We start from the raw sequence: 57,244 nt of genomic DNA, 5'->3' as shown, positions 1-57,244 counted from the left end.
CAGGTTCGCCTGCATGGCCTCCAGCTTGCGGACGGTCTTTTCCTTGCGGCGCCGGTGCTTGAGGATGCCGGCGGCTTCCTCAATGAATCCCCTGCGGTCCTCGGGAGTGGCGTGCAGGACACGGTCCAGCTGGCCCTGGCCCACGATCACATGCATTTCGCGGCCGAGCCCTGAATCGGAGAGCAGTTCCTGGATGTCCAGGAGGCGGCATGGCGAGCCGTTGATGGCGTACTCGGAGCCGCCGGTCCGGAACAGCGTGCGCGAAATGGTGACTTCGCTGTATTCGATCGGCAGGGCGCCGTCGGCGTTGTCGATCGTCAGCGCAACGTGCGCCCGGCCCAGAGGGGGCCGCCCCGAGGTGCCGGCGAAGATGACGTCTTCCATTTTGCCGCCGCGCAGGGTCTTGGCACCTTGTTCGCCCATGACCCAGGCCAGGGCGTCAACCACATTGGACTTGCCCGAACCGTTGGGGCCGACAACGGCGGTGACGCCCGGCTCGAAGTCGAACGTCGTGGCCGACGCGAACGACTTGAATCCCCGGACAGTCAAACTTTTCAGATGCAAGGTGTTTCGGATCTCTTTCAATGTCGCCGGTGGCTACTTTACGGCTAAATCTACTGCCCGACGGCGGAAATCCGCGGATTTGCGGGGCAAACCCGCGAATCCCTGCTACCAGCGGCCGTTGCGCGGCTTCGGCTGGCAGATCGGGCACGTGTACGAGGAGCGGTTCATGAATTGCTCGCGTTTGATCACGCCCGGAAGTCCGACTGCGGAACAACGCCTGCACGGCTCGCCCGCCCGGCCATAGGCATCCAAGGACCGGGAGAAATATCCCGAAGCTCCGTTGACATTGACGTAGAGCGAATCAAAGCTCGTCCCACCGGCGGCGAGGGCATCGCTCATGACGTCCTTCGCGGCGTCGACGAGCCTCAGCGCATCGGCCCGCTTGAGGGTGTCTGTCGGCTTGGCGTAGTGGAGCTTGGCCCGCCAGAGGGATTCATCGGCGTAGATGTTGCCTATCCCCGAGATGACGCCCTGATCCAACAGGGCCCGCTTGAGCCCGGTCTTGCGGGATTTGACCTTGCGGTAGAAGTCGTCGAAGGAAAAGTGCGGGTCCAGCGGATCGCGGGCGATGTGCGAGGCTTCTTCGGCAATTTCGGGAAGGGGCGTCTCGCCCTGGCCGCCGGGACCGCCATCGGGCGTCGGTACAAGCGAGGTGACAAAGAGTCCGCCGAAGATCCGCTGGTCCACGAATCGCAGCTGCTCAGGCATGCCGTCTGCACTGCTGAGGCGGAGGCGGACTTTGAGGTGCTTCTCATCGGGAACCCCGGGATCCTGCATGAGGAGCTGCCCGCTCATGCCGAGGTGCGCCATGAGCGCGACGCCGGGAAGCGCTTCGGGGGAATTTATTGTGCCGCCGGGTTCCTCGGTCCGCAGGGGCATCCACAGGAACTTGCCGCGGCGGACGACGTCCAAAACCGTGGAGTTCTCAAGGTTGCCGATAAAGTCTTCGGTGCCCAACGCGTGGCGGCGGATGGAGCGGGGGTCCAGGACGTCCACGCCAGTGATGGTCCGGCCTCGCACCCAACGTGCTAGGCCGCGGCGGACCACTTCGACTTCGGGCAGTTCCGGCATGGGGAATCAGGCGCTGTGCGCGGGATCAGACGAGGCGTCGGCTTTGCTGTTCAGCGTGACCTTGCTGTTAAGGGTGCGCCACGCGTCTGCGGCGGCTTCCTGCTCGGCTTCCTTTTTGGAGTGGCCGGCGCCTTTGCCGTAGGCGGTGCCGCCGATCTGGAGGACGGCTTCGAAGGTGCGGGCGTGGTCCGGACCGGAGCCTTCGACCGCATAGTAGATGGACCCGAGCTGACGGCTGGCGGCAAGCTCTTGCATGCTGGTCTTCCAGTCGGTGCCGGCCCCAAGGGCTGCGGCGTCCTTGAGCAAGGGACCAACGAGTCGCATGACGAGTTGCCGGGCGGTCTCAATGTCGTTGGAAAGATACGTGGCGCCGATGAGCGCTTCCATGGTGTCGGCAAGAATTGACGACTTGTTCTTACCGTCGGTGAGCCTTTCGCCCTGCCCGAGGTAGATGAATTCGCCGATGCCCAGGTCCCGGCCGATACCTGCGAGGGCGCGGGTGCTGACGACGGCGGAGCGTCGCTTCGCGAGTTCGCCTTCCGGGAGTGCCGGGTTGTCGCGGTACAGCGAATCGGTCACGGAGAAGCCCAGGATGGAGTCGCCGAGGAACTCGAGGCGCTCATTGGTGGGAATCCCGCCGTTTTCATACGCGTATGAACGATGTGTCAGAGCAAGACGAAGCGTCTCGGCATCAATGGAGACACCGAGACGCTTCAGAAGCTCTTCAGTTGAAGACATCCTTGTCAGCCTTGTGGCGGATTTAGACGTCTGCGACCTTGCGGCCCTTGTATTCAAGGAACAGCGCGGTCCCGGCAGAGTCGGTGACGACCTTTGCCTGGTGCGGCAGGCTGTAAACAACCTGGCCGTTTTCGATGGTCTTGACCAAGTTGGGGGCAGTTGCCTTCCACTGGGCACGGCGGGCGCGTGTATTTGCGCGAGACATTTTCCGCTTGGGAACAGCCACGGCTATCTCATTTCTCTTTTAGTCAGCACTTACTAATCAGTTTGCCGGTCGGTCTTAGCCAGTTCAGCTAGGGCAGCCCAGCGAGGATCCAGGTCCTCGTGGTGGTGCCCCGGCTCGTCTTCCAGACGCACTCCGCATATTGAGCAGAGGCCCTGGCAGTCTTCCCGGCACACCGGCTGGAACGGCAGCATGGTTACAACCGCGTCCCGCAACACCGGTTCAAGATCGATTAGATCGTGCTCGACTCGACGTTGCTCTTCATCGTCTTCTTCGTCCGAAAGCTCCACGCCCTCATAGAAGAAAAGTTCTTGCACATTGACCTCAAGGTCATACGCAAGGGGATCCAGGCATCGTCCGCACTCGCCCTTGACTTCAGCGAATACGGTTCCAGATACCAGAATTCCTTCGTGTACGGCCTCAAGCCTCAGGTCGAGCTCGATATCCGAGCCTTCCTGAACGCCAATGAGTGCCACGCCAAGGTCACTTGGCGCGGGTACATGTTCCGTGAGCGTCCGCATGCTTCCTGGACTACGTCCGAGGTCCTTGACGTCCAGCGTCAAAGGCGAACTTGCATCTCGCTTAATGAGAACTCCTGTAGAACATATGACCGACGTACCATCTTAGCCTGAACGCATGAACGGACTCAAACCGGGTCAATTGCAACGCGTTCTGCCCGAGGTACCGATCCAGCTTACCCGTTGTGCGGCGACTCCGCAGCCGACCCGCCAGCGAGGAGCCTCCTGAGCACCGATTTGGGCACGAAATCGGAGACATTGCCGCCAAGGAGGGAGATTTCCTTGATCAGCGTGGACGACAAGTGCAGGTAGTGGGCCTCCGCGGGAAGGAAGACGGTCTCGACGCCGGACAACTGGCGGTTCATGGTGGCCATGGGAAGTTCGTAGTCAAAATCCGAGGACGAACGCAGGCCCTTCACGATCGCGGAAATTCCCCGGTGCCTGCAGTATTCGGCGAGCAGTCCCTCACCCATGGGCTCCACAATGATCCCCCGCAAGGAAGCCAGGGTTTCCCGGGCCATGTCCATGCGCTCTTCCAGGCTGAAGCGGTACTTCTTCGCGTAGTTGGTGGACACCGCAACGACGACTTCATCGAACAAGCCGGCGGCCCTTGCGATGACTTCCAAATGTCCGTTGTGGATGGGGTCGAAGGAGCCAGGGCACACAGCGCGTCTCATGGTTCGAACCTACCCCATCCGGGGCCGCAGGCACTATGGCGATACCATGGCTGGAACGGCGGGCCGGAGGAGCCGGAAGCCAGCACCCAGGAAGGCAGCCCCACAGTGACGAGCCCGGCCTCTCTTAGCCAGAACACGTCCGCCGCGCCTTGGCAGCGAGCCGCCAGCGGAGCCAACCTGCTATCGGCCGACGGCAGCCTCGGAGTGACCATCTTCGAAGAAATGACCACCCTGGCAATGTCCACCGGCGCCATCAACCTGGGCCAGGGATTCCCGGACGAGGACGGGCCGGCGGAAATCAAGGCAGCAGCACAGGCGGCCATCACGGCGGGAGCCAACCAGTACGCTCCAGGCAAAGGCATCCCCGAACTTCGCGAGGCCATCGCCGCACACCAGGAACGCTTCTACGGACTGACCCCCGACCCGCAGACCGAGGTCATCGTGACCACCGGGGCCACTGAAGCAATCGCCGCGTCGCTGCTCGCATTCATCGAACCGGGCGACGAGGTCCTCACCTTCGAGCCCTTCTACGACTCCTACGGCGCCATCATCGGGCTTGCCGGGGCCAAGCACGTAACCGCTCCCCTGCTGGCACCGGACTTCCTTCCGGACGTGGATGCCATGGAATCGGCATTCAGCGAACGCACCAAGGTTGTCCTCCTCAACAACCCGCACAATCCCACGGGCGCGGTCTTCCCTCGCGAGGTGCTGGAACGCGTCGTCGAGCTCGCCCGGAAATACGATGCCGTGATCCTCAGCGATGAAGTCTACGAGCACCTCACCTTCGGCGTGCAGCACCTTCCGATCGCCGGCATCCCGGGAGCGGCCGAGCGGAGCGTCACGATTTCCTCGGCCGGCAAGACGTTCTCGTTCACCGGTTGGAAGATCGGATGGCTCAGCGGACCTGCCCACCTGGTGGCGGCGATCCGCACCGTCAAACAATTCCTCAGCTACAGTTCGGGCACCCCCTTCCAAAGTGCGATCGCCGTAGGCCTTGCCTTGCCCGATGAGTTCTACAGCGGTATCGCGTCCACCCTCCAGCACAAGCGGGACATCCTGGCCGAGGGACTACGGGCCGCCGGCTTCGGCGTCTACACGCCGCGGGGAACATACTTCATCAACGTGGACACCGCGCCGCTGGGCATCAGCGACTCCGTGGACCTGGCACGAAAGTTGCCGGAGCTCGTGGGAGTGGCGGCCATCCCCGTTCCGGTGTTTTGCCACCCGGAAGGCGCGGAGAGGACGCGCAGCCTGCTCCGGTTCGCGTTCTGCAAGAAGACCGAAGTACTGGAAGAAGCGGCCGCAAGGCTGGCCACCCTGCGGGACAAGCTTTGACCATGTCCGCCGGGCAAATCCACGAGGGACAGCGTTTCCTCCGGACCACCGGCCAACATGCCGCGATCGAAGCCGACACGTTGATCGACGGCGCTTACATCCTGCGCATCGGAGACGCCGAGCAATCCCACGTCAATCTCGCGGAACCGGCGGAAATCTTCTACGAGTACCTGCGCAGGATCGGCCATGTGGTGGATCTCGCCGCGCCAGCCGGGCAAGCCATCACTGTCCTTCACCTCGGAGCGGGGGCCTTGACCCTGGCCCGCTACATCGAGGCGACGAGGCCCGGTTCGGATCAGCACGCCGTCGAGCTCGAACGTGAATTGCTCGACTTCGTGCTGCAGAAGTTGCCCATGCCGGACGGCACCCGTTTGGCGACCCATATCGGCGACGCGCGCGAAGCCCTCGCCGAGCTGCCCGCGGAACTCGAGTTCGACGTCGTGATCCTGGACATCTTCTCCGGTCCGGATGCTCCGGCGCATATCGCCTGCCGGGAGTTCTATGAAGAGGCCGCGGCGCGGCTCCGGCCCGATGGAGTCCTCATCGTCAACGTCGGCGACGAGGCGGCCCTGACCCTGGTACGCAGCCAGGTTGCCGCGATGCGCCGGGCGATGCCCGACGTTGCCGCGTTCGCCGAGAGCGGCATGTTCGCCGGCCGCTACCCCGGCAACATCATCCTGGTGGGAACGCGCCGGCCCTGGCCGGCCGAGTGGACAGCGGAACTCCTGGCCCGGGGGCCGCACCCGGCAGCCGTGCTGAGCGGCGTGGAACTGGACAGGTTATCGGGCTAGCGCCGCACCTCCCGGTGCCGCGCTACACGGGTTCGGCGAACCAGAGCTTGGTTTCGCCGTACTTCTTGTCGGCAAACCGTTCCAAGGTGTCCGGCCAGTCCGGTTCCGGGGACCGCGAGGAACGCTCGACGACGACCACCGCGCCTTCATCGAGGTGGAACGCGAGCTTGGCGAGGACGGCCTTGAGGGAAGGCTCATCCAAGGGATAGGGCGGATCCAGGAACACGAGGTCCCAGAGAACGTCATCCGCCGCGCGTTCCAGGAAGGACTCCACTTTGGAACGAGTGACGGAGACTTTCCTGCGTCCGAGCACCTGGTTGGCCATGTCCGCGTTCCGCTGGCAGACCTCGGAGGCGCGTGCGTCGAATTCCACGAGTTCGGCAGAGCGCGCGCCCCGGCTGGCACTTTCGATGCCGAGCGAACCCGAACCCGCATAAAGATCCAGAACCCGGGCATCGTCGATGGCGTCAAGCGCCTCGAGCCGCGAGAACAAGGCTTCCTTGACCCGGTCCGTGGTGGGCCTGGTGGCGTTTCCGGGGACGCTGACCAGCGGGTTGCCGCCGACCATGCCGGCAATGATCCTGCTCATCGGCCAACCCCTGGGGCTGCGCACACCGCCGTGCCTTCCGGCGTGGAATCCTTAGCCGCGTTCAAGGAACGCCTCCTTTTCGGGGTTCAGATATTCGTCAATTGCGGCCGCCAGGGCCTGCTGGCCCTCAAGTCCGGGATCGTTGGCAACGAGCCCTTGGGCATCCGTGCGGGCGCGGGCGATCACGTCCTCATGCTCCAGGACCCGCAACAGTTTAAGCGTGGAGCGCCCGCCGGATTGCGAGGCGCCGAGGATGTCGCCTTCGCGGCGCAGTTTGAGGTCTTCCTGGGAAAGTTCGAAGCCGTCGGTAGTGGACGCGACGGCGTCAAGGCGCCTGCGGCTGGGATGGCCGGGTTCGAGCGTCGTGACCAGCAGGCACGTGCCCGGAAGACCGCCGCGGCCCACCCTCCCGCGGAGCTGGTGGAGTTGCGAAATGCCGAAGCGGTCGGCATCAAGGATCACCATCAGCGTGGCGTTGTGGACGTCCACGCCCACCTCGATGACGGTGGTGGACACCAGCAACTGGGTCTGGTTGGCGGTGAACGAGGCCATGGTTTCGGACTTGAGCGCCGGATCCTGCCGTCCGTGAAGGGGCTCCACCCGGACGCCGCGCAGGGCCGGTTCCTGGCCGAGGGTTTCGACGACGGCGGTCACCGAGGCGAGCTCGCGCGCCGGGCCCTCGTCCGAAAGTTCGGCGTCGCTTGGTTCCGCTTCGCCCGGGCTGAAGTCGCCGTCGTCGTCGTCTCCGATCTTGGGACACACGACGTAAACCTGGTGACCGGCGTCGATTTCTTCCCGCGACCGTTTCCAGATCCTGGCCGCCCAGCCCGGATTCTCCGCGAGTCCGACGACGTGGGTGGAGATGGGTGCCCGGCCCGCTGGAAGTTCGTCGAGCACGGACGTCTCAAGGTCACCGAACACGGTCATGGCAACTGTGCGCGGGATCGGTGTGGCGGTCATCACCAGCAGGTGCGGCGGCCGGTTGGCTTTGGCCCGCAGGGCGTCGCGCTGCTCCACCCCGAAGCGGTGCTGCTCATCCACCACGATCAGGCCGAGGTCCTGGAACGAGGTTTTGTCGCTCAACAGTGCGTGGGTGCCGATCACGATCCCGGCGTTACCCGACGCCGCGTCCAACATGGCCTGCTTGCGGGCCGCCGTCGGCATGGAGCCCGTCAGCAAGGCGAGCTGGACCGACCCGGGCCCGCTCCCCGTCCCGCCGTCCAACGATCCGGCGCCACCCAGCATCCCGGCGCCGCCGAACAAACCGTCGCGGGCCAGCGTGCCCAGGGTCCTCCGGATGGAATCGAAGTGCTGTGCCGCGAGCACCTCCGTGGGGGCCAGCAATGCCGCCTGTCCGCCGGCGTCCACCACTTGCAGCATGGCCCGCAATGCCACGATCGTCTTTCCGGAACCGACCTCGCCCTGCAGCAGGCGGTTCATGGGCGAGTCCTGCGCGAGCTCGTGGGAAAGCGTCTTTCCCACGGCGGCCTGGCCGGCAGTCAGCGTGAACGGCAGCTGCCGGTCGAAGGCAGCAAGGAGCCCTTCGGGCAACGGCCGCCGGGCGGTGGCCTCCTCGGCAGCCAACTGGGCCCGGCGCCGCGCCAGCGCAGTCTGCAGAACGAGTGCCTCCTGGTAGCGGAAACGGTCACGGGCACGCTGCCAGTCCGCTGCCGTTTCCGGGGAATGGATCAGCCGGTACGCGTCCCCTACCCCCAGGAATTTCTCCCGGGACGCGATTTCGGCAGGCAGCGGATCCTCGATGCTGTCCACGTCGATGGTGTCCAGCAGCGTGGTGATGACTTTGTGGATGGACCAACTGGTGAGCTTCGCGGTGGCTGGATACACGGGAATGGGCATTGCGGCCAGCTTTTCCGGATCGACGGAACCGGCCAGCTCCGGGTCCTCGTCGAGCAGGATGAAGTCCGGATTGGTCATGCCCAGTGATCCGCCGTAGCGGCTGACCTTGCCTGAGAACATCACGCGGCGCCCCGGCTGCAGTTCGCTGCGGGCGCGGAAGCCGTTGAAGAAACTGATCTTCAACGTTCCGGGAATCTGCTCGCCGCTGGCCTCGTCCGTGACCACGACGTCCGTCAACGATCCCCGGCGTGCCCGCATTTGCCGGGTTGAATTGGACAGGACCCTGGCAATGAGGGTGGCCTCTTCATCCAACGGCAGTTTGCTGATGGGCGTCAGCTCCCCACGGTTCAAGTAACGGCGGGGAAAGTAGTTCAGCAGCTCCCCGACAGTGTCCAGGCCGAGGTGCTTCCCGATGACGGACGCGGAGCGTTTGCCGATCCGCCGCTCGAGGGGAAGGTGGAGCTCAGTATTCATGCCCGTGCTGGCCTGCCGGAAGGCCTGGGTCGCGCGGCATCGAGAGCTGGCTGACGGAGATGTCGCTAGGGTCGCCGAGTGAACGGATGACGGCCACAGCGGCGTCAGCTTCCGGAACGTGAACGTGCACGCGCCACCGGTAGCTGGCTTCTGCAGCGTCTTCATCGTCATCGTCGTCCCCGGCACCGTTCGGTCCCGACGGGTTGCTCGCGCTGCCCACCTGGCTCATGATGACGGAGTCGCCGAGTTCGTCCAATCGCTGACGGAGCGTGGCAGCGGCCAAGGGTGAAAGGCTGATGGTGCACATGACTTCGACGCCGTCGTCGGCAGGCATCGCGGCGTGGATATGCGGATCCTGCAGGTCATAGCCGTGCAGCCCGTCCAGGAGCTCATCCTGGAGTTCCTCGCCGAGCACGGCCGAGCGCAGGCAGTCCAGGATCAGCAACATGCCCACCCCGCCCGCGTCCACTACCCGGGCGGCGTGCAGCGGGGCGAGTTGGTCCTCGGTTTGCACCACTGCATCCAGCGCGGCATTGACGGCGGCGTCGAGGGCCAGGCCGAGCGCTTGGTTGCTGTCGTCCCCGTTGTGCGCGGTATCGCATTCGCCGGCTGCCCTCGCGGCAGCTTCGAGGACGGAAAGCATGGTGCCCGGTACAGGCTCGCTCAAGGCCGACCAAGCCCGGATCTGGGCCCGGTTCAAGGCGGCGGCAAGCAGCGGCGCACTAAGGCGCGTGTGCCCTGCCAGCGGCTCAGCCAGGGCGCACAAAAAGACGGCAAAGAGTGTCCCGGAGTTCCCCCGGGCTTGTTCCATGGCGGCCCGCCCCGCCGCGGCCAGAACGACGCCGACGTCGTTGACCGGCTCGTCCGCGGTGGAACGGTCAGCGAATGCTGCCGCAGCCGCGCGGACCGTGAGGTAGAGGTTGGTTCCGGTGTCGCCATCTGCCACCGGGAAGATGTTGATGGCGTTGAGACGGTCGCTGTGGTTCCCGAGCGTCGTCTCCGCTTTGCCCAGCCACCGCTTCATGGCGTGCGTATTGGCGGCAATCTTAGTCTGCAAAGTGATCCCATCCCACGGTGTCAGCGGGCATTCCCGCTATCCGGACGCCGCTGTGCTGCCCTTCGGCAACGGCCTGGATCGAGCCTATCGCAGTGAAGCCGGAAGGTAGCTGAACATTTGCTGGAAATGTCGCCAGCAGGCCATGGTCCTCCCCGCCACCCAGGATCCATTCCATGGGATCCAGGCCAAGGGGAGCCGAGGCAGCTTCCAAGGGAGTGGCGAGGGCCTTGAGCGCGATGGAGTCGAGGTCGAGTACGACGCCGCTGGCTTCGGCGAGGCGGCCGCCGTCGCGCAAGAGCCCGTCCGAGACATCCATCATGGCGGTTGCTCCTGCCTTGGCACCCAGTGGTCCTGCGGCGAGGGGCGGCTGCGGCCGGCACTGGCTGTCCATGAGTGCGCGCTGGGCAGCGTTCAGCTGGCCCACGGGTATGGTGCCTTCGAGGAGGGCAAGTCCCGCTGCAGCGCGTCCAACAGTTCCGGCAAGGGCCAGGATGTCCCCGGGAAGGGCCCCGGAGCGGAGGACGGCAGGGAGCCCGTGCATCGTCCCGACGACGGCGACGGTCACCGCGATCTCGCGGCCACGGCCGAGGTCTCCCCCGGCGACGGAACAATCGGGCGCCCCCAGTCCGACGATGCCGGCCGTCAGGCCATCGGCGAAGTCCTCGACCCACGGCACCGGAGTTCCGGGCGGCATCGTCAGGCTGACCACGAGGGATACGGCCGTGCCGCCCATCGCGTTGATGTCGCTGAGATTCTGCGCCGCCGATTTCCAGCCGACGTCATACCCGGTGGTCCGGTATCCGTTGTTCCATTCCAACCGGAAGTCCTGGTCCTGGGTCTGGGTGTCGATGGAAATCAGGGTCCGGCCATCCGGGGCAGCGACGACGGCGGCGTCGTCGCCCGGCCCGAGCAGCACGCTGCTGCTGTGGTTCAGGCGCGGGAAGATGCGTGCGAGGAGCTCACCTTCGGAGAGCTCACCGACAGTCTGTTGTTCTATGGACACAGCTCTACGCTATCGCGAACCGCCGACATCAAAGGGCTGTCCGCTGGCCCCCGCTTCCCCGATCCTCGGACTGCCGCAGCCGCGATAGGCTTGATCAATGCAACAAACGAAAGCCGCTGTGTACGTTCGCGCCCTGTGTTCATTGACAGCCGCGGCGGTTTCGGTCCTTAGCCTTGCAGCATGCTCGCCCGTGGTCGACGTCCAGCCCGCGGCCGATGCAGCGAATGCCGCCTGCGCGCCCATGATGGTGGCGCTCCCGGACACGATAGGCGATGCCGCGCTGCGGAAGACCAATAGCCAGGCCACGGCGGCATGGGGCGACCCGTCCGTGCTGATTCTGCGTTGCGGGGTCAATGTGCCCGGCCCCACCACGGACCGCTGCGTCACCGTGAACGACGTCGACTGGGTCATCAAGGAAGGCAATCCGGTATGGACCCTGACCACTTATGGTCGCGAGCCCGCCACCGAGATCCTCATGGACCCGAACAAGATCAGCTCCGCCACGGTCCTTGCGGACCTTGCACCGGCGGCGTCGAAGATCAAGGCCGTCCGCAAGTGCGTCGGCCAGCCTGAGCTGCTGCAGAACCTGCCCAGCGGCGCCCCCGGCAAGTAGCGGGCCAGCCGCAGCCGGCTGTCAGCGCAGGCCGGTTTTGCGGTTGAGCGCCAGGTAGATGAGCTCGTCGATCAACTCGGCGTAGCCCAGCCCGGAGGCCGCCCACATTTGCGGGTACATGCTCTTCGGGGTGAATCCCGGCATCGTATTGATTTCGTTGATGATGAGTTCGCCATCCGGCGTGTAGAAAAAGTCCACGCGGCTGAGGCCTTCCGCGCCGACAGCATCGAAGGCAGCCGCTGCGAGCTCACGGACGCGTGCAATGGCCTCGTCGGGAATATCGGCCGGGCAGCTCAGGGCTGCGGCACCGTCCTCCACATATTTGGCGTTGAAGTCGTAGAACTCGTGGTCCCCTGGAGCCACGGCGATTTCCCCGGGCATGGAGGTTCGCGGGGCCGCCGTGCCTCGTCCTTCCAGGACGGCGCACTCGATTTCGCGGCCCACAATGCCGGCCTCGATCACCAGCTTGAGGTCGTGCCTCCGTGCTTCGTCGATGGCGGCATCCAATCCGTCCATCGAGTCAACCTTGGAAATCCCCATCGAGGAACCGGCCCGGGAGGGCTTCACGAACACCGGAAAGCCGAGGCGGTCAACACGCTTGCGCACGGCTTCGGCGTCGTTGATCCAATCACGGTCGGTGACTGCGACATACGGTCCCACCGTTAGGCCCGCGGCCTCGAAAACGACCTTCATGAAATGCTTGTCCATGCCGACGGCGGATGCCAGGACTCCCGCTCCGACGTATCGGGTGTCGGAAAGCTCCAAGAGCCCCTGGATGGTGCCGTCCTCGCCCCAGGGCCCGTGAAGGAGCGGGAACACGACGTCCACGGAACCAAGTTCCTCAGGCACCGCGTTCGGCGCCGTGACGATCAATTGGTGAGCTCCACCCACCTCGGCAAGGGTGACGGTCCTCCCCGAAGGAGGCACCTCAGGCAAGGCCGTTGCGCTCAGCGACCACTGGCTGATGTCAGCGGACGGGATCACCCACTGGCCCGACTTGGCGATCCCGATGGGGACGACGTCGTACTTGTCTTTGTCGATGGCGCCCATGACGCCGGCCGCCGTCACGCAACTGACTGCATGTTCGCTGGACCGGCCGCCAAAGAGTACGGCGACGCGGGGCCGCCGGTGAGCGGCCGGCGTCGCGGACTCGGCAGTTCCGGTGGAAGCAGCAGTCTCGGCAGTTCCGGCAGACAGGGATTCTTCGGTCACAGTCAGTAATCGCCTTCGGACTTCAGGGAGCGGGCCAGGAGTCTGGGCCCAAGTTCATCAACGGACAGTTTGCCTTCGAGGACGGCTACCACGGCCGCGGTGATCGGCATGTCGACACCGAGTTTTCCGGCTAGTTCGTAGACAGCGTACCCGGATTTGATGCCTTCCGCCGTCTGCGTCATGCGCTCGGTGACCTGGTCCAGCGTCAAACCTTCGCCGAGCAAGCGTCCTGCCGTATGGTTCCGGGACAGAGGCGAAGAGCAGGTGGCAACGAGGTCTCCCAGCCCGGCAAGGCCTGCCATGGTGCGCGCCTCGCCACCCAGGGCAAGCGCCAACCGGGAGGTTTCCGCAAGGCCGCGGGTGATCACCGATGCCTTGGTATTGTCGCCCATTTGCTTGCCTTCGCAGATGCCGACGGCGAGGGCGATCACGTTTTTCACGATGCCCCCGATTTCGACGCCCACCACGTCGTTGCTCGTGTACGGGCGGAAGTACGGTGCGGTGCAGTAGAGCGCGAATGATGCAGCCGTTGCTTCGTCGCTGCATGCCACCACGGAGGCCGTGGGTTCCCGGCGCGCGATCTCCATGGCCAGGTTGGGGCCGGAAACGACGGCGACCCGTTCCTGCGGAATGTCGAGTTCCTCGGAAATCACCTGGCTCATGCGGGAATCGGTACCGAGTTCAAGGCCCTTCATGAGGGAAACGACCACGGCGCCGGGAGCCACGAGTGGTTTCCATTTGCGCAGTTGAAGCCGAAGCGACTGCGCCGGCACCGCCAGGATCACGATCCCGGCGCCCGCAAGGACCTCGGCCACGTCCGTGGAGGCCGTGATGGAATCGGGCAGCGCAATGTCCTTCAAGTACTGGGCGTTACGGTGCTCCGTGTTGATCTGGGCAACCACTTCGTCCCGCCGGCCCCAAATCCGGATGATCCGCTCCGCACCGGCGGCTATCGCAGCATCCGCCAGGACCTTCGCGAACGTGGTACCCCAGGATCCCGCGCCAAGCACTGCGACCACGCCGGTGTCGGCGACGAGTTCGTCTCCGGAGGTCACTTCTGTCCATCCGAACCATCGGTGCCCGATGTTCCTTCAGTCGCTTGGAAGCGGCCGTGCTTCGACTGGTTGTGGGCAGCAGGGTCCCAGCGCTCCTCGGGCGGTTCTTCCCCGCGCAAGGTAGCCAGAAGTTCCGTGATGGCACCCATGATGACGTCCGTTGCCTCGACCAGGGTGGCCCGGTCCAGTGGCCGGCCTTCGAAAGCGCTGAGGTCCACGGGATCGCCTACCAGGATGCGGGAGGTCTTCCTCGGGAAGACATGCAGGCGTTTGGCGTACCGCGGGAACACCTCATGGGCACCCCAATGGGCAATGGGAACCACGGGGGCGCCGGTCTGAATCGCGAGGCGGGCAGCTCCCGTGTGGCCCTTCATCGGCCACAAATCGGGATCGCGCGTCAGCGTGCCCTCCGGGTAGATGATGATGGCCCCGCCGGCATCAACCACTTCCTGTGCGGCTTGCAACGAGCGGTTCGCCCCCGTCGTCGAGCGCTCCACGGGAATCTGGTTCGTGGCGCGCAAAAGGTTACCGAGGACGGGAGCCTTGAAGAGGCCAGCTTTCGCGAGGAAATGCGGTGGACGCTTCATGTTGTAGAGCATGTGCCCCACCACAATCGGGTCGATTTCGGTGCAGTGGTTCGGAGCCGCAATGAAGCCACCCGCGGGGAGCTTTTCGGTCCCCTCCCACTTCTTTGCCATGAGGATGTTCATAAGCGGCCGGGCAACTCCCGCAAGAACAGCGAACATGGCACGGCTCTGGGCCGATTCCTTCAAGGTATCCCCCGTTACTTGGATTCGGTGAGGTCGAAATCGGCGCCCAGCCCGGCAAGCTTTTCAGTGAAACGCTCGTAGCCGCGGTTGATGATGTCGATCCCGGTCACCCTGGACGTACCGGTCGCGGCAAGCGCCGCAATGAGGTGGCTGAATCCGCCACGGAGGTCGGGAATGTCAATGTCGGTGCCCCTCAGCGGAGTAGGTCCCGAGACGACGGCGGAATGCAGGAAATTGCGCTGGCCGAAGCGGCATGGCACGCTTCCAAGGCATTCGCGGTGGACCTGGATGGTTGCGCCCATGCGGGTCAACGCGTCGGTGAAGCCGAACCGGTTCTCGTACACGGTTTCGTGGACGATCGACACGCCTTCAGCCTGCGTCAAGGCGACCACGAGGGGCTGTTGCCAATCGGTCATGAAGCCCGGGTGCACGTCCGTTTCAAGGACGAGGGGGCTGAGCTTTCCGCCGGGGTGGTAGAAGCGGATGCCGTCCTCGCGGATGTCCATGCCGCCGCCCACCTTGCGGTAGGTGTTGAGGAAAGTCATCATGTCCCGCTGGGAAGCACCTTCAACGAAGATGTCTCCACGGGTCACCAAGGCGGCGGAAGCCCACGACGCCGATTCATTGCGGTCTGCGAGGGCGCGGTGGTCGTAGCCGCCCAGATCCCGCACGCCCTCGATCCGGATAGTGCGATCGGTCTGGACGCTGATGATGGCGCCCATCTTCTGGAGCACCGCGATGAGGTCGATGATTTCCGGTTCGGTGGCGGCACCGCTCAGTTCGGTGATGCCCTCGGCGCGCGTGGCGCTCAGCAGGACTTGCTCCGTAGCTCCCACCGACGGGTACGGGAGGGAGATCTTCGCGCCGTGGAGTCCCTTGGGAGCGGAGATGTGGATGCCGCCCGGGCGCTTTTCGACGACGGCGCCAAACTGGCGGAGCACGTTCAAGTGGTAGTCGATCGGCCGGTCGCCGATCTTGCAGCCGCCGAGATCCGGGATGAATGCTTCGCCGATGGCGTGGATCAAGGGACCGCACAGCAGGATCGGGATGCGGGAGTCCCCGGCGTGCGCGTCGATCGCAGTACTGGAAGCCGTCTTCGCATTCTTGGGATCCAGGGTGAGATCGCCGGTGACGGGATCCTTCTGGACAGTCACGCCATGAAGCTGCAACAGGCTGGTGACGACCTCCACGTCCTTGATCTCCGGAACGTTCCTCAACACCGAGGGTTCGTTGCCGAGGAGGGAAGCCACCATGGCCTTGGGAACAAGGTTCTTGGCACCTCTGACGGTGACGCGGCCGGTCAGGGGGACGCCGCCGCGGATTGTCAGAACACTACTCATCTATACCGGTTTCCTCACGAGTTGATGCCCCCACACTTACGAAGGCTCCAGCTAAGCATAAAAGCTGGCGTTACCGATTCGAAATGGAGGGGCGTGGCGAAGGCGGGTTTGTTGGTGCTGAAGGGGACGGAAACGAGCGCTGGAAGCAACTCCGCACCCCGAAAGGACGGGCGCACCCGGTAGTTCGGGCGCCCGGGTCCTTAACTGGTGCTGTGGCGCGGGGAGCCCTCCGGCGCGGCGCGTTCGCTCACGTTTTCGCAAGGGTTTTCCACATAGGACGACGGCGGGCTGGCCCCCGGATACGGTGCCCCTAAGGCTTGACGCATGCCACCATTCCGGCCCGATCCATGGGTAACTCCGCATTCCGACCCCGACGACGACCATGGAGGGCGCACGGTCGCAAGAATGGCCCGGCGCAATGAGCTCGTCCGGATTAGACGGGGCTTGTATCTTCCGGTCAGCCGATGGAGGGAACTCGAGCCGTGGGAACAGTTCCGCGTCAAAATCCAAGCCGTGAACGACGCCGCCCGCAAGCCGCCGGTCTTCTGCGGCCAATCAGCAGCCGCATTGTGGGGCCTTCCGCCGATCGAGGTGCCTGACGAAGTCGAGACACTGGTCATGCCGGGTCCAGGCGGCGGCAGGTCCCGGAATGGAATCAGGCGCCGTTTGGCCTTGCGGGAGGATTGCGAAGTTGTGATGCTGGACGGCCTGCGGGCTACTTCCATGGACCAGACCATCAGGGACCTCGCCGTCATGTTGCCCCTCACTGGATCGTTGCCGGCAGCGGACCGCGCAGCATCGATCTGGAGGCAATCGGGGCGATCGCCGGACGATTTCGGCGAAGGAGTCCTGTCGCAACTCGGTGGGCTGAGCAAAGTCAAACAACGGCGAGTGCAAAGGGTACTTGCGGCGGCTGATCCCGCGTCCGGTTCGCCGGGCGAATCATTGAGCCGCGCAGTAATGATACTGGCCGGCCTTCCGGAGCCCGAACTGCAGGCGCCGCACCGCGACTCCCAAGGGCTCATCGGATACTCGGACTTCCACTGGCCGGAACACGGCGTCGTCGGCGAATTCGATGGCTGGGCGAAGTACAGTCGGGGCGAGTTCCTGGCCGGACGCAGCCCCGAAGATGTGCTGAAGGCCGAAAAGATCCGGGAGGACCGCCTGAGGGCAGCGGGATTGACCGTAGTCCGCTGGATGTGGACCGCAGCGAAGGACGGTGCCGAACTCTTGTCGAAGCTGCACAACGCGGGGATCAAACCATGAACAGATCCCCGCGAAGCGCTCCACGCACACGAAAAGGACCGGCGCACCCGTTCCTTCGGGTGCGCCGGTCCTTTCAAGGTGCGGAAGCTACTGGATGCGAGCTACTGGGTTCGAGCTACTGGGTTCGCGCCGGCAACGTCTTCGGCTTGAAGGACGGCCTCGTCGCCTCGTAGGCCGTGATGTCTTCCTCGTGCTGGAGCGTCAGCCCGATGTCATCCAGTCCTTCCAGGAGGCGCCAACGGGTGTAGTCATCGATCTCGAAGGGTGCCACGACGTTACCGCACTCAACAGTCTTGGACACGAGGTCCACTTTGACTTCGGTGCCAGGCGCGTTTTCGAGCACCTTCCAGATCAACTCGATGTCGTCCTGGGCAAGCTCGGCCGCCAAGAGCCCTTGTTTTCCCGAGTTGCCGCGGAAAATATCCGCGAACCGCGAGGAGAGCACGGCTTTGAAGCCATAGTCCTTCAGTGCCCAGACGGCGTGCTCGCGGGATGAACCGGTACCGAAATCGGGTCCCGCCACCAGCACGGAGCCGGCGTTGAAGGGTTCCTGGTTGAGGATGAAGGACGGGTCCTTGCGCCACGCTGAGAACAGCGCGTCCTCGAAGCCGGTACGGGTAATCCGCTTCAGGTAGACCGCTGGAATGATCTGGTCCGTGTCCACATTGCTCTGGCGCAGCGGGACACCGATGCCGGTGTGGGTGGTGAACTTTTCCATGGGGCCCTCCTAGGCGGCGTCGGTGGTAGTGGATGCGGAAACGGAGGCGGGCTCCAGGTCCGAGGGCGAGCTCAGCGTTCCGCGTACTGCCGTGGCTGCAGCGACTACCGGCGAAACCAGGTGGGTACGTCCGCCCTTGCCCTGGCGTCCTTCGAAGTTGCGGTTCGAGGTGGATGCGCAGCGCTCCCCCGGTTCCAGTTGGTCCGGATTCATGCCCAGGCACATGGAGCAACCGGCGAATCGCCATTCAGCGCCGAACTCCTTGAACACCTTGTCCAAGCCCTCGGCTTCGGCCTCCAGACGGACGCGAGCCGAACCCGGAACCACGAGCATCCGGACCTTCGGGTCCTTTTCCCGCCCCCGGATGACGTCGGCCGCGGCACGGAGGTCCTCAATGCGGGAGTTGGTGCAGGATCCCAGGAAGACCGTGTCCACCCGGATGTCCTTCATGGGCGTGCCGGCCTCGAGACCCATGTACTGCAAGGCCCGTTCCGCGGCCAGCTTGGCGTTCTCGTCACCGAAGTCCGCGGGGAACGGCACGGCCTCGTTGAGCGAAATCCCCTGGCCCGGGTTGGTCCCCCAGGTCACGAACGGCTCCAAGGTATCGGCGTCGAGGTCTACCTCGACATCGAAAGCGGCGTCGTCGTCGGTGTGCAGCGTGTTCCAATATTCGACGGCGGCATCCCACTCCTCGCCCTGGGGGGCGTGCGGGCGGCCGTACATGTAGTCGTACGTCGTCTGGTCCGGAGCAACCAGACCGGCGCGGGCGCCGGCTTCGATGGACATGTTGCAGATGGTCATGCGGGCATCCATGGAGAGGGCCCGGATGGCCGAGCCGCGGTACTCGAGGACGTAGCCCTGCCCGCCGCCGGTGCCGATCTTGGCGATGACTGCCAGGATGATATCCTTTGCCGACACGCCCGGACGCAGAGTGCCTTCAACGTTGATGGCCATGGTCTTGAACGGCTTGAGGGACAGCGTCTGGGTGGCCATGACGTGTTCCACCTCGGAGGTGCCGATGCCCATCGCGAGTGCCCCGAAGGCGCCGTGGGTCGAGGTGTGGGAGTCGCCGCAGACAACCGTCATGCCGGGCTGGGTGAGGCCCAGCTGCGGGCCGACAACGTGCACAATGCCCTGCTCGGCGTCGCCAAGCGAGTGCAGGCGGACTCCGAACTCCTTGCAGTTGTTGCGCAAGGTCTGGATCTGCGTGCGGCTGGTCAGATCGGCAATCGGCTTGTCGATGTCCAGCGTCGGCGTGTTGTGGTCCTCCGTGGCGATGGTGAGGTCGGGGCGGCGCAAGGGTCGCCCGGCAAGGCGCAAACCCTCAAAGGCCTGCGGCGAGGTCACCTCATGCACGAGGTGCAGGTCGATGAACAGAAGATCGGGCTGGGCGTTGGCTCCTTCGCCTTCGCCCTTGCGCACCACGTGCGCATCCCAAACTTTCTCGGCCAGTGTCTTTCCCACGGCCTGCTCCCTTCACTGCGGTTGGCTTGACTACTTCCACTGAACATCAGCGATCCGAACTACGCCAGCGAAACAACTTGCATCTCAGATATTGAGACGGCAATATCATTACATGGACAATTCTAGTGGAGTCGGCGTCATCGATAAAGCGGCCCAAGTGCTCGACGCACTTGAGGCGGGGCCAACCACCTTGGCTCAACTTGTGGCAGCAACGGGACTGGCCCGCCCCACAGTGCACCGGCTGGCGCTGGCGCTCGTCCACCACCGCCTCGTGAGCCGCGACATCCAAGGACGCTTCGTCCTCGGCAGCCGTCTTGTCGAGCTTGCCTCGGCGGCCGGCGAAGACCGGCTCATCGCCTCTGCCGGCCCCGTCCTGATCCAGTTGAGGGACGCCACGGGCGAAAGCGCCCAAATCTTCCGGCGCCAGGGCGACTGGCGCGTCTGCGTCGCTTCGGCAGAACGCCCGATCGGCCTGCGCGACACGATTCCCGTGGGCACCCAGCTCTCCATGAAGGCCGGCTCCGCCGCCCAGATCCTGTTGGCATGGGAAGACCACGACCGCCTCCTGGACGGACTCCAGAACGCCCGCTTCACGCCCACGGTCCTCGCGGGAGTACGACGCCGGGGCTGGGCCCAGAGCCTCGGCGAACGCGAGCCTGGCGTCGCCTCGGTTTCCGCTCCCGTGCGCGGCCCTTCCGGCCGCGTCATTGCCGCGGTGTCCATCTCAGGCCCCATCGAACGCCTGACCCGCCAGCCCGGACGGCTCCATGCCGAAGTCGTCTGCAACGCCGCCCGGGTATTGACTGAAGCCCTGCGCAAGAACAACGACTAACCGTGTCCTGTTTCCCGACTGCTTCGCCGTGGCACCCCTCTAGTAGAGGGGCGCAGGTAGGGTAGGCGCATGAACAGCTTTGCCGTGTTCCTGCGTGGGATCAACGTGGGCGGGATCAACATCAAAATGGCCGACCTCAAAGCGGCCCTGACGGCGTATCCCTTCAGTGACGTGAAGACCCTGCTGGCCAGTGGCAACGTGGTGCTCAAGAGCGAGCTAGGCGCCGAGGGACTCAAGGAGCAGTTTGAGAAGTGCCTGAGGGAAGCCTTTGGCTACGACGCCTGGGTGGTGGTCCTGACCGCCGAAAGGGTGGCCGAACTAGTCGAAGCCTGCCCCTATCCGGCTGACGACAAAACCACGCACAGCTACATCACCCTCGCCTCTGACACTGCCATGTTGGACGAACTATTCGACGCCGGCACGGCTCTCGGCGCACCAGGGCAGGGCGGCGTCGAGCATGTCCGGCTGGGTCCCGAGGCCTCGGCTTGGCTCGCCCCGGCGGGAGGCACCCTGGACAGCCCCTTCAGCAAGCTCGCCGCGAAGGCACGTTATAAGGCGAGCACCACCACCCGGAACCTGCGCACGCTCATCAAAGTCAGGGACGCCGCGAAAGCCCTCCAAAAGACCACCTGAGTGCCACCAGTACCAAACTCCCCAGCTTTGAGATGGGAAAGCGTTTGCGACACGGCGAGTCCCGCTATTCCCGGACTTTCCCGCGGCAAACACGGGGAGAAAGGTACGGCGTCCGATGTTCCATCCAACCGAGACAAAGAAAAATCCCCCGGAACCTGTTGGTTCCGGGGGATTCATTGGTGACCCCAGCGGGATTCGAACCCGCGTTACCGCCGTGAGAGGGCAGCGTACTAGGCCGCTATACGATGGGGCCTTGCACTTTGTTTTACCACTTTTGTGAATTCCGCTTCCGGCATTCAAGCTGAATGAGTATTTCACACATTCAGCCTTGTTTCAAATCGGCGAACCGATGAGAAACTCCGAATTCCCGCACAAATATGCGGATTATTCAGAGCTGGGATACCAGGACTCGAACCTAGAATGACGGTACCAGAAACCGTAGTGTTGCCAATTACACCATATCCCATTGGCACTTTTAGGCCGGATTCGACGGCGTAAACCTTCGCTCCGTGCCCCTCAGCACGAGTAATTACTTTACCCGAGACTTTCGATGCACACAAATCGAGCACGCAGGCGCGAGGCCGGCCCGGCCCCCGTCCCGAGCGAACGGACGAACTAAGAAAAACCCTTGCAATCGACCGGATCGTAGGTTTACTCTCGGTAAGTTACCAATCGGTAACCAACGCCACGCACTTGTTTCGTGGCACAGCTCCAGGCCGAAACGCCTGTTAGCTGCGTCACATGGGGGGATCCCCGGCAGCAGCGCCGCTGCCGGGAAGTCATCGAGAGGAATTGCCCATGACACCGAACCCTGCCAATGCCACCAGAACACGAAGCCGTGCCCAGATCATTGCCGTCGCCGTACTCGCACTTCTGCTCATAGCCCTCCTCGGCTTCTATACCTTGGTCATCGGGAAGATCGCGGCAGGGTCGGGGCAACTCGATGACGGTGCGGCACAGGCATCTGCCGGCGCCGGCCAGCTAAAAGACGGCGCAGCGAGGCTTGCAGGCGGAGCTGCGGAAGCCGGGACAGGTGCGGCGAAGCTGGCGGATGGTGCTTCAAGGGTCCAGAACGGAATCCAAGGCAAGCTGGCCCCGGGAGCCCAGCAGCTGAAGGACGGAGCCGACAAGCTCGCTACAGGTGCCGTGAAGATCCAGAATGACGTCAACGCCAAGCTTGCGCCGGGGGTCTACAAAGTGGACGACGGGGCGCAGAAGCTCGCGGCCGGCGCCGTGCAACTTTCCGCGGCGCTGACCCCGACGCCCGGCGGCAACGCTGAGAACAATCTCGGCGATGGCGCTACTCAACTGAACAACGGCGCGAACCAGCTCAACAACGGAGCCGCCCAGCTCGACGCCGGTGCTGCGCAACTCGACGCGGGCGCCGCCAGGCTCGCGGCGGGCACCAACCAGCTCAAGGGTTACCCCGGAGCGGGCGACGACCCCACCAAGGGAACCGGCTCCGCCGCGTTGGCCCAGGGGCTCCAGCAGCTCGCCGACGCCGCCAACGGCATCCAGGGCGTGGTGCCCCTAGCAGCGCTGAAGGCCCAGATCAATGCGCTCAACGACGGCGCACACCGCCTTGACGCGGGAGCTTCGCAATTGCAGACGGGGGCGGGCCAGCTTTCTGCCGGAGCGACGCAGCTCCATGACGGCACCGGCCGGCTTGCCGACGGCACGGGGAAGCTGGCGGCTGGAACCGGCAAGCTGACGGCCGGTTTCGCCACTCTCGCCCAGAAGCTCAACAGCCAGGATCCAGCGTCCCCGGGCGTTGTCCTGGGAACCCAAATGCTCGCCGATGGAACCGCCAAGATCCGCGTAGGCATGGACGGCGTACCGGGCGACCCCGAGCACCCGGGTCTCCTCAAGGCCGCCGCCAGCATGACGGACGGAACGTCACGCTTGGCTTCGGGCACTGACTCGTTGATGACGGGAATCAAGGGCAGCCCCGCCGATCCCTCCTCCCCCGGCCTCCTGGACGGATCCACTGCGCTGGCAGCGGGTGCCTCCAAGTTGTCGGATGGAAATGCCAAACTCGCGGCAGGCTCGGCCCAGTTGTCCACCGGTGCCGACAAACTCGCGGATGGAAACGCGCGCATCGCGGCGGGCACCACGGAACTCCATCAGGGAGCTGTGGCGGTATCGCCGTCGAGCATGACTGAGAAGTCGGATACCGGAACGGCGCTTGGAATTGTGGGCGTCCTGGGGGCGGGTTCTGTCGGGGCGTTCGTTTTCCTGCGGAAGTTCCGGCTGGCCGGCTAGCTACGGAAGCCTCAGGCGAGCAACCGCGTCAAGGAATCTATTTCCCGGCCGGAGAAACCGGAGTCGAGCTCGCCCGTGCGGTTCAGCCAGATGCCGCGCAATCCGGCGGCAGTGGCGCCGTCGGCGTCGAGAAGTCGGTTGTCGCCCACGAAAAGGGTCTCAGCCGGGGTGGTGCCCAAGCGGCGGACCCCTTCCAGGTAAATGGCGGGGTCCGGCTTGGGCACGCCCACGGTGTCCGTCCCGACGAGGACCGAGACCCGCGCGAGTCCTGCGCTGTCGAGCTTGACCCGCTGGTAGTCGTGGACGTTGTTGCTCACGGCGCCGTAAGGGATTCCAAGAGCGTCGAGGGCATCGAGGACCGGCAGGACATCGCTGAACGCCCTCACATAACTGGGCTGCAGGCGCGAGTAGTCGTTCAGCCACGTGTGGGAGTCCTCGCCGCCGAGCTCGACGCCGAAATGCCCCAGCGCCGCTCGGCCGCGCAGAAGCCGCTGCTCGTTGAACGTCAATTCACCGGCGAGGTACCGGTCGTAGAAATGCGTGGTTTCGTGCGTGAAGATCCGTCCGAACTTCTCCCACCCGGCCTGGTCCAGGCCGGGCAGGAGGTGTTCGCTGACGTCACGCAGGGCCGTGGTCATGGCGTACTCAAGGTCCACCAAGGTGTCGTCGATGTCGAAAAGGACACCCCGGACCGTGCCGAATGACTCGTGAAGTGCGTGGATCACGGCGTGCCTGAACTAGCCGCGGAACGCGCGCAAGCGGGTGAGCGAGGAATCCTTGCCCAGAATGACCATCGATTCGAACAGCGGCGGCGAAATGCGGCGGCCGGAAATTGCCGTGCGCACGGGTCCGAATGCGAGGCGCGGCTTGATGCCAAGATCCTCCACCAAAGCCTGCTTGAGGGCGGTCTGAATGCTTTCTGCTGTCCAGTCCGAGAGCGGTTCCAATGCTGCCAATGCGGCGTCCAGCACCTCGCCCAGGTTCTCGGGGAGGCCCTTGCGGGCGTCGTCGGCGACGTCGATGGCGTCGTCGTTCTTGAACAGGAACGCGAGCATCTCCGGAGCCTCGCCCAGCAGGGTGATCCTTTCCTGGACCAGCGGCGCGGCCTCGGCGAGGATCTCTTCCTGGCGCGGGGTCAGGATCTCCCCCACGAAACCTGCGGCACGCAGGTAGGGCACCAGCCGCTGGCGGAAATCCTCCGGAGTAAGCATGCGTACGTGCGTTCCGTTGATGGCTTCGGCCTTCTTGATGTCAAAGCGCGCAGGGTTGCCCAGGACATCGTGGATGTCGAAGCTGGCCACGAGCTGCTCCACGGTGAAGATGTCCTCGTCGGCGCTCAGGGACCAGCCCAGGAGGGACAGGTAGTTGAGCAATCCTTCGCGGATGAAGCCGCGTTCCCGGTGCAGGAACAGGCTGGATTCCGGATCGCGCTTGGAAAGCTTCTTGTTGCCCTGGCCCATGACGTACGGAAGGTGGCCGAAATCGGGCATGTACTCCGCCACGCCGATGGCGTAGAGCGCACGGTAGAGGGCGATCTGCCGTGGCGTGGAGCTCAGCAAGTCCTCGCCGCGGAGGACGTGCGTGATCCCCATGAGGGCGTCGTCAACGGGGTTCACCAGCGTGTACAGCGGGGCTCCGTTGGCACGAACCACGGCGAAGTCGGGCACCGATCCGGCCTTGAACGTGATCTCTCCCCGCACGAGGTCGTTAAAGGTCAGGTCTTCGTCCGGCATGCGCAGGCGCAACACGGCGTTGCGGCCCTCGGCCTTGTACTGGGCGAGCTGCTCCTCGGTGACATGGCGGTCAAAGCCGTCGTAGCCGAGCTTGGGATCGCGGCCGGCAGCCCGGTGCCGCGCCTCGATCTCCTCGGGAGTGGAGTACGACTCATAGATGTGGCCGCCGGCCTTGAGCTTGGCGATGACGTCCTGGTACATGTCGCCGCGCTGCGACTGACGGTACGGTTCGTGCGGCCCGCCAACCTCGACGCCCTCGTCCCAGTCGATGCCGAGCCACTTCAGCGCGTCAAGCAGTTGGTGGTAGCTCTCCTCGCTGTCGCGGGCGGAGTCGGTGTCCTCGATCCGGAAAATCAGCTTGCCACCGGTGTGCCGCGCGTAGGCCCAGTTGAACAGGGCCGTACGGATCAATCCAACGTGCGGAGTTCCCGTGGGCGAGGGGCAGAACCGGACGCGGACCGGGGTTTCGGCGGTCACGGCAGGAATGGCGGCAGAGTTCGACGCAGCAACAGTAGTCATAATGGTTCCAACTTTACCCCGTGGCAGTGGGCGGAATGCCCAGTGCCACTAGGGGCGAGGGGACCTGCGGCGGCCCGCCAAACCGTTACCGGCGGACTACCGGGTTGGACAAGCGGCCGATGCCTTCGATCTCGATCTCGTAGCGGTCGCCCTCCTGGACCAGCCCGACGCCGGCCGGCGTCCCGGTCATGATGACATCACCGGGAAGCAGGGTGAAAGCCTGCGAAACGATCGACACCAGCTCCCGCACGCTGCGGATCATCTGGTTGGTGCTGCCGTCCTGGCGGAGTTCGCCGTTGAGCCAGCCCTTGATGGCCAGGTCTTCGGGGTCGAGTTCCGTCTCGATCCACGGGCCGAGCGGCGCGGAGGTGTCGAAGCCCTTTGCACGGGCCCACTGCAGGTCCGTCTTCTGGACGTCGCGGGCCGTGAGGTCGTTCCCGCAGGTGTAACCGAAGATGACATCGTCCACGCGGTCTTCGGGCACGTCCTTGCAAATGCGGCCAATGATGACGCAGAGTTCCGCTTCGAAGGAGACTTCCTCCGAGAACTCGGGCAACACGATGGGATCGTTGGGGCCGACGACGGCCGTGTTCGGCTTCAGGAAAAGCAAGGGATGCTCCGGGACCTCGTTGCCCAACTCCCGGGCATGCTCGGCGAAGTTCCGCCCAACGCCGATGACCTTGCTGCGCGGGATGATCGGCGCCAGCAGGCGCACGTCCTCCAGCTTGTGGCGGACCGAGGTCCGCTCGACGCCGTTGAAGAAGGGGTCGCCGTGGATGACAGTGATGACTTCACTGCCGGGCTCACCTTCGACGACGCCGTAGACGGGATCAGAATCAACAACAAACCGGGCGATACGCATGGGTTCTAGCGTACCGTCCGCGGGCGGACGCTACGCGCGCAATACGGGCGTCCGCTAGGCGCGCAGATAGTCCAATTGCGCCGCCACCGAAGTTTCAGCGGCCCACCGAACGGAAGGATCGACGTCGGGATACACCGCATCGGTGACTGCCTGGACCCCGGCTTGGGCCCCGAGCCGCGACAGGGCTTCACGGATCTGGTCCAAGCGCATCTCCCGGTGTGCCCGGTACTCGCGGCACACGGCGTCGACGGCCGGCAGGACGGGGCCATGGGCGGGCAACAGCGTCGCCGGGCCAAGGCTTTCGAGCGTGTCAAGGCTGGAAAGGTAGTCCCCCAGCCTTCCATCGGGATAGTCCAGGACGGTGGTGCCGCGCCCCAGGATGGTATCGCCCGTCAGCACCGAGCCGTCCGGTCCGTCGCCCGGAAGGTGGAAGCAGACTGAGTCGGAGGTATGGCCCGGCGTGGCCAGCACGCGGATCTCAACGCCCGCGGCTTGGATGACCTCGCCAGCCCGCAACGGTTCGCCGCCATGGCAGTGCACCGAATCCGCCGCACGGACGGGCGCGCCGGTGAGTTCATGGAACCGCGCAGAGGCCTCCGTGTGGTCCTTGTGGCGATGGGTGACGAGAACGAGCTCCACCGTTCCTGCAGCGGCGAGCGCCGCCAGGTGGGATTCGTCGAGCGGTCCGGGATCGACGATGACAACTCCCCGGGCGTCCGGACCCGCAATGATGTACGAATTGGTGCCGTCGAGGCTCATCGGACCCGGATTGGGCGCGAGCAGCGAGCGCGTGAAGGGACTGCTGTTCTGGAAAGAGGAGTCACTGACCGGATTCACTTCTCCATCTTGGCACACGGCCTGGACGGACCCCGGGTGCGGAAGCCGGGTGCCAAGTGGCCAGCACGGCATACGACGTAGCATGGTGCCAAGGCACTGCGAAGGATGCTCGGCGACAGTTGCGGAGGAGTGGTCGAATTGCGGCGGAGTCAACCCCGGGGACACGGACTCCGGATGACGGCGATCGCGACCGTCTGCCTTGCAGTCCTCGCCTTGCTCAGCGCTTGTTCCTCCGACACCGGACCACGGTCCGCCGCCGCCCCGGGCCAGCCGACCGTGGTGATCATCGGGGACTCCCTCAGCACGGGACACGGCACTTCCCCGGCCGATGCCTGGCCCAATCTGGTGGAGATGGACCCCGGCTTTCAACAGTTCCACGCGACCATCGTCAATGCCGCGCATGACGGCAGCGGTTATGTCAGCACCGGCGACAATGGATCGACCTTCGGTTCCCAAGTGGACACGGCGGTAACGGATGCGACGCGCTTGGTGTTGTTCTTCGGTTCCGAAAATGACATGGGCACCACCCCCGGCGAAACCGAGGCCGCGGCAGCGCGGGCGTTTGCCTCAGTCAAGTCCCGCGCTCCCGACGCCGACATCGTGGTGGTCGGGCCGCCGTCGTACACGAGCACGCCCGAGGCGGAAAGACTCAACATCCGCGACCAAGACAGGGCCGCTGCCGCGAAAGCCGGCGCCGACTTCGTTGATCCGATCGACCTCGGCTGGATCATGGACGACGCGGCTGACCTCATTGGTCCCGACGGCGATCATCCGTCCGCGGCGGGCCAGCAGTATCTGCAGTCCAAGATGGAAGCACTCATCGAACCGCGGATCCGGCAAGACAGCCCCGGCAACAGCCCGCTCGCGGGTTAACCGACGACGGCGACCCGCCAACCAAAGTGGGGGGCCGCCGTCGGGCGCTCTCAAAGGCAGGGCTACGCCGGCCAGCCGGTGGGGACTTAGGCCAGGCGGGTGAGCCAGCCGTGCTTGTCCTCGATCGTTCCGGTCTGGATGCCGAGCAACTGCTGGCGGATGGCCATGGTGGTTTCGCCCGCCTTGGCGTCCTCGGAGCCGATGAACTCGGTCTTGTCCTTGAGTACTCCGATGGGCGTGATGACAGCCGCGGTGCCGCAAGCGAAGACCTCGGCGATTTCACCGGAGGCAACGCCGTCGCGCCACTCGGCGAGGGTGATCTTGCGCTCGGAAACCTCGCGGCCCATGTCCTTCGCCACCTGGATGACGGACGAACGGGTCACGCCTTCGAGGATGGTTCCGGTGAGTGCAGGAGTGACGAGTGAGCCGTCCTTCATGACGAAGAAGACGTTCATGCCCCCGAGTTCCTCGACGGCGTCGTCGTTGAAGTGGTCCAGGAAGAGGACCTGCTTGCAGCCGTTCTCCTCGGCTTCCATCTGGGCAATCAGGGATGCGGCGTAGTTTCCACCGCACTTGGCCGCACCTGTGCCGCCGCGGCCGGCGCGCGCGTATTCACGGGAGATCCAGATGGATACCGGCTTGAGCTCGCCGCCGAAGTAGTTTCCGGCCGGAGAAGCGATGACCCGGAACGAGACCTCGCGCGCCGCGCGGACACCCAGGAACGCCTCCGTTGCGATCATGAACGGGCGCAGGTACAGGGCTTCGCCGTCGCCGGACGGAACCCAGTCCTTGTCCGCCTGCACGAGTTCGCGGATGGCGCCGAGGAAGTATTCTTCAGGGAGTTCCGGGAGGGCGAGGCGGCGCGCCGACTTGTTCAGGCGGGCGGCATTGGCTTCGGGACGGAACGTCCACACGGAGCCGTCAGCGTGGCGGTAAGCCTTGAGTCCTTCGAAGATCTCCTGGCCGTAGTGCAGCACTGCCGCCGAAGGATCCAGGGAAATCGGTCCGTAGGCCTCGACGCGGGCACTGTGCCAACCGCCCTTGCCCTCCGTGTCGACGCTGTAGTCGACAATGACGGTGTTGTCGGTGAAGTAGTCGCCAAATCCCGGGTTTGCCAGGATAGCTGCACGCTCCTCAGCAGACTTCGGGGTCTCCGAGAGCTGCTGGCTGAATTCGACGCCGTGGGCAGTCTGAGTCATGTTTCCTCCAGTCGGCTACCAGGCAGAGCGAACCATCTCTTGGAGGATATGGTTCAGCGACGGACCACGGCAGCAGGTAAATAATTCAAGTAAAGCTTACGCCCGGGTACCGACCCTAAAGTGCCAGTACAGGCCCTAGAGTGCGGCAGCGATGGCGTCGCCGATGGCCGCGGTGCTGCGGCTATCGCCGTCGCGGCTTTCGATATCGGCGACGACGGCGGCTTCGATCCTCCGGGCGGCGGTCGTATAGCCGAGGTGGTCCAGCAGCAGGGCCGCGGAGAGGATGGCGGCGGTTGGATCCGCTTTCTGCTGTCCGGCGATGTCCGGGGCGGACCCGTGGACGGGTTCGAACATGGAGGGCGCAGTGCGGTCCATATTGATGTTGCCCGAGGCTGCCAACCCGATGCCGCCGGTGATGGCAGCGGCGAGGTCGGTGATGATGTCGCCGAAGAGGTTGTCGGTGACGATCACGTCGAAGCGGGAGGGGTCGGTCACCATGAAGATGGTGGCGGCGTCGATGTGCAGGTAGTCGTGGGTGACCTCGGGGAATTCCTTGGCCACGGCCTCGACAGTGCGCTTCCACAAGTGGCCCGCGAAGACCAGGACGTTGTGCTTGTGGACGAGGGTGACGTGCTTGCGGGGACGCTCGCTGGCGCGGCGGAAGGCATCACGGACCACGCGCTCGACGCCGTGGGCAGTGTTGAGCGATACCTCGGTGGCAACCTCATGGGGGGTCCCGCCGCGCAGCGTACCGCCGTTGCCGACGTACGGCCCCTCGGTACCTTCGCGGACCACGATGAAATCGATGGTGCCGGGATTGGCGAGCGGGCTGCCCACCGTGCCGTAGAGCCGCGACGGGCGCAGGTTCACGAAGTGGTCGAGGCTGAAGCGGAGCTTGAGCAGCATCTCGCGTTCGATGATGCCGGAAGGAATGCGGGTGTCCCCCGGGGCCGCGCCGACAGCGCCGAAGAGTATGGCATCGCGGGTACGCAGATCGGCCAGGACCTCATCCGGGAGGGTTTCGCCGGTTTCGAGCCAGTGCTGGGCTCCGAGCTTGTATTCAGTCTGCTCCAGGGTCACGCCTTCTTCGGCGACGACCTTTTCCAGGACCTTGAGGGCTTCGGCAATGACTTCGGGGCCAATGCCGTCGCCGGGAATGACAGCCAGGTTGATCGTTGCGGCGGGTTGCGTTGCGCTCATGTTTTCAGACTGCCAACGCATCCACATTCTGGTCAAAATCGTCTCACCATTTGAACTAATCTCTCCGACGCGCGCTCACGTATACGGCACTTTTCGTCGATCCTCGCTCACATATGGGCGGGGAAAGACAAACGCTCCTTCAGATCTTCCGGACTGGCCGGACAGATCTGAAGGAGCGTTGGCGTCACGGACCGCATATGTGAGCGGGCGTTCGCCCGAAAGGCGATTTATGTGAGCGGGCGTTTAGGATTCGGCGGGCTCTTCGTAACGCGGGAAGACCGGGGCCGGCGCCGGGAGCTCCGTGCCGGGCACGATCGGCGTGGCGACGGCCGCGAACTGGCGCGCCTCGCCGTCGGGCTGTCCCAGCACCTCAAGCAGCTTGGCGGCCGACGTCGGCATGACCGGCTGGACGAGGATAGCCACGATCCGGACAACCTCCAGCGTGACGTACAGGACCGTGTTCATGCGCTCGACGTCGGTCTTGCGCAGCACCCACGGGGCCTGCTCGGCGAAGTACGCGTTCGTGTCACCCAGCACGGTCCAGATCGCCTCGAGGGCGCGGCTGAATTCCTGCTTCTCGAAGGCGGCGCGGGCCACGTCCAGCAGTTCGCGCGCCTGTGCCAGCAGCGCCGAGTCCTCGGCCGAGAACCCGCCGGGAACGGGTACCTTGCCTTCGCAGTTCTTGGCCACCATGGACAGCGAACGCTGCGCCAGGTTGCCGAAGTTGTTGGCAAGGTCCGCGTTCATGCGGCCCACAATGGCCTCGTGGTTGTAGCTGCCGTCGGCGCCGAAGGGCACTTCGCGGAGGAAGAAGAAGCGCACCTGGTCCAGGCCGTACTGATCCACGAAGTCCTTGGGCGCCACCACGTTGCCGAGGGATTTGGACATCTTGACGCCATTGTTGGTCAGGAAGCCATGGATCATGACCCGCTTGGGCAGTTCCAGGCCGGCGCTCATGAGGAAGGCAGGCCAGAAGATCGCATGGAACCGGGAGATGTCCTTGCCGATGATGTGGACGTCTGCCGGCCAGAACTTACGGAACGCCTCCGAATCGGCATCCGGGTAGCCGACCCCGGTCAGGTAATTGGTCAGGGCATCGACCCACACGTACATGACGTGCTTGTCGTTCCCCGGCACCGGGACGCCCCAGTCGAAGGTCGTCCGGCTGATGGACAAGTCCTGCAGGCCCTGCTTGACGAAGCTGATGACCTCGTTGAAGCGGTACTGGGGCGCGCCGAATTCCGGTTGCTCCTCGTACAAAGCCAGCAGCCTGTCCTGGTAGGCGGACAGCCGGAAGAAGTAGCTCTCCTCCGCGGTCCAGGTCACTTCCGTGTCGGTACCGAGTGAGTAGCGGACGCCGTCGTCCTTCAGGACGGTCTCGTCCTCGGTGTAATAAGCCTCGTCGCGGACCGAGTACCAGCCCTCGTACTTGGACAAGTAGATGTCGCCCTTGGCTTCCATCTTCTTCCAGATGGCCTGGGAAGCGGCGTAGTGATCGGCGTCCGTGGTGCGGATGAAGCGGTCGTAGGAAATGCCCAAGGCAGCGTGGGCAGCCTTGTAGATTTCGGCATTCCGGTCCACGAGCTCCTTCGGCGTGATGCCTTCCTTCTCCGCCGCCTGGGCAATCTTCATGCCGTGCTCGTCCGTGCCGGTCAAGAACATCACGTCATAGCCATCGAGGCGCTTGAATCGGGCCATCGCGTCGGTGGCGATGTACTCGTAGGCATGCCCGATGTGCGGCTCGCCGTTCGGATACGTAATGGCGGTGGTGATGTAGAACGGGGGTTTATCTGGAGACGTCACTCTACGAAGTTACCTTCTCTTGGAGATGGAAGACCGGACCGGCCGCAGATGACGGCCGGTCCGGAGGCATCAGTTGCTAGTTCAATTCAGTCAGCGTATCGCTGAGCCTGACAAGCTCGTGGTCGTGCGACGCCACCAGCACCGCAATCCCGTCACTGGTGGTGTCCTTCAGGATGCTGATGATGCGGTTGGCAGAGGTGCGGTCCAGGCTGGCCGTTGGCTCGTCCACCACCAGGACGCGGGTGCCGAGGATCAGGGCGCGGGCGATCGCGACACGCTGGCGCTCTCCACCGGAAAGCTGTGCCGGACGGTGGCGCATGCGCCGGCCGAGGCCCACCAGGTCCAGCAGGTCCTTGGCCATTTCGGTGCGCTGCTCCACTTCGCCGTCGGGAACGGCCGGCAACAGCACATTCTCCAAAGCGCTCATGCCGTCGATCAAGGCGCCGCCCTGGTCCACGTACCCGATGAGTGCGCGGCGGCGGTCGGCGATTTCGTCGTCGCCCATCTTCTCGAGGGAGTCGCCCTCCCACAGGACCCGGCCCGACGTCGGAAGCGTGAGTCCCGCTCCCACCGTCAGGATGCTGGTCTTGCCTGAGCCGCTTCGCCCGGCGACACAGTGCATCTCACCGGCGTGCAGGGTCAGGTTGAAGTCCTCGACGACGGTGACCGGCTCTGCCCCGCCCTTGTCGCCGCCGTAGCGGATGGTGATGTTGCTCAACTGCAAGGGCATGCCGTGGTCGGCAGCCCTCACGATGGTGTTGGCGCGGGTCTGGAACGACTCGTCGGTGGATTCCGTGGTCGCGGTCAGATCGGGTTCGAGATTGTCAGTCATTTGACCACTTTCGTTGCAATGGGAATCCAGCAAAGTACGGCCACCACTCCGGCCAAAGCGGCCCAGAGTGCGGCATAGGGAGCGAGCAGCAGGCCCAGGCCCAGCGCCCCCAGGACGCCCAGGATCAGTGCCGCGGCTCCGACCAAGGCATTTTCGAAGAACCGGACCTGTCCCAGCATGTCCGGGTTCCAGCCCATGGCCCTGAGCGTGCCAAGCTGCTCGCGCCTGGCCTGGAGCTCGAAGCGACCGGTGACCAGGGTCAGCACGAGGCCCACGAGCACGCCGCAGACTGCCAGGATGACGCTCGGCAGCGCGACGGTAGCGGAGGCAAGGCCGCTGAGGGCACTGGCCCCGGCTGCGCGCGGGATGTCGATGAGCAAGGCGATCAGGGCACCAACGGCCGCTCCGAACACGCCCACGGCCACGGCCAGCGCCACCGAGCTGAAGCGGTGGGTGACCAACTGGCGGTACGCAAACGTCAGGGGCGAATCAACCGCGATCAGCCGCTCGTCGTGTTGGGGTTCCTGGTCGACGACGTCGCGGTGCCGCAATTGCTGGGCCGCGATGTAGGCGGCTGCGCAGTAAATGAGCAACACTGACGCGGAAACAATGACGGTAGCCAGGTTCCAGCTCAGGAGGCTCAGCGCGATGCCGGCCACGGCAACGATCGCCGCACCGATGCCGAACTCCTCAAGGACCCAGCTGCGGATCTTTCTTTGGGTCCAGCCCATGGCACGGAGTATCCCCGCTTCGCTGCGCCGCTGGCGGATATAGCTGACTGTCGAAGCGCCGGTCAGGAGGGTAGCCCCGCACAGCGTCAGGAAGAGGAGGGTGATGTTGGTGCCCGTCAGGGAACCGGAAACGGCGTCGGCGGCATCCTGCCGGACCCACGACTGCTGCACGGTGCCCAGCGCGGATTCCTTGCCGGCGTCGTCCTTGGAGTATCCCGGGACGAAGATGTTGGCGTCTTCACGCGCGGAGCCGGCCACCACTGTGGCTTCAAGACCCATGTCGCGGATCTGGGCCGCGAGCTTGTCGACCTCCGGTTGGGCTTGCTTCCAGTTGCCCGGCGCGCTGGCACGGACCCTGACAGCGTCGATGACGTTGGCGTTGGAATCGTAACCGCGCGCTGCCGCAAGGCCGTAGTAGTCGGTGATGGCACCGGCGGACTGGCTGACCAGGCCGGTGGCGCTCAACGAAGGCTTGAGGCCCTTGGCTGCGGTGTCATTGCCCGAGGCGTCCTTCTGGAGCGTCATCGGGGCCGGGTCGTAGCCGCCCAAGGGCAGCTTGTTGACGTCGCCGGCCGCCTTCTGGATCTGGGCCGGATCGAACGTTCCGTAGACCATGGGCAGCGGAGTGGCTGGCTTCGAGCCGGTGGAGAGGTTCTCCCGGTACGAACGCTCGTCGACAGGCTTGCGCTGGCTCTGGTCCACCATCGCCCCGAAGGCCGATTTCTCGGGCAGCTTGTTGACGGTTACCCAGTCGCCCGGCGTGGCGGACTTGCCGACGGCTCCGTTCGCGGAGGTTGCGCCGTCAGTGTACTTGGGTGCCCCTGCGAAGTCAGTGCTCCACTGGGCGGGCTGGTACAGGCCTTGGCTGAAGTTGCCCGTGTTGCCGAGCAACTGGCTGTGGTCCGTGGATCCGGGCCATTCCAGGGCGAAGGGCGACTTTGACACGAAGGGCAGGTAATCCTTGTCCAGGGAACGCGAGACAGTGCCGACGTCGTTGACGACATTGCCCGAATCATCGATTTCCTGGATCTTGACCGAATACTTCAGGTCCAGCGAGGTTCCCTGCCGGACAATCAGCGGGATGGCCTGCGAGGCATCCGTGATCTGGCCGGACAGCTTTGCCTGCTGGTACTGGGTCATGAGGGGTGCCCAGTATTTGAGGTTGACGCCCATGAAGTCCGGGCCTTGTTCGAGTTCCTGCTGCGTAGGGCTCTTGGCGAACAGTTGTTCGAAGTAGCGGCCGATGGCTCCGGCATTGCGGGTGTCGGGCGGCGGAGCCTTCTGCAGCGGTGCGAGGAAGTCTCCGGCCGAACCCAGGAGAGCGCGTTCGGCTGTCGGGTCGACGGCGACAACCGACTCGGTGACCTGGGGAGCCATCGGCAGCGCCACGGAAAGATTGAAAAGGTTGTGTTCCGAGCCGCCGGCAGGCGCAGGGAACTTGATGCCGGTCTCCCCCGCGGGGCCGGCGATGCGGATGCTCTTGCCGCCGGCCGTCTGCTGCTCTACAACCTGCCCCTTGCCGAGCGTGCCTTCGGCGCTGGTCTGGAAGAGGGTCTGCTGCGAGACTCCGTCGGAGCTCACGGCGGTGGCGGTCAGGCGGTACTTCTTGGGCTGCGCGGGGAGCACGGACTCCGGTGCGGGCCATTTCTTGGCGTCCGTTCCGGTCGGATCCCCCGCGGTGGCTCCCCCAGCCAGCCCGGCGTTGTAGCCAAGGTAATCCATGGCATCAAGCCGCGGAGTTTCCAGGTTCTGCGTCACCCGGGAGACGAGGCTGATGGGCGCCGCGACGGCCGCACCGCTCAGCCCCCGGATCTTCTCGAGTTGCGGGAAGCTGATGCCACCCTGGCCGTTCGCGATGTCCGGCTGGAGGAGGGCCCCGCCGTCCTTGGTGTTCGCGGACTTGGCCTGGACCAGAATGTCGTACAGGCCGCGTGAGTTCTCATCCACTGTCCGGTTCAGCGCGGCCTGCGACTGGCTCTGGATGAATACGGACAAACACATGGCGACGATCAAAATGGCCGCGGTCAGCAAAAGCACACGGCTTCTGATGAACCTCTGGACGGCGTTCATAGGGCTCCCTGAGTCCTGGATTGCGGGTGTGCACACTGCTGTCCCTGGAACCATGCCGAGGCAATAGGAATCCACCGGGTGCGTGCAAAAGTTATTGGCCGGCCTGCCGCCGGTTCCGAATTTCGGACCAAGCCATTGTATGCAGACCGGCCAATAATATGTCGCCGATGTGAAGTGCGGCACACATTTCTAGCTCAAGCGGTCGGGATGCTAGTCTTCCAGATCCACTTCCCGGACCATGTCCGCGCCGATGCCGGCCTTGATGGCTTCAAGGACCTGCTGCGGCACGGAGGTGTCAATAGTGAGCAGCGCCAGGACCTGGCCGCCTTCGCTCTGACGGGCCACCTGCATGCCGCCGATATTGATGTTGTTCATGCCCAGGATGTGGCCGATAGTACCGATGACACCCGGACGGTCCGCGTAGGAAACAACCACCAGGTGCTCGCTGATCGGGATTTCGACGTCGTAGCCGTTGACGCCCACGAGCTTCTGGACCTGCTTGGGCCCGGTGAGCGTTCCGGCCACGGAGATCTGCGAACCGTCGCTCAGTGCCCCGCGGATGGTCAGGACGTTGCGGTAGTCCTCGGCTTCCGGCGTCGTGATCAGGCGGGTGTTGATGCCGCGCTGCTCGGCGATGACGGGTGCGTTGACGTAGGAGACCTGCTCGGTCACGACGTCGGCGAAAACGCCCTTGAGCGCTGCCAGCTCGAGGACCTTCACGTCAAGGCTGGAGATTTCGCCCGCGACCTCGACGTCGATCTGCGTCAGGGATGCGTGGGTCAGGGCCGTGAAGATCCGGCCGAGCTTCTCGATCAGGGGGATTCCGGGACGGACGTCGGAGGCGATCACGCCGCCGGCGACGTTGACGGCATCCGGAACGAGTTCGCCGGCGAGGGCGAGGCGCACGGACTTTGCCACGGAGACGCCGGCCTTTTCCTGGGCTTCGTCCGTCGAGGCGCCCAGGTGGGGCGTCACGATGACGTTGTCCATGCCGAAGAACGGCAGGTCGGTGCTCGGCTCCTTGAGGAAGACGTCGACGCCTGCGCCGGCGATCTGGCCGTCTTCCAACGCCTCGTGGAGGGCTTCTTCGTCGATCAGGCCGCCGCGGGCAACGTTGACCACATAGGCCGTTTCCTTCATCTTCTTGAAGGCATCGGCGCCCAGCATGCCCACTGTTTCCGGGGTCTTGGGCATGTGGATGGTGATGAAGTCAGATTTCTCCAGAAGTTCATCCAGCGTGACGAGCTTGACACCGAGCTGGGCGGCGCGGGCGGAGGTGATGTACGGGTCGTAGGCGAGGATCTCGGTCTCGAAGCCCTGCAGGCGGGCGGCCACGAGCGCACCGATGCGTCCAAGGCCGATGATGCCGATCTTCTTTTCGAAAAGCTCGATACCCGTGTACTTGGAGCGCTTCCACTCGCCGCCCTTCAGGGCGGAGCTGGCCTGCGGGATGTGGCGGGCAAGGCTGAGGATGTGGCCGACCGTGAGTTCAGCGGCGGACACAATGTTCGACGTCGGGGCGTTGACCACCATGACGCCGGCCTGGGTGGCGGCCTTGATGTCCACGTTGTCCAGGCCCACCCCGGCACGGGCGATGATCTTGAGGTTCTTGGCTGCGGCAATTGCCTCGGCATCCACCTGGGTGGCTGAACGCACGAGGATGGCGTCGACGTCGACGATTGCGGAGAGCAGCTGGGAGCGGTCCGCACCGTCGGTTTGGCGGATCTCGAAGTCCGGACCAAGGGCCTCGATCGTGGCGGGCGAAAGTTCCTCAGCGAGGAGTACTACTGGCTTGGTGCTAGTCACCGGTGACCTCTTTAGCTCTCTTTTTTCAGGTGGGGTTTTGGTGAAACGATTCTTTGACGACGAAGGCCGGACCCGGTATACCGGGTCCGGCCTCCATGCCGGGCGGCTTCATTTCGAGCCTATCCCGAACGGTGTTCTGTGTTGAATTGCTACGGCTCTTGCCGCGGCTTCAACGGGTGCCCCGATTAGCGGGCTGCAGAGCCTTCGACGTAGTCCTCGTCCTGCTGCTGCCAGGAGAACAGGGAACGCAGCTCGCGGCCGACACCCTCGATCGGGTGCTGCTCTGCCTTGGCACGCAGTTCCTTGAACTCGACTGCACCGTTGTCCTGGTCGTCGATGAAACGCTTGGCGAAGGCGCCGGACTGGATGTCGGCGAGGACGCCGGCCATGTTTTCCTTGACGCGGGGGTCGATGACGCGCGGGCCGGAGACGTAGTCGCCGTATTCCGCAGTGTCGGAAACGCTCCAGCGCTGCTTGGCGATGCCGCCTTCCCACATGAGGTCGACGATGAGCTTGAGCTCGTGAAGGACCTCGAAGTAGGCGATCTGCGGCTGGTAGCCGGCTTCGGTCAGGGTCTCGAAGCCGTACTGGATCAGCTGTGAGACGCCGCCGCACAGGACAGCCTGCTCGCCGAAGAGGTCGGTTTCGGTCTCTTCGGTGAAGGTTGTCTTGATGACGCCGGCGCGGGTGCCGCCGATTGCCTTCGCGTAGGACTTGGCCAGCTCCCAAGCGGAACCGGAAGCATCCTGCTCGACGGCGATGATGTCCGGGATACCGCGGCCGGCTTCGAATTCGCGACGCACGGTGTGGCCGGGAGCCTTCGGCGCGATCAGGATGACGTCAACACCCTCGGGCGCCTCGATGTAGCCGAAGCGGATGTTGAAGCCGTGGGCGAAGGCAAGGGCCTTGCCGGCAGTCAGCTTGTCCTTGATGGAGTCGTTGTAGATCGCGCGCTGGTGCTGGTCCGGCGCGAGGATCATGATGACGTCGGCCCATTCGGCGGCGTCGGCAACGTTCTTGACCGTGAAGCCTGCGTCCTCGGCCTTGGCGATCGACTTCGAGCCTTCCTTGAGCGCGATGACAACCTCGACGCCGGAGTCGCGCAGGTTCAGCGCGTGGGCGTGGCCCTGGGAGCCGTAGCCGACAATGGCAACCTTGCGACCCTGGATGATCGACAGGTCTGCGTCGTCGTCGTAGAACATTTCAGTCACTTGCGTAACTCCTCTTGAGTGGTTTTGTAGATATTGTCTGTGGTTCGGTATCGGGCTGCCGCGCTGTGCCTGGGACAGTGTCCTAAGCGGAGCGCAAAGCCCTGTCACTCATGGAGCGGGATCCCCGCCCAACGGCCAAGGTGCCGGACTGCACTATTTCGCGGATGCCGAACGGCTCGAGTACTGAAAGCAGCGCTGCGAGCTTTTCCGGGGTACCGGTTGCCTCAATGACCACCGAGTCTGTGGAAACGTCAACCACTGAGGCACGGAACAAGTCTGCAGCTTGGGTGACCTGCAGGCGTGTCGCGGCATCCGCACGTACCTTGACCAGGATGTGGTCACGTTGCACGGAAGATTCTGAAGTCAGCTCGACGATCTTGATCACGTTGATCAATTTGTTGAGCTGTTTGGTGACCTGCTCGATGAGGTCGCCATCGGCGTCGACGACGACGGTCATCCGGGAAATCCCGGAGACCTCCGTGGGACCGACGGCCAGGGAGTTGATGTTGAAGGCCCGCCGGGCGAACAGGCTGGCCACGCGGGTCAGCACCCCGGGCTTGTCTTCGACCAGAACGGACAGTGTGTGGCGGCTCATGGCTAGTCCTCCTCTTCCCATTCCGGGGTCATGTTGCGAGCAACCTGGATCTGGTCGTTCGAGACTCCGGAGGGGACCATCGGCCATACCATGGAGTTCGGGCTGACCACGAAGTCGATGACCACGGGACGGTCATTGATTTCCAAGGCCTTCTGGATAGTGGCGTCGATGTCCTCGTCCCGTTCGCAGCGGAACGCGGCACAACCGTAGGCGTCTGCCAGCTTGACGAAGTCCGGGATGCGGACGGTGTCGTGGCCGGTGTTCAGGTCGGTGTTGGAGTAGCGGCCTTCATAGAAGAGGGTCTGCCACTGGCGCACCATGCCCAGCGAGGAGTTGTTGATGATGGCAACCTTGATGGGGATTTTGTTGATGGCGCAGGTGGCCAGTTCCTGGTTGGTCATCTGGAAGCAGCCGTCGCCGTCGATCGCCCAGACCACGCGGTCGGGTTCGCCGACCTTGGCGCCCATGGCTGCCGGCACGGCATAACCCATGGTGCCGGCACCGCCGGAGTTCAGCCAAGCGTGGGGACGCTCGTACTTGATGAATTGGGCAGCCCACATCTGGTGCTGGCCGACGCCCGCGACGTAGATTCCTTCCGGACCCGTGAGAGCACCGATCCGTTCGATGACCCGCTGGGGTGCACTGAGCCCGTCCTCCGGTTCGGTCCAACCCAAAGGGTAGGTATCGCGGAGGTTGCCGAGGAACGCCCACCAACCGTCGAGGTCCGGCCTGCCGGATTGCTCGAAGGCGTTGCGGACAGCCTCGCTCAGTTCCGGAATGATCTCCTTGACGGAGCCCACGATCGGAACGTCGGCCGTGCGGTTCTTGGAGATCTCCGCGGGGTCGATGTCCGCGTGGATGATCTTTGCGTGCGGAGCGAAGGTGCTGAGGATGCCGGTCACTCGGTCATCGAAGCGGGCACCAAGGGTGATCAATAGATCGGACTGCTGCAGTGCGGTAACCGCGGAAACCGTGCCGTGCATGCCGGGCATGCCGACGTGCAGCGGGTGGGAGTCCGGGAACGCGCCGCGGGCCATGAGTGTGGTCACCACGGGAGCACCGGTGAGTTCCGCGAGCTCGCGCAGTTCTGCCGATGCGTGGGCCTTGACCACACCGCCACCTACATACAGGACGGGTTTGCTTGCCGCGGCGATCAGCCGGGCAGCCTCGCGAACCTGCTTGTTGTGGCCGCGGACCACCGGACGATAGCCCGGCAAATCGATCTTGGGAGGCCAGGAGAAGGTCATGGCGCCCTGCTGGGCGTTCTTGGCGATGTCCACCAATACGGGACCGGGACGCCCGGTGCTCGCAAGGTAGAAAGCCTCGGCCATGACATGCGGAATGTCGTTGGGATCCGTCACCAGGAAGGAATGCTTGGTGATCGGCATGGTGATGCCGACGATGTCCGCTTCCTGGAAGGCATCGGTGCCGATGACGGAAGCCGATACCTGGCCGGTAATGGCAACGAGGGGCACGGAGTCCATGTGGGCATCCATGATGGCGGTAACGAGGTTGGTGGCACCGGGGCCAGAGGTGGCGATGCACACGCCAACCCGTCCGGTAACCATGGCGTAGCCTTGCGCTGCGTGGCCGGCTCCCTGTTCGTGACGGACCAGGACGTGATTCATCTTGGAGGCCATCAAAGGGTCATAGGTGGGGAGGATCGCGCCACCGGGCAAACCAAAAATATCGTCGACGCCGAGTTCTTCGAGCGAGCGGACAATAGCTTCCGAGCCGGTCATCACCGTTGGGGGTACAACGTTGTTCGGCCCGAGTACAGGAGAGAGAGTTGCAGCATTGTCGACGACGGCGTCAGCCGGACGGTCGACCTTTTCCGGAGCTTTGGGGGCTCCAGCGGACTTTGCAGCCATCAGCGAGGGGCTGATCGGCGATCCTTTGCTCATCGGACTCTTCCTTTGGGGATCTTCAATTAGTGAAAGGTACTGCGGGTACTGCGTTCATGCGGGTTCTTGCTCAAATGCGCCGTCCCCTGCGGGAAATAAAAAAACCCCTCAGCCTTGCGGCTCTTCGAGGGGTTGCGCGTGACGGTTCGTTACCAGTCGGGCTAGGAGGCCACGCGCTTGGTAAGTACGACAGTGCCCACGGTGGCGCCGACAGTAACGAATGCGATCATGCGTTCAGTGTTCCCTCTTTGGGAGATGAGTGTCAAACAATGAAGATGGCATCTCACGATGTGGACTCCATTGTCCACGGGCTGGTCCTACCCCGGCCACCCAACTGACTAGCAGTTGTTGTCGTTATGAGGCGTCAAAACGACAACAACTGCGAGCCAGTTGGGCCGGAACCGGGATTACCCGCAGTAGGCGCCCGTGGAGGCGCTGTGCACCAGCTTGGCGTACTTGGCGAGGACACCCTTGGTGAACTTGGCCGGGAGCGGCTCCCAACCGACCTTGCGGGACTCGAGTTCGGCTTCGTCCACCAGGAGGTCGAACGAACGGGCGGCGATGTCGACGCGGATCTTGTCGCCGTCCTTGACGAAGGCGATGGGTCCGCCGTCGACCGCTTCGGGCGCAACGTGCCCGATGCAGAGGCCGGTGGTACCGCCCGAGAAGCGGCCGTCGGTCAGCAGGAGCACGTCCTTGCCGAGGCCCGCACCCTTGATGGCGCCGGTGATGGCGAGCATCTCACGCATGCCCGGGCCGCCCTTGGGTCCTTCGTAACGGATCACGACGACGTCTCCGGCCTTGATCTCGCCCTTGTCCAAAGCGTCGAGTGCACCCTGCTCGCGTTCGAACACGCGGGCGGTTCCTTCGAAGACATCGGCGTCGAAGCCGGCACTCTTCACGACGGCACCTTCCGGAGCCATGGAGCCGTGCAGGATGGTGATGCCGCCGGTCTTGTGGATCGGGTTGTCCAGGGCGCGCAGGATCTTGCCATCGAGGTCCGGCGGGTTGATGGAGGCCAGGTTCTCGGCGAGGGTCTTGCCGGTGACGGTCAGGCAGTCGCCGTGCAGCAGGCCGGCGTCGAGCAGCGCCTTCATGATGACGGGCACTCCGCCGATCTTGTCGACGTCGGTCATGACGTAGCGGCCGAAGGGCTTGAGGTCGCCCAGGTGCGGGATCTTGTCGCCGATGCGGTTGAAGTCGTCCAGGGTCAGCTCGACCTCGGCCTCGCGGGCGATTGCGAGCAAGTGCAGGACGGCGTTGGTGGATCCGCCGAAGGCCATGGTGACCGCGATGGCGTTCTCGAACGCTTTCTTGGTCATGATGTCCCGGGCGGTGATGCCGAGGCGGAGCAGGTTGACCACTGCCTCGCCGGACTTGCGGGCAAAGTCATCACGACGGCGGTCTGCCGAGGGCGGTGCAGCCGAGCCCGGCAGGGACATGCCGAGGGCCTCGCCGATGCACGCCATGGTGTTGGCCGTGTACATGCCGCCGCAGGCGCCTTCGCCGGGACAGATCGCCCTTTCAATGCGGTCGAGGTCTTCGCGGCTCATCTTTCCAGCAGCGCACGCACCCACGGCTTCGAAGGCGTCAATGAGGGTGACTTCCTTCTCCGAACCGTCCTCGAGCTTGACCCAGCCCGGCATGATGGACCCGGCATAAAGGAAGACGCTGGCGAGATCCAGCCGGGCGGCTGCCATGAGCATGCCCGGGAGGGATTTGTCACAGCCGGCCAGCAACACGGAGCCGTCGATGCGCTCGGCCTGCATGACCGTTTCAACGGAGTCGGCGATGACTTCACGGGAAACAAGCGAGAAGTGCATGCCCTCGTGGCCCATGGAAATGCCGTCCGAAACGGAAATGGTGCCGAACTGCATGGGGAAGCCACCGCCGGCGTGGACGCCTTCCTTGGCACCCTGGGCGAGTCGGTTCAGCGAGAGGTTGCAGGGCGTAATTTCGTTCCACGAGCTCGCGACGCCGATCTGGGGCTTGGCGAAGTCGTCATCGCCCATTCCTACGGCCCGGAACATGCCTCGCGCGGGGGCGGCATGGATGCCGTCCGTTACGACCCGGCTGCGTGGCTTGATGTCCGGCTGGTTGTCTGTCGCAATGGGGGTGTGGTCACTCATGGGCATGAGTCTATGACTCCTGAGCTGCGGCGAACGAACACGATTGGCGGGTTAAGGCGAATTTGTCCCTATTTGATGCAATATTTCAGTCAAATGGTGGACAGTCGTCTCAATATTTGAGACGGAAATCTCATGGTCAGCTTCAATCCCGTCCAACAGAATCGCAGTAGCCCGGAAGGCCGCGAATCGATTGACTTATGTGGATTCACTAATCTAGACAGCCCCGCGACACGGACGTAACGTCAAATCACGACACACCTGCGCCACTCGAACAGAAGGGCTCCTCCCATGGATTGGTTGATCTGGGTCATCGTCATTGTGTTGATCGTCGCAATTGTTTGGTGGCTCTTGAGCCGAAATAGCGCGAAGTCTTCCGCCGGCGCCACGGCCTCGTCCTCTCCATCGCCTACCGCCGCGTCACCACAAATGGACGTCACTTCCGCCGCATTGACAGGCTCCGCCCCGCTGGTAGCGGCGACCGCGGCCGCAGATCAAGGCCCGGCCGAATCGCGAACGGCCGCACCCGAGCACGAACCGGAGCCGGAACCGGCAACGGAGGCGGGCGACGTCGACGACTGGGAGCGCCTGGCCCCACTCCTCGAAACCGAAGCGGCGGCCCCGGCTGAGGCTGCCGCGGCCGAAACCCCGGTCGAGGAACCCGCAATCGAGGAGCCCACGCTTTCGGAACCCGTGCTGTCCGAAGCGGCCGTTTCCGAAGTCGCCGTTTCCGAAGTCGCTGCGCCTCCCGGGCCCGAGCCGGAACTTGAAGGGGGCGTGACGGCCGACGACGTCGCAGTTGCCGACGCCGGACCTTCCGTTGCGGTCGACACCGGCGTTCCGGCGTCGTCGGCTACGGAGCCAGCCACTCCCGAACAGTTGGCCGACAGCGCAGAGTGGGAAGCCACCTGGAGCGAAGGCGGCACAGCCGCCGCCCCCGCGCCGATCCACCACCGCGAATACACGGACGCCCATGCACCGACGCTTCCCGGGGCCGAATCCGCCGCAGCGGAGGCGGTCGACGCCGCCGCGGATTCGGCGGGCGCGTCGCCCTTGGGCGGGCATCTCGCCGCCGAGCAGCCCTACGGTGAAGGGTCAGCGGCGGCGGGCGCTGACGGGAGCGGCCCCGATGACTACACCGTCAAAGGCAATGCGGACACCATGACCTATCACGATGAGGACAGCCCGTCCTATGACGAAGTCAAAGCCGAGGTCTGGTTCGTTTCGAGCGCCCACGCGGAAGCGGCAGGCTTCCGGCCGCCCCGCAGGAACCGCCGCTGAGAGCCTCAAGGAGCTGAAGAGACGCCTCCCACGCAGGGTCGCGAGGGAGGCCCTGGTCGATTTCACACTTCGGCAAGTGTCGTGTAGAGTTACATGTCGTTGCGGAGATCAACGAGGGAAGAAAAGCCCTCTACCGATCGAAATCGACAAATGCACCTCTAGCTCAATTGGCAGAGCAATTGACTCTTAATCAATGGGTTCCGGGTTCAAGTCCCGGGGGGTGCACCAAAGGGAAGGGCCCTTGAGCGGCAACAGCCGCTCAAGGGTTATTTCTTTGCGTTGTGAGCAACAAACAATTGCACCTCTAGCTCAATTGGCAGAGCAATTGACTCTTAATCAATGGGTTCCGGGTTCAAGTCCCGGGGGGTGCACCAAAGGGAAGATCCCTGGATGGCTGAATGGCCGTCCAGGGATCTTTTTTGCTTTTCGGCCAGCTTCGCGGGCCAGGCTTCGGAGGCCTAGGCCCCAACGTGTGTAAACCCCGGGCGCGTTATGAGTGTCCCGGGCTCGTTTTGGTCCGGATGTAGGATTCTGCTCAATCATTCGACTGGACAAACGCCGGGCCCGCAGAATCACGGGGCCGGCAACGTGGGCGAAGAGAATGATCCAGCAGAATCCGACGGTGTCCGTAGATCGTCGGACCAGCTTCGCTTACCGGAGCTCGTTGCGAGGCGGGAACGGACGATCAGGCACCACGAAATGCGGCGCCGGAAGGACCTTGCCGTGCCGAAGGAGGTCGCGGATGACTGGCTCGACGTGCCCTAGTTGGAAACCTCGCTCGGCGCCGCGCCTGAATCCACTGCGGCAACAATGTCAGAGACAACTGCCGAAGAATGATTGTTCGCCAATTCGCGTACCAACGCCTGCAGTTCGCGCCGCAGCTTGGCTGTGTCCACGGGAACAGGTGCAAGAACTTCGCGTTCCAATTGCGTGGCGAGGCCAAGGGTTCGCTCCCCCGCCTCAGTCAGACTGACAACCTGGCTACGGCGGTCGGACATGCTGCGTGCGCGGCTGACGTGCCCGTGGGCCTCCAGCCTGGTGAGCGTCTTCCCCATTGTCTGGGCCTGAACCCGGACAATCTGGGCGAGCATCGACTGGGTGGTCGGTCCGTTGACGGCAAGTACTTCCATGACAATGACCCCGGCATGGGTCAGATCCATACCGCGCAGTTTCTCGTTCCAGGCATGCTCCACGAGGCGCGCGGCCGTTGAGAGCAGGCGCCCGGTGGGCCACCTTTCCATATCAGGCATAAAGGCCAGTATATAGACCGCTCGGCGCAGATCCGGCCGGGATTCAATTCGTGAAGCGCCCGGCCCGTCACTAAGCTGGGTGGTCGCAGACGCGAGCAAGGAGCACACATGGCTGAAAGACTCATTCCAGGGGACACCGCCCCAGATTTCACCCTCAAGGACCACACGGGGCGCGAGGTCAGCCTGGCCTCGCACCGCGGCCGCAGTACGGTGATCTATTTCTACCCCGCGGCGTCAACTCCTGCATGCGCCAAGCAGGCCTGCGACTTCCGCGATTCACTCGCCAGCCTTCAGGCCGCTGGTTACGACGTCCTTGGAATCTCCCCGGACACCGTGAAGGACCTGGAAAAATTTGTGGCCGAAGAAGCACTGACCTTTCCCCTGCTTTCCGACGAAGGGCACAGGGTCGCAGATGCCTATGCCGCTTGGGGCGAGAAGAAGAACTATGGGCGCACGTACCAAGGGCTGATCCGCTCGACGATCGTGGTGGATCCCGACGGCAAGGTGGCGGTGGCCCAGTACAACGTGCGGGCCACGGGCCACGTGGCCAAGCTCCGGAGGGACCTCAAAATCGACAAGTAGCCGCCACCCTGCGGCACAGACGCGCGGCTGCCACGGTTGAAACGGCCGACGCGAAACCGCGGGTACAATGGAGGCCGGTATATGACCGGAGCGGAAGCCCTGACTCCCGGTCCGGGTACCAGCACCAGCGCGAGTGGTGAAATTGGCAGACACGCAGGATTTAGGTTCCTGTGCCTTCGGGCGTGGGGGTTCAAGTCCCCCCTTGCGCACATTCAGGAAGTGCCCCGGTCCTTGGCCGGGGCACTTCCGCTTTCCAGCCCGGACTCAGGGCCCTGAACTAGACTGGACTGCGGTCCGGCTGCCGCGGGCCCCAGCCCGTCCAACTGCCTTGAGGGGACAAGAGTGGTAAGCAGCAAGCTTCGCCGAATCACGCTACAAATCGGCGCAGGCCTTCTGGCCGTTGCCTTGACCTCATGCACGGTGAGTCCTGGACCCGCACCGTCAACCTCAGCGGCGGGCGGCGCTTCGGCAGAGCCGAGCAAGACCTTCAACTTCGGCACCCCGTCGATGCCCCTTGGACTCGATCCGGCCCTGACGAACGACTCCGAGTCGTATCGCATCACCCGGCAAGTCATGGAAGGCCTGGTGGGCGTCGATGCTTCCACCGGCCAACCAACACCCCTGCTTGCCACCTCCTGGTCACAAGGGAATGACGGACTCAGCTACGACTTCACGTTGCGGTCGAAGGTCACCTTCCAGGATGGAACCGCCTTTGACGCCGCCGCCGTGTGCAGCAACTTCAACCGTTGGTTCAACTTCCCGGCAACCCTGCGTCAGCAGGCACCGGGCATCGCATTCAAGAGCGTCTTCAAGTCCTTCTCGGACGACGCTTCGCTGTCCCTCTTCAAGAACTGCAAGGTCGTCTCCCCCGGCCACGTCCAAATCAACCTGACCAAGCCGTTCACGGGCTTCCTGCAGGCTTTGACGCTGCCGGCGTTCGCCATGTCCTCCCCGAAGGCCTTGGCCGACGAGACCGCCAACGTCCTGGACAAGAAACTGTCAGGACAGCCGGCGTCGGCCTACGCCTCCCACCCCGTGGGCACCGGCCCTTACGTTTTCTCCTCGTGGAGCCAAGATCGCATCACGCTCAAGAGCTACAAGGGCTACTGGGGTGACCGCGGAGAGATTGCCACGGTCAACTTCATTCCGTTCGACTACCCGCAGGCCCGGCTCCAGGCCCTGCTCGCGGGAACCATCGACGGATACGACCTCGTCACCGCCGGCACCTTCGACCAACTCGTCAAGAAGGGCATGCAAATTGTCCAAAGGGACCCGTTCTCCGTCATGTACCTGGGGATGAACGAGTCCGTGGCGCCCCTCCAGAACCTCGGGGTGCGCCAGGCAATCGAGATGGCCATCGACAAAGACACCCTCATCCACAAGTTCTTCATCGACAACACCTCACCGGCGTCCCAATTCGTTCCCCCCAAGCTGAGCGGCTTCAACAACAACGCACCGTCCTTGGGATACGACCCGGACAAGGCCAAGCAGTTGCTCGCCAAGTCCGGCTACAAAGGCGAGGAACTCAAGTTCTACTACCCGCTCAACGTCACGCGCGCCTACCTTCCCACCCCGGAGAAGATCTACGCGGAGATCAGCGCCGAGCTCACCGCCATCGGACTGAACATCAAGCCGGTACCCGTGAACTGGGATGACGGCTACCTCCAGAAGGTCCAATCCCCCGGCGACCACGCTCTCCACTTGCTCGGTTGGAACGGCGCCTACTCAGACCCGGACAATTTCGTGGGCACCCTCTTCGGAGAGAGCAACGGCGAGTTCGGCTACAGCGATCCACAGGTGTTCTCAAAGATCGACCGGGCTCGGGGACTCCCCGAAGGCGCTGACCGCAACTCGCAGTACCAGACGATCAATGCCCAGATCGCGGCGACCGTCCCGGCAGTGCCCATCGCTTTCCCCATCTCGGCTTTGGCCCTTTCCGACCGCGTAGAGAAGTACCCTGCATCGCCTGTCTTAAACGAAGTTTTTACAAACGTTCGCCTGAAGTCTTGACGTCCCGCCGCAATTTCAGTTATGTGCCCACGCGGGGATATTCTGTGACAGCCAGTGCCGCCGCTATCGGAGATAGATCGTGACCTTCATTTCCAAGACACACCACGCTGACGTCGTCCTTATTGGGGGCGGGATCATGAGCGCAACCCTGGGTGCGTTCATCAAGCAACTCGAACCCAGCTGGACCATCTCCCTCTTTGAGCGACTCGACGAAGCCGGCCTGGAAAGCTCCGGACCGTGGAACAACGCGGGAACCGGGCACGCAGCGCTCTGTGAGCTTAATTACTCACCAGCAGCGAAAGATGGGTCCGTTGACCCGTCCAAGGCCCTCCACATCAACGAGCAATTCCAGCTCTCCCGGCAGTTCTGGTCCCACCTCGTGGACAACAAATTGATCGGCTCCCCCAAGGGCTTCATCAACACTGTTCCGCACATGAGCTTCGTCATCGGCGACAAGCACGCAGACTTCCTCAAGACCCGCTACGAAGCACTCAAGCCGAACACACTCTTCCGCAGCATGGAATACACGGAAGACCAGGCGCAGATCGCCAAGTGGGCTCCGCTGATCGTCAAGGGCCGCGACGCCAAGCAGCGCGTTGCCGCCACCCGCGCAGCGGAAGGCACCGACGTCGACTTCGGCGCCTTGACCCGGGAGCTGACCGGCTACCTTGCCGCCAACGGCGTTGAGGTCAACTATGGCCACGACGTCACCAATGTGAGCAAAGCCTCCGACGGCGGCTGGGACCTTTCGCTCAAGTACCCCGCTTCCGGTGAACACAGCCGGATCCACGCCAAGTTCGTCTTCGTCGGCGCCGGCGGTGGGGCACTCCACCTGCTCCAGGCGTCGGGCATCCCGGAAAGCAAGGGATACGGCGGTTTCCCGGTATCCGGACAGTTCTTCCGCTGCACGGACGAGGCCATCGCCGGCCAGCACAGCGCCAAGGTCTACGGCCAGGCCTCCGTGGGTGCGCCGCCCATGTCCGTGCCGCACCTTGATACCCGCTACGTTGACGGCAAGCGTTCCCTGCTTTTCGGCCCCTACGCCGGATTCTCCACCAACTTCCTCAAGACGAGCAGCTATCTCGACCTGCCGTTGTCCATCCGCCCGGGCAACATCATCCCGATGCTGGCCGTGGCCAAGGACAACATGGACCTGACTGCGTACCTGATCAAGGAAGTGGCCAAGCGCCACGACGCCAAGGTGGAATCCCTCCGCGAGTACTACCCCCAGGCCGACGGCGGCAACTGGGAGCTCATCACCGCGGGCCAGCGGGTGCAGATCATCAAGAAGGATTCCAAGAAGGGCGGCGTGCTGCAGTTCGGCACCGAAGTGATCACGGCCCGTGACGGCTCCATCGGAGCACTGCTCGGGGCCTCCCCCGGAGCCTCCACCGCCGTCCCCATCATGATCGAGATGCTCCAGCGGTCCTTCCCGAAGAACTTCAAGGGCTGGCAGTCCAAGCTCAAGGAAATGATGCCGGGCTACGGCGTCAAACTGAACGACAACCCGGAACTTGCGGCCGAGCTGGAAGCGAGCACTGCCCGTTCGCTCCAGCTTGAGCCTGCCGGTGCCGTCCAGCACTAGCAGCCGTCCGGGCTGCGGCCGGTTCGAGACAAGAGACAGACCGTAGATCCCAGGAGACAGTGCAATGTTCCGTCTGGCAAAGCTTTCATTGGCGAACAGGGCATTGATCGCGCTGATCACCGTCTTCGCGGCGGTGTTCGGCGTGATCACCATGTCGTCCCTGAAGCAGGAGCTCATCCCCTCGATCGAGTTCCCGCAGATCTCGGTGATTACGTCCATGCCGGGCGCGTCCCCGGAAGTTGTCGACAAGCAACTCAGCCGCCCGCTCGAAACAGCACTGAACAGCGTCGAGGGCCTCGAGTCGACGACGTCGACGTCGCGGAACGGTGTTTCGCAGATCACTATGGTGTTCACGTATGGTTCGAACCTGGACCGGGCGCGCAACCAGATCGATCGCGCTATCTCCAATGCCAAACGCGTGCTGCCGGCCGACGTCGAGCCGCAGTCTTTCGCCGGCAGCATCAGCGACTTCCCGATCGTGTACCTGGCCGTGTCTTCGGACAAGCCGCTCAGCGAGTTGAACACGGACCTGCAGCGCTTGAGCGTTCCCCGGCTCCAGAAGCTGGACGGGGTCCGCAGCGCTGACGTGACAGGTGGAGCCACCCAGCACATCCTGATCCAGCCCAAAGCCCCGGCGATGGCCGCCAGCGGCGCCACGGTCCAATCGCTCACGAATGCCCTCAAGAACAACGGAACTCTGGTCCCGGCCGGGACCATCGAGGATCAGGGCAAGACCCTCTCGCTGCAGATCGGCAGCCCGGTGGACTCCCTCGACGTCATCAAGGGCTTGCCCCTCACCGGAGCGAAGGCCGGCACCACCATCGGCTCTGTTGCCGACGTCAGTATCCAGGACGACGCCGCAACCTCCATTACCCGGACCAACGGCAAACCGACGCTGGCCCTGTCCATCACGAAGAAGCCCGACGGCGATACCGTCGCCATTTCGCACGCGGTCAAGGATTCCATTCCCCAGATGGAAGCCGAATTGGGCTCCAATGCGCACTTCACACCGGTGTTCGACCAGGCCCCGTACATCGAGAAATCCATCAAGGACCTCACCACCGAGGGCCTCCTTGGACTTGGCTTCGCGGTCGCAGTCATTCTGGTATTCCTGATGTCCGTGCGTTCCACGCTGGTAACGGCGGTATCCATTCCGTTGTCGCTCCTGATCACGTTCATCGGAATATCGGCGACCCATTACTCGCTCAACATCCTCACGCTCGGAGCGTTGACCATCGCGATCGGCCGGGTGGTGGACGATTCGATCGTGGTGATCGAAAACATCAAGCGGCACCTGAGCTACGGCGAACACAAGCTCGCGGCGATCCTCAATTCCATCCGGGAAGTTGCCGGTGCCATCACGGCGTCCACCCTCACTACGGTTGCCGTCTTCCTGCCGATCGCCTTCGTGGGCAACCTGGCTGGCGAACTGTTCCGGCCCTTCGCGCTGACGGTGACCATCGCCCTGTTGTCTTCGTTGCTCGTGTCCCTCACTATCGTTCCGGTGTTGGCATACTGGTTCCTCAAGTCGCCGTCCGCTGCCGCGACGGTGGACGCCCGTGCCGCGGAGAACGCCCGGACAAAGGCGCACGAGGCAGAGCAACGCAGCCGGCTGCAGCGCGGCTATTTGCCTATCCTGTCCAAAACCCAGAAGCACCCGGTCATCACGATCGTGGCCGCGGTGCTGGTATTGGGTGGAACTGCGGCCATGTCCCCGTTGCTCGCCACGGACTTGCTGGGCGATTCCGGCCAGAACAGCATGACCGTGCGCCAGGTCCTTCCTGCCGGCACCAGCCTGGAGCAGACCGGCGCCGCCGCTGCGCAAGTGGAATCGGTCCTGCGTGGCATCGATGGCATCAAGGATGTCCAGGTCACATCGGGCAACGCCCAAACAGGCTTCGCCGCGCTCACCTCAAGCGGGGCTTCCAATTCGACGTTCACTGTAGTGACGGACGACAAGGCCGACCAGCAGAAACTGCAGGACACGGTCCGGTCCCGCCTCGCCAGCGCCTCGGCTGCCGGAAAGGTCACCGTCGGCGCGCAGCAAGGCGGGCTGGGCACGTCTTCCAGCGTGGACATCACCATCAACGCCGCCAACGCAGCGGATCTCAAAACCGCAAGCGACGCCGTCGCGAAGGCCATGGACGGCGTGCCCGGAAGCGCCGAGGTAGCCACCAACCTGGACGCGAGCCAGTCGGTGGTCCAGGTGAAGGTCGATCGCGCCAAGGCCGTCGCAGCCGGGCTCAACGAAGAACAAGTTGCCGGCGTCCTGGCGTCCACGGTCAGTCCCATCCCCGCAGGCACCGTCCGTATCGACACCACGGACTTCCCGGTACAGATCGGCGAAGGCACGCACTTCAGCAGCATCGCCGATGTGAGCGCCATCAGTCTCCCGACACCGGCCGGGCCCGTTCCGCTGTCGAGCATCGCGTCGGTGGAGCAGGTGGACACTCCCGTTTCCATCACCAGCAGCAACGGCCAGCGGACCGCGAAGGTAACTGTCACGCCGTCGGGCTCCAACCTTGGCTCCGTCAGCACGGCAGTCACCGACCGGCTGGCTGCCGTGCGGCTGCCGGCAGGCGTCACAGCCACGATCGGTGGCGCCACGACGCAGCAGGCGGACTCGTTCAGCCAGCTCGGCCTCGCCCTTCTAGCCGCCGTCGCCATCGTCTATGTCATCATGGTTGCCGCGTTCAAGTCCCTCATCCAGCCCCTCATCCTGTTGGTGTCCGTACCCTTCGCGGCGACCGGCGCCATCGCGTTGCTCCTCGTCACGGGTGTTCCGCTCGGGCTGCCTTCCCTGATTGGCATGCTGATGCTGGTGGGAATCGTCGTGACCAACGCGATCGTCCTGATCGACCTCATCAACCAGTACCGCAAACCGCACGATGGCAGTCCCGGGATGAGCGTGGCGGATGCCATCACCCACGGCGCCCGGCAGCGGCTACGCCCGATCCTCATGACGGCGCTTGCGACCGTCTTCGCGCTGACGCCCATGGCTTTGGGCCTCACGGGAGGCGGCGGGTTCATTTCCCGGCCGCTCGCGATCGTCGTGATCGGCGGCCTTGTATCCTCCACGGCTTTGACGCTCGTCCTTGTTCCCGTCCTTTACAAGCTGGTCGAAGGCCGGCGCGAGAAGAAGGCGCTGCTCAAGGCGCTCACGCAACGCCCCGACGTCGTGAAGGACGGCATCGCCGGCCATGGCGACGGCGAGCACCTGGACTGGACCACCGGAATGATTCCCAAAGTCACCGGCCGCCGGTCCGCTTCCAGCCCCGCCGAGTAGGGCGCCTCACCGGGAACAAAATGGCGTTGTGCCCTGTTGCAGGCAGTGATACATGCAAATGCATCTATTTTGGGATAGACTGTTGGCAGAGCCCGGACACCAATCGGGCAGGCAGAAAGGCACATCATGGAGATCGGCGTATTCAGCGTCAGCGACATCACCACTGACCCGACCACGGGCCACACCCCCACGGAGAACGAGCGCATCAAGGCCGCCGTGGCGATCGCCAAGAAGGTCGAAGAGATCGGCATGGACGTCTATGCGATCGGCGAGCACCACAACCGCCCCTTCTTCTCATCCTCCCCTACCACCACGCTTGCCTACATCGCAGCGCAGACTGAACGCATCACATTGTCGACGTCCACCACGCTGATCACCACGAACGATCCGGTCAAGATCGCCGAAGACTTCGCGATGCTCCAGCACCTGGCAGATGGCCGCGTGGACCTCATCATGGGCCGCGGCAACACCGCTCCCGTCTACCCCTGGTTCGGCAAGAACATCCAGGACGGGATCGAACTCGCCGTGGAGAACTACTCCCTGCTGCGCCGCCTCTGGGACGAGGACACCGTCAACTGGAGCGGCAAGTACCGCACCCCGCTGCAGAACTTCACCTCCACGCCCCGCCCGCTCGACGGCGTCGCGCCCTTCGTCTGGCACGGCTCCATCCGCAGCCCGCAGATCGCGGAACTCGCCGCCTACTACGGCGACGGCTTCTTCGCCAACAACATCTTCTGGCCCAAGGAGCACTACCAGCAGCTGATCGGCCTGTACCGCGAACGCTATGAGCACTACGGCCACGGCAACGCCGACCAGGCCATCGTGGGCCTCGGCGGACAGTTCTTCATGCGCAAGAACTCCCAGGACGCCGTGAAGGAGTTCCGCCCCTACTTCGACAACGCGCCGGTGTACGGCCACGGACCCTCGCTCGAGGACTTCACGTCCCAGACGCCGCTGACCGTCGGCAGCCCGCAGGAAGTGATCGAAAAGACCTTGACGTTCCGCGAGTACTTCGGCGACTACCAGCGCCAGCTGTTCCTGGTGGACCACGCCGGGCTGCCGCTCAAGACCGTCCTGGAGCAACTGGACCTCTTCGGCGAGGAAGTCCTGCCGGTCCTGCGCAAGGAATTCGAGGACCGCAAGCCGGCCCATGTACCTGACGCACCCACCCATGCATCCCGGCTGGCAGCATCCGTGCTCGCCTCGGCCAGCGAGGCGGTTGCGGATTCCGCAGGGCGGAACCCGTGACCACCACCGCGCCCACCTCGTCCGCGGTGCGCCTCGCCGCCGAGACCTGGGAGTCCTTGTTCCGCTCCCAGGTGGCGGTGATGCGCCGGCTCCAGGCCGGGCCGGCCTTCAAGAAGCTGCCCATCAAGGAGTACGACGTCCTGTTCACGCTTTCGCGCTGCCCCACCGGCAAGTTGCGCCTGAACGAGATCAACGATCACGTCCTGCTCAGCCAATCCAGCCTGAGCCGGCTGGTTGACCGGTTGGAGAAGCGCGGACTCGTGGAACGCAGCATCGCCCCCGACGACGGACGCGGAATCCTGCTCGGGCTGACCGCGGCCGGGCAGGAACTGCAGAAGGAGATCGGCCGTGAGCACATCCGCGACATCGCCGAACTCGTGGCACCGGCCCTGACAGCGGACGAGCAACGCGAGCTTCTACGCCTGACAGAAAAGCTGCAGGCGTTCGTCGCCCACAAGTAGGCGCGACGGTCAGCGGAGGACGACGAGCTTTGCCGGATCCTCATCCGGCAGCTCGTCGGCCACCACCGCCGTGACTTTCAAACTCTTCAACGACAGGCTGCCGCCCACGGTGGAGAGGAACGCGGTGTCCGAGGAATCGCGTCCGGCGGTGATGCGAAGCATTGATTCGCGCGGAGCCAGGCCGGTGGGATCGATCACGTACCACGTGCCGTCGAGGTGGGCCTCGGCCACGGCATGGAAGTCCATGGGGCTCAGGCCGGGCGCGTACACAGCGGCGAGTCGCGCGGGAATGTCCTTGGAGCGCAGAAGGGCAATGGCAAGGTGCGCGAAGTCGCGGCACACGCCTTTGCGGTGCAGGAGCGTTTCCACGGCACCGTCCGTCCCGCGCGAGGAACCACTGACGTACCGGAGTTCATCGTGGACCCAGTTCCGGACAGCCTGCAACAGTTCCTCACCGTGCAACCCGCCGAATTCGGCATACGACGTCGGAAGGAGCCGATCGGACTCGGCATAACGGCTGGGCCGCACGTAGCGGATGAGCTCCATCCGGGAGGACTCGTCGGGGACACCAAAGCCCTCCACCGAAGCCCGGTAATCAACGGTTACCTCACTGGGTTCGTCAAACTTCATGTAGTGGAAACGTCCACCGTGATGGTCTGCCAGCTCAGTGAGCGGTACAGCTTCGCCTTCCACCGTGACTGACAGCTCTTCGGTCAACGATTCGTAGCCAGGATTGCTGGCCACGGCTATTGCCATCGCCACCTTGGTGTTGGCTACGGTCTTGAAAACGAGCTGGGCAGCAACGTTGCGTTCCATGGATCTCCGGAGTGTTGCGGCTGGACAACCCACTAATTATGCAGAGTTGGCGCCGTCGAGTGTCTATCAACCGTGGTTCTACAGATTGACCTTCAGAGACAATAGCATCCGCTGGACATTGGCGAATTCCGAACTCTGGTCAACATACTTGGCGGCTTGGTCCAAGGTATCGAAGGACTTTGCCGGAGCAACCACTTCGTCGGTGGCGAAGGCATGCACGGCGGGCATGTCCCCGAAGTAGTAGTCGCCCTTTCCGGTGGGCCCCATCACAAGGTTCCGCAGCTGGCAGGCCTGGCCGTCAGTTCCGGCCACCAGGTTGGTGATGCCGTACGAACCGAAGAATTTGTAGCCCTGAATGACGCGAAACACCACGTGCGGCGGGATCATGGAATCGCCGTCCGCGTGGGGCAGGTCAATGGGCACGCTGCTGACCACCGTGTAGGGGCGCTTTGCGGCCGGATTGCAGTCGGCCGGACTGGCCGAGGGCAGTCCGGTGTGAAGCGTCGCCAGATACCCGCCCTTGGCGTCTTTGACCTCGATCTTCAGGGCGCCCGGCATGGAGCCGGCGTCGGGCGTGACCGATTGCGCAATCCAGTCCGTCGGAAGATCGAAGCTGACCTTCTTGGCGGCGTCGGAGTACGTCTTCCACGCCGCGGCCGTGGCCCCCGCCGTCGCCGTACTTCCCGCGGAGGGGCTTCCCGAAGCAGTGGAACCGGCCGACGGCGGGGCCGTACCGGAGCCCGACGGCGACCCGCTCCCGGGTGCCGCACTGTTGGAGCCGGCCGTCCAGACGGGCCCGCCCGCGCCCTGGGAACTACAGCCAGCCGCGGCGACCACGATGAGCGCACCCAGGACGGAGACTGAAAACTTCAACGGGATCCGCTTTGCTCTCATGCGCACCAGCCTAGCGGCGCTGGGCCGCCCGACCGCCGGACCGGGGCGGCGTTTCGCATGTGCGAAGCCAGTAGATGGACTTCGACGCCGCTTCGGCCCGCATCGTAGGACTAGGCTGGACGCATGGCTCCCGATCTGCTTGATGAGGACGAAAACAATGTGGCGGACATCTCCGCCGTGGACATAGCGGACTGGCGTTTGCGGACGTTTGCCTTGTACGACGCCGTCCGCAAGATCGCGATGGACGATCCCTTCCAGGCCCATGTCTACTGGCGCCAGGAGCGGGACCGCATGTTCGGAACACACCCGGCCTCGGCACTGACTCCCGCCAGCAAGCAGGCTTTCTCCGGATTGCGCACCGCGGACTACGATTCCAGGTTTCGCCGCTACGCTTCCCTTTCCCCCGAAGGCGCGGGCCAGGAGATGAACGTCCAGACCGGAACCGACGGCGTGGTGCCGTTTGTCCGC

Annotated in this window: 49 protein-coding genes and 5 tRNA genes (2 of these 54 running past the window's edge); 19 read left to right on the top strand and 35 right to left on the bottom strand. The window is 64.1% G+C overall.

Translation table 11 applies throughout. From position 1 onward, the window contains the following. The 6 genes from smc to coaD form a co-directional block, all read right to left on the bottom strand. Positions 1-564, bottom strand: partial view of a chromosome segregation protein SMC gene (gene smc / locus ACSBOX_RS07990; RefSeq protein WP_442545538.1) — the 5' end (the start) only. It extends 3,030 nt beyond the left edge of the window; only the first 564 of its 3,594 coding nucleotides appear in the window; its start codon is at positions 562-564; its stop codon lies off the left edge, out of view. Positions 565-669: 105 nt separating this feature from the next. After that, on the bottom strand, positions 670-1,635 hold the full coding sequence (gene mutM, locus ACSBOX_RS07985; RefSeq protein ID WP_442545537.1) for a bifunctional DNA-formamidopyrimidine glycosylase/DNA-(apurinic or apyrimidinic site) lyase: 966 nt from the start codon (positions 1,633-1,635) through the stop codon (positions 670-672). Between the two features lie 6 nt (positions 1,636-1,641). Next, entirely contained in the window at positions 1,642-2,373 is a 732-nt protein-coding gene (gene rnc / locus ACSBOX_RS07980; protein ID WP_442545536.1) for a ribonuclease III, read from the bottom strand. Between the two features lie 22 nt (positions 2,374-2,395). Beyond that, positions 2,396-2,599, bottom strand: coding sequence for a 50S ribosomal protein L32 (gene rpmF, locus ACSBOX_RS07975; protein WP_028264646.1), 204 nt, complete (start codon positions 2,597-2,599; stop codon positions 2,396-2,398). A gap of 32 nt (positions 2,600-2,631) precedes the next feature. Then, positions 2,632-3,159, bottom strand: a complete 528-nt coding sequence (locus ACSBOX_RS07970; RefSeq protein WP_059387665.1) for a YceD family protein — start codon at positions 3,157-3,159, stop codon at positions 2,632-2,634. A 131-nt stretch (positions 3,160-3,290) separates the two neighbouring features. Continuing rightward, positions 3,291-3,791 carry a pantetheine-phosphate adenylyltransferase gene (coaD, locus tag ACSBOX_RS07965; RefSeq protein WP_442545535.1) on the bottom strand — a complete coding sequence of 167 codons (501 nt, stop codon included), beginning with the start codon at positions 3,789-3,791 and terminating at the stop codon, positions 3,291-3,293. A gap of 105 nt (positions 3,792-3,896) precedes the next feature. Here coaD and ACSBOX_RS07960 point away from each other — a divergent pair, with 105 nt between their 5' ends. Then, positions 3,897-5,126: an aminotransferase class I/II-fold pyridoxal phosphate-dependent enzyme gene (locus ACSBOX_RS07960; protein WP_442545534.1), complete on the top strand. Its 1,230-nt coding sequence runs from the start codon at positions 3,897-3,899 to the stop codon at positions 5,124-5,126. Positions 5,127-5,128: 2 nt separating this feature from the next. Then, positions 5,129-5,917: a spermidine synthase gene (locus ACSBOX_RS07955; RefSeq protein WP_442545533.1), complete on the top strand. Its 789-nt coding sequence runs from the start codon at positions 5,129-5,131 to the stop codon at positions 5,915-5,917. A 22-nt stretch (positions 5,918-5,939) separates the two neighbouring features. Here ACSBOX_RS07955 and rsmD read toward each other — a convergent pair whose 3' ends face one another. The 4 genes from rsmD to thiL are packed head-to-tail and all read right to left on the bottom strand — an operon-like array spanning position 5,940 to position 10,897. Next, a complete protein-coding gene (gene rsmD / locus ACSBOX_RS07950) occupies positions 5,940-6,506 on the bottom strand; it encodes a 16S rRNA (guanine(966)-N(2))-methyltransferase RsmD (RefSeq protein ID WP_442545532.1) in 567 nt (188 codons plus the stop codon). Between the two features lie 51 nt (positions 6,507-6,557). After that, positions 6,558-8,837: an ATP-dependent DNA helicase RecG gene (locus ACSBOX_RS07945; RefSeq protein ID WP_442545531.1), complete on the bottom strand. Its 2,280-nt coding sequence runs from the start codon at positions 8,835-8,837 to the stop codon at positions 6,558-6,560. Beyond that, complete coding sequence (locus ACSBOX_RS07940) at positions 8,827-9,861, bottom strand: DAK2 domain-containing protein (protein WP_442545986.1); 1,035 nt, start codon at positions 9,859-9,861, stop codon at positions 8,827-8,829. The genes ACSBOX_RS07945 and ACSBOX_RS07940 overlap by 11 nt, the downstream gene beginning before the upstream one ends. Positions 9,862-9,883: 22 nt before the next feature. After that, complete coding sequence (thiL, locus tag ACSBOX_RS07935) at positions 9,884-10,897, bottom strand: thiamine-phosphate kinase (RefSeq protein WP_442545530.1); 1,014 nt, start codon at positions 10,895-10,897, stop codon at positions 9,884-9,886. Between the two features lie 97 nt (positions 10,898-10,994). Here thiL and ACSBOX_RS07930 point away from each other — a divergent pair, with 97 nt between their 5' ends. Beyond that, complete coding sequence (locus ACSBOX_RS07930; RefSeq protein ID WP_442545529.1) at positions 10,995-11,510, top strand: DUF3515 family protein; 516 nt, start codon at positions 10,995-10,997, stop codon at positions 11,508-11,510. Between the two features lie 21 nt (positions 11,511-11,531). Here ACSBOX_RS07930 and ACSBOX_RS07925 read toward each other — a convergent pair whose 3' ends face one another. The 4 genes from ACSBOX_RS07925 to murA are packed head-to-tail and all read right to left on the bottom strand — an operon-like array spanning position 11,532 to position 15,887. After that, a complete protein-coding gene (locus tag ACSBOX_RS07925; RefSeq protein ID WP_442545528.1) occupies positions 11,532-12,722 on the bottom strand; it encodes a D-alanine--D-alanine ligase family protein in 1,191 nt (396 codons plus the stop codon). A gap of 2 nt (positions 12,723-12,724) precedes the next feature. Continuing rightward, complete coding sequence (locus ACSBOX_RS07920) at positions 12,725-13,777, bottom strand: NAD(P)H-dependent glycerol-3-phosphate dehydrogenase (RefSeq protein ID WP_442545527.1); 1,053 nt, start codon at positions 13,775-13,777, stop codon at positions 12,725-12,727. Further along, the gene (locus tag ACSBOX_RS07915; protein WP_442545526.1) at positions 13,774-14,550 is read right to left on the bottom strand and encodes a lysophospholipid acyltransferase family protein; all 777 of its coding nucleotides are present in this window, start codon (positions 14,548-14,550) and stop codon (positions 13,774-13,776) included. Before ACSBOX_RS07915 ends, ACSBOX_RS07920 begins: the two co-directional genes overlap by 4 nt. 11 nt (positions 14,551-14,561) lie before the next feature. Continuing rightward, positions 14,562-15,887 (bottom strand): UDP-N-acetylglucosamine 1-carboxyvinyltransferase, encoded by a 1,326-nt coding sequence (gene murA, locus ACSBOX_RS07910; protein ID WP_059387657.1) that lies wholly within the window; start codon positions 15,885-15,887, stop codon positions 14,562-14,564. 513 nt (positions 15,888-16,400) lie between these two features. On the opposite strand from murA, the gene ACSBOX_RS07905 reads away from it, so the two are divergent. Then, a complete protein-coding gene (locus ACSBOX_RS07905; RefSeq protein ID WP_442545525.1) occupies positions 16,401-17,153 on the top strand; it encodes a hypothetical protein in 753 nt (250 codons plus the stop codon). A gap of 115 nt (positions 17,154-17,268) precedes the next feature. On the opposite strand, the gene leuD is transcribed toward ACSBOX_RS07905, so the two are convergent. Both leuD and leuC read right to left on the bottom strand, forming a co-directional pair. Then, positions 17,269-17,871, bottom strand: coding sequence for a 3-isopropylmalate dehydratase small subunit (gene leuD / locus ACSBOX_RS07900; RefSeq protein WP_059387656.1), 603 nt, complete (start codon positions 17,869-17,871; stop codon positions 17,269-17,271). 9 nt (positions 17,872-17,880) lie between these two features. Beyond that, the gene (gene leuC, locus ACSBOX_RS07895; protein ID WP_078108588.1) at positions 17,881-19,335 is read right to left on the bottom strand and encodes a 3-isopropylmalate dehydratase large subunit; all 1,455 of its coding nucleotides are present in this window, start codon (positions 19,333-19,335) and stop codon (positions 17,881-17,883) included. A 112-nt stretch (positions 19,336-19,447) separates the two neighbouring features. Here leuC and ACSBOX_RS07890 point away from each other — a divergent pair, with 112 nt between their 5' ends. Both ACSBOX_RS07890 and ACSBOX_RS07885 read left to right on the top strand, forming a co-directional pair. Then, a complete protein-coding gene (locus tag ACSBOX_RS07890) occupies positions 19,448-20,167 on the top strand; it encodes an IclR family transcriptional regulator (RefSeq protein WP_028264661.1) in 720 nt (239 codons plus the stop codon). A gap of 69 nt (positions 20,168-20,236) precedes the next feature. Continuing rightward, entirely contained in the window at positions 20,237-20,800 is a 564-nt protein-coding gene (locus ACSBOX_RS07885) for a DUF1697 domain-containing protein (RefSeq protein ID WP_442545524.1), read from the top strand. A gap of 177 nt (positions 20,801-20,977) precedes the next feature. Here the strand turns inward: ACSBOX_RS07885 and ACSBOX_RS07880 are convergent. Both ACSBOX_RS07880 and ACSBOX_RS07875 read right to left on the bottom strand, forming a co-directional pair. Then, positions 20,978-21,053, bottom strand: a tRNA-Glu gene (locus ACSBOX_RS07880). Positions 21,054-21,194: 141 nt separating this feature from the next. Then, a tRNA-Gln gene (locus ACSBOX_RS07875) sits at positions 21,195-21,266 on the bottom strand. A 332-nt stretch (positions 21,267-21,598) separates the two neighbouring features. Here ACSBOX_RS07875 and ACSBOX_RS07870 point away from each other — a divergent pair. Further along, positions 21,599-23,062: a hypothetical protein gene (locus ACSBOX_RS07870; RefSeq protein WP_442545523.1), complete on the top strand. Its 1,464-nt coding sequence runs from the start codon at positions 21,599-21,601 to the stop codon at positions 23,060-23,062. A gap of 11 nt (positions 23,063-23,073) precedes the next feature. On the opposite strand, the gene ACSBOX_RS07865 is transcribed toward ACSBOX_RS07870, so the two are convergent. The 4 genes from ACSBOX_RS07865 to ACSBOX_RS07850 form a co-directional block, all read right to left on the bottom strand. Next, positions 23,074-23,787, bottom strand: a complete 714-nt coding sequence (locus ACSBOX_RS07865; RefSeq protein ID WP_442545522.1) for an HAD family hydrolase — start codon at positions 23,785-23,787, stop codon at positions 23,074-23,076. A gap of 12 nt (positions 23,788-23,799) precedes the next feature. Then, positions 23,800-25,314 (bottom strand): glutamate--tRNA ligase, encoded by a 1,515-nt coding sequence (gene gltX / locus ACSBOX_RS07860; RefSeq protein ID WP_442545521.1) that lies wholly within the window; start codon positions 25,312-25,314, stop codon positions 23,800-23,802. 85 nt (positions 25,315-25,399) lie between these two features. Continuing rightward, entirely contained in the window at positions 25,400-26,176 is a 777-nt protein-coding gene (locus tag ACSBOX_RS07855) for a fumarylacetoacetate hydrolase family protein (RefSeq protein ID WP_442545520.1), read from the bottom strand. Between the two features lie 54 nt (positions 26,177-26,230). Then, positions 26,231-27,013: an MBL fold metallo-hydrolase gene (locus ACSBOX_RS07850; protein ID WP_442545519.1), complete on the bottom strand. Its 783-nt coding sequence runs from the start codon at positions 27,011-27,013 to the stop codon at positions 26,231-26,233. Between the two features lie 174 nt (positions 27,014-27,187). On the opposite strand from ACSBOX_RS07850, the gene ACSBOX_RS07845 reads away from it, so the two are divergent. Beyond that, entirely contained in the window at positions 27,188-27,886 is a 699-nt protein-coding gene (locus tag ACSBOX_RS07845) for an SGNH/GDSL hydrolase family protein (protein WP_442545518.1), read from the top strand. An 86-nt stretch (positions 27,887-27,972) separates the two neighbouring features. Here the strand turns inward: ACSBOX_RS07845 and ACSBOX_RS07840 are convergent, their stop codons facing one another. The 10 genes from ACSBOX_RS07840 to ilvD all read right to left on the bottom strand — a co-directional run bounded on the left by ACSBOX_RS07840 (position 27,973) and on the right by ilvD (position 43,366). Beyond that, a complete protein-coding gene (locus ACSBOX_RS07840; RefSeq protein WP_442545517.1) occupies positions 27,973-29,085 on the bottom strand; it encodes a branched-chain amino acid aminotransferase in 1,113 nt (370 codons plus the stop codon). A 135-nt stretch (positions 29,086-29,220) separates the two neighbouring features. Then, positions 29,221-30,285, bottom strand: coding sequence for a 3-isopropylmalate dehydrogenase (locus ACSBOX_RS07835; protein ID WP_442545516.1), 1,065 nt, complete (start codon positions 30,283-30,285; stop codon positions 29,221-29,223). Positions 30,286-30,528: 243 nt separating this feature from the next. Continuing rightward, a complete protein-coding gene (metG, locus tag ACSBOX_RS07830) occupies positions 30,529-32,088 on the bottom strand; it encodes a methionine--tRNA ligase (protein WP_442545515.1) in 1,560 nt (519 codons plus the stop codon). 76 nt (positions 32,089-32,164) lie between these two features. Then, entirely contained in the window at positions 32,165-32,920 is a 756-nt protein-coding gene (locus tag ACSBOX_RS07825) for an ABC transporter ATP-binding protein (protein WP_078108578.1), read from the bottom strand. Beyond that, positions 32,917-35,721, bottom strand: a complete 2,805-nt coding sequence (locus ACSBOX_RS07820; RefSeq protein WP_442545514.1) for an ABC transporter permease — start codon at positions 35,719-35,721, stop codon at positions 32,917-32,919. Before ACSBOX_RS07820 ends, ACSBOX_RS07825 begins: the two co-directional genes overlap by 4 nt. 210 nt (positions 35,722-35,931) lie before the next feature. Next, the gene (serA, locus tag ACSBOX_RS07815) at positions 35,932-37,527 is read right to left on the bottom strand and encodes a phosphoglycerate dehydrogenase (RefSeq protein ID WP_442545513.1); all 1,596 of its coding nucleotides are present in this window, start codon (positions 37,525-37,527) and stop codon (positions 35,932-35,934) included. Positions 37,528-37,712: 185 nt separating this feature from the next. Next, positions 37,713-38,738, bottom strand: a complete 1,026-nt coding sequence (gene ilvC, locus ACSBOX_RS07810; protein ID WP_078108575.1) for a ketol-acid reductoisomerase — start codon at positions 38,736-38,738, stop codon at positions 37,713-37,715. 82 nt (positions 38,739-38,820) lie between these two features. Then, positions 38,821-39,333: an acetolactate synthase small subunit gene (gene ilvN / locus ACSBOX_RS07805; protein WP_028264679.1), complete on the bottom strand. Its 513-nt coding sequence runs from the start codon at positions 39,331-39,333 to the stop codon at positions 38,821-38,823. Between the two features lie 2 nt (positions 39,334-39,335). Further along, entirely contained in the window at positions 39,336-41,237 is a 1,902-nt protein-coding gene (locus ACSBOX_RS07800; protein ID WP_442545512.1) for an acetolactate synthase large subunit, read from the bottom strand. 407 nt (positions 41,238-41,644) lie between these two features. After that, a complete protein-coding gene (ilvD, locus tag ACSBOX_RS07795) occupies positions 41,645-43,366 on the bottom strand; it encodes a dihydroxy-acid dehydratase (protein WP_442545511.1) in 1,722 nt (573 codons plus the stop codon). Positions 43,367-43,654: 288 nt separating this feature from the next. Here ilvD and ACSBOX_RS07790 point away from each other — a divergent pair, with 288 nt between their 5' ends. The 3 genes from ACSBOX_RS07790 (at position 43,655) to ACSBOX_RS07780 (ending at position 45,018) form a co-directional block, all read left to right on the top strand. After that, positions 43,655-44,644, top strand: a complete 990-nt coding sequence (locus ACSBOX_RS07790) for a sunset domain-containing protein (RefSeq protein WP_442545510.1) — start codon at positions 43,655-43,657, stop codon at positions 44,642-44,644. 152 nt (positions 44,645-44,796) lie between these two features. After that, positions 44,797-44,872 (top strand) — tRNA-Lys (locus tag ACSBOX_RS07785). A 70-nt stretch (positions 44,873-44,942) separates the two neighbouring features. Then, positions 44,943-45,018: transfer RNA gene (locus tag ACSBOX_RS07780), tRNA-Lys, on the top strand. Positions 45,019-45,405: 387 nt separating this feature from the next. Here the strand turns inward: ACSBOX_RS07780 and ACSBOX_RS07775 are convergent. Beyond that, entirely contained in the window at positions 45,406-45,894 is a 489-nt protein-coding gene (locus ACSBOX_RS07775; protein ID WP_442545509.1) for a MarR family winged helix-turn-helix transcriptional regulator, read from the bottom strand. Positions 45,895-46,002: 108 nt separating this feature from the next. Here ACSBOX_RS07775 and bcp point away from each other — a divergent pair, with 108 nt between their 5' ends. The 7 genes from bcp to ACSBOX_RS07740 all read left to right on the top strand — a co-directional run bounded on the left by bcp (position 46,003) and on the right by ACSBOX_RS07740 (position 55,066). Beyond that, entirely contained in the window at positions 46,003-46,476 is a 474-nt protein-coding gene (bcp, locus tag ACSBOX_RS07770) for a thioredoxin-dependent thiol peroxidase (RefSeq protein WP_442545508.1), read from the top strand. A 127-nt stretch (positions 46,477-46,603) separates the two neighbouring features. Next, positions 46,604-46,685, top strand: a tRNA-Leu gene (locus ACSBOX_RS07765). Between the two features lie 133 nt (positions 46,686-46,818). Next, a complete protein-coding gene (locus ACSBOX_RS07760; RefSeq protein ID WP_171983554.1) occupies positions 46,819-48,486 on the top strand; it encodes an ABC transporter substrate-binding protein in 1,668 nt (555 codons plus the stop codon). A gap of 79 nt (positions 48,487-48,565) precedes the next feature. Beyond that, positions 48,566-50,071 (top strand): malate:quinone oxidoreductase, encoded by a 1,506-nt coding sequence (locus ACSBOX_RS07755; RefSeq protein WP_442545507.1) that lies wholly within the window; start codon positions 48,566-48,568, stop codon positions 50,069-50,071. Between the two features lie 64 nt (positions 50,072-50,135). Beyond that, positions 50,136-53,357 carry an efflux RND transporter permease subunit gene (locus tag ACSBOX_RS07750; protein ID WP_442545506.1) on the top strand — a complete coding sequence of 1,074 codons (3,222 nt, stop codon included), beginning with the start codon at positions 50,136-50,138 and terminating at the stop codon, positions 53,355-53,357. A gap of 126 nt (positions 53,358-53,483) precedes the next feature. Next, complete coding sequence (locus ACSBOX_RS07745) at positions 53,484-54,605, top strand: LLM class flavin-dependent oxidoreductase (protein WP_442545505.1); 1,122 nt, start codon at positions 53,484-53,486, stop codon at positions 54,603-54,605. Continuing rightward, positions 54,602-55,066 (top strand): MarR family winged helix-turn-helix transcriptional regulator, encoded by a 465-nt coding sequence (locus ACSBOX_RS07740; protein ID WP_078108567.1) that lies wholly within the window; start codon positions 54,602-54,604, stop codon positions 55,064-55,066. The genes ACSBOX_RS07745 and ACSBOX_RS07740 overlap by 4 nt, the downstream gene beginning before the upstream one ends. Before the next feature lie 9 nt (positions 55,067-55,075). On the opposite strand, the gene ACSBOX_RS07735 is transcribed toward ACSBOX_RS07740, so the two are convergent. Both ACSBOX_RS07735 and ACSBOX_RS07730 read right to left on the bottom strand, forming a co-directional pair. Next, positions 55,076-55,882 carry a transglutaminase-like domain-containing protein gene (locus ACSBOX_RS07735; RefSeq protein WP_442545504.1) on the bottom strand — a complete coding sequence of 269 codons (807 nt, stop codon included), beginning with the start codon at positions 55,880-55,882 and terminating at the stop codon, positions 55,076-55,078. Positions 55,883-55,960: 78 nt separating this feature from the next. Further along, positions 55,961-56,776 (bottom strand): hypothetical protein, encoded by an 816-nt coding sequence (locus tag ACSBOX_RS07730; protein WP_442545503.1) that lies wholly within the window; start codon positions 56,774-56,776, stop codon positions 55,961-55,963. A 123-nt stretch (positions 56,777-56,899) separates the two neighbouring features. Between ACSBOX_RS07730 and ACSBOX_RS07725 the strand changes: the two genes are divergently transcribed. Beyond that, positions 56,900-57,244, top strand: partial view of a DUF1684 domain-containing protein gene (locus ACSBOX_RS07725; protein WP_442545502.1) — the 5' portion only. 324 nt of this gene lie beyond the right edge of the window; only the first 345 of its 669 coding nucleotides appear in the window; its start codon is at positions 56,900-56,902; the stop codon falls past the right edge of the window.

This window comes from Arthrobacter sp. KN11-1C (assembly GCF_052180225.1).
In the GTDB taxonomy this organism is placed as follows: domain Bacteria; phylum Actinomycetota; class Actinomycetes; order Actinomycetales; family Micrococcaceae; genus Arthrobacter.
The sequence above is the reverse complement of the archived record's forward strand: the minus strand, read 5'-3'. Positions and strand labels throughout refer to the sequence as shown.

What these genes read in the sequence shown, in the direction of transcription:
- ACSBOX_RS07735 (WP_442545504.1), bottom strand. Translation starts at nt 55,882, where the DNA reads ATGGAACGCAACGTTGCTGCCCAGCTCGTTTTCAAGACCGTAGCCAAC.
- ACSBOX_RS07835 (WP_442545516.1), bottom strand. Translation starts at nt 30,285, where the DNA reads ATGAGCGCAACGCAACCCGCCGCAACGATCAACCTGGCTGTCATTCCC.
- mutM (WP_442545537.1), bottom strand. Translation starts at nt 1,635, where the DNA reads ATGCCGGAACTGCCCGAAGTCGAAGTGGTCCGCCGCGGCCTAGCACGT.
- murA (WP_059387657.1), bottom strand. Translation starts at nt 15,887, where the DNA reads ATGAGTAGTGTTCTGACAATCCGCGGCGGCGTCCCCCTGACCGGCCGC.
- ACSBOX_RS07855 (WP_442545520.1), bottom strand. Translation starts at nt 26,176, where the DNA reads ATGCGTATCGCCCGGTTTGTTGTTGATTCTGATCCCGTCTACGGCGTC.
- gltX (WP_442545521.1), bottom strand. Translation starts at nt 25,314, where the DNA reads ATGACTACTGTTGCTGCGTCGAACTCTGCCGCCATTCCTGCCGTGACC.
- ACSBOX_RS07945 (WP_442545531.1), bottom strand. Translation starts at nt 8,837, where the DNA reads ATGAATACTGAGCTCCACCTTCCCCTCGAGCGGCGGATCGGCAAACGC.
- coaD (WP_442545535.1), bottom strand. Translation starts at nt 3,791, where the DNA reads ATGAGACGCGCTGTGTGCCCTGGCTCCTTCGACCCCATCCACAACGGA.
- ACSBOX_RS07775 (WP_442545509.1), bottom strand. Translation starts at nt 45,894, where the DNA reads ATGCCTGATATGGAAAGGTGGCCCACCGGGCGCCTGCTCTCAACGGCC.
- bcp (WP_442545508.1), top strand. Translation starts at nt 46,003, where the DNA reads ATGGCTGAAAGACTCATTCCAGGGGACACCGCCCCAGATTTCACCCTC.
- ilvN (WP_028264679.1), bottom strand. Translation starts at nt 39,333, where the DNA reads ATGAGCCGCCACACACTGTCCGTTCTGGTCGAAGACAAGCCCGGGGTG.
- ACSBOX_RS07800 (WP_442545512.1), bottom strand. Translation starts at nt 41,237, where the DNA reads ATGAGCAAAGGATCGCCGATCAGCCCCTCGCTGATGGCTGCAAAGTCC.
- rnc (WP_442545536.1), bottom strand. Translation starts at nt 2,373, where the DNA reads ATGTCTTCAACTGAAGAGCTTCTGAAGCGTCTCGGTGTCTCCATTGAT.
- ACSBOX_RS07885 (WP_442545524.1), top strand. Translation starts at nt 20,237, where the DNA reads ATGAACAGCTTTGCCGTGTTCCTGCGTGGGATCAACGTGGGCGGGATC.
- ACSBOX_RS07825 (WP_078108578.1), bottom strand. Translation starts at nt 32,920, where the DNA reads ATGACTGACAATCTCGAACCCGATCTGACCGCGACCACGGAATCCACC.
- ACSBOX_RS07955 (WP_442545533.1), top strand. Translation starts at nt 5,129, where the DNA reads ATGTCCGCCGGGCAAATCCACGAGGGACAGCGTTTCCTCCGGACCACC.
- ACSBOX_RS07750 (WP_442545506.1), top strand. Translation starts at nt 50,136, where the DNA reads ATGTTCCGTCTGGCAAAGCTTTCATTGGCGAACAGGGCATTGATCGCG.
- leuD (WP_059387656.1), bottom strand. Translation starts at nt 17,871, where the DNA reads ATGGAAAAGTTCACCACCCACACCGGCATCGGTGTCCCGCTGCGCCAG.
- ACSBOX_RS07890 (WP_028264661.1), top strand. Translation starts at nt 19,448, where the DNA reads ATGGACAATTCTAGTGGAGTCGGCGTCATCGATAAAGCGGCCCAAGTG.
- ACSBOX_RS07730 (WP_442545503.1), bottom strand. Translation starts at nt 56,776, where the DNA reads ATGAGAGCAAAGCGGATCCCGTTGAAGTTTTCAGTCTCCGTCCTGGGT.
- rsmD (WP_442545532.1), bottom strand. Translation starts at nt 6,506, where the DNA reads ATGAGCAGGATCATTGCCGGCATGGTCGGCGGCAACCCGCTGGTCAGC.
- ACSBOX_RS07940 (WP_442545986.1), bottom strand. Translation starts at nt 9,861, where the DNA reads ATGAAGCGGTGGCTGGGCAAAGCGGAGACGACGCTCGGGAACCACAGC.
- ACSBOX_RS07745 (WP_442545505.1), top strand. Translation starts at nt 53,484, where the DNA reads ATGGAGATCGGCGTATTCAGCGTCAGCGACATCACCACTGACCCGACC.
- ACSBOX_RS07820 (WP_442545514.1), bottom strand. Translation starts at nt 35,721, where the DNA reads ATGAACGCCGTCCAGAGGTTCATCAGAAGCCGTGTGCTTTTGCTGACC.
- ilvD (WP_442545511.1), bottom strand. Translation starts at nt 43,366, where the DNA reads ATGAGTGACCACACCCCCATTGCGACAGACAACCAGCCGGACATCAAG.
- ACSBOX_RS07840 (WP_442545517.1), bottom strand. Translation starts at nt 29,085, where the DNA reads ATGACTCAGACTGCCCACGGCGTCGAATTCAGCCAGCAGCTCTCGGAG.
- ACSBOX_RS07870 (WP_442545523.1), top strand. Translation starts at nt 21,599, where the DNA reads ATGACACCGAACCCTGCCAATGCCACCAGAACACGAAGCCGTGCCCAG.
- ACSBOX_RS07930 (WP_442545529.1), top strand. Translation starts at nt 10,995, where the DNA reads ATGCAACAAACGAAAGCCGCTGTGTACGTTCGCGCCCTGTGTTCATTG.
- ACSBOX_RS07845 (WP_442545518.1), top strand. Translation starts at nt 27,188, where the DNA reads ATGACGGCGATCGCGACCGTCTGCCTTGCAGTCCTCGCCTTGCTCAGC.
- ACSBOX_RS07790 (WP_442545510.1), top strand. Translation starts at nt 43,655, where the DNA reads ATGGATTGGTTGATCTGGGTCATCGTCATTGTGTTGATCGTCGCAATT.